This window comes from Roseateles depolymerans, from assembly GCF_003387155.1.
GTDB lineage: Bacteria > Pseudomonadota > Gammaproteobacteria > Burkholderiales > Burkholderiaceae_C > Roseateles > Roseateles depolymerans.
Genome location: NZ_QUMT01000008.1, coordinates 1 through 57,522, shown reverse-complemented (window position 1 = coordinate 57,522; position 57,522 = coordinate 1). Strand labels below are relative to the sequence as shown.

The following is a 57,522-nucleotide window of genomic DNA, read 5'->3' as shown; positions in this document are numbered from 1 at the left end:
TAGTCCGCCTCGATGTCGGCCCACAGGCGCCCTTCAAAGCGGCCAAAACTGCGTTCGCGCAGGCGCGGGTCGGTGTGGACCGGCAGCCCGTGCGCCGCTGCCACCGCCTTCGCGGTACTCAGGGCGCGGTCCAGGTCGCTGGCATACACGGCATCGATCGCCTGGTCCGCCAGGGCGGCCCCCAGGCGCCGGGCCTGGGCCTGCCCCATGTCATTGAGCGGCAGGTTCAGATGGCCTTGCAGGCGCCCTTCCCGGTTCCAGGCGGTTTCGCCATGACGAAGGGCAAAGACCAGCGTCGCGTCCACTCAGACGCCCCAGACCACATCGGTCTGCGAGGCCGATGCCGCCCGCATCAGCTCCAGCAGGGGCCACAGCCGCTGCCGCAGGGCCACTTCGGGCGCGGGAGGTGCCTTGCGGCCCTCGGCCTGCGCCTCGGCCTTGGCCCGTTCATGGGCCGCCTGCTCTTCCTCGATGGCGGCCTCGCCGCGCTGGATGAGCCCCGGCAGGTCCGCCGACTGGAAGATGCCCTGGGCCGACGGCTCGCGCCCCAGCACCTGCAGGGCCTGGTCGCCGTGCGGCTGCAGCATGATCACGTCCGCGCCGGCCTTGGATTTGAATTTGTACAGCACGCTGGTCTCCGTTCCGCCGGGCATGCGGCGGCCTACATGCATTGTGCCCTCAGGCGCCGCGCACCAGACGCACTGTCGGCTTGGAAGGGCCGGCCACCGGCTCGGCGGCGGACACGGGCACCGGCTTTGCCGACGCGTGCGCCGCCGGGGGCGTACCGATGGCGTCGGCCGGCTTGAAGCGATGCTCGAAGCTGCGCGGATCCAGCGCCGGCGCGCACAGGAAGCCCTGGTATTCCTGGCAGCCGCAGCGCGCCAGGAAGGCCAGTTGGTCCTCGGTCTCCACGCCCTCGGCGATGACCTGGAGCTTCAGCGCCCGCCCCATCTGCACGATGGCATTGACGATGCCCTCGTCGCTCGCATCGCCCGGCAGGCCCTTGACGAAGCTTCGGTCCACCTTCAGTCGCTGGATGGGGAAACGTTTGAGGTAGCCCAGGCTGGAATACCCGGTGCCGAAATCATCGATCGCCAGTTGCAGCCCCAGCTCGGACAGCGCCTGCATGCGGTGCAGCGCTTCGTCCGCGTCACGCAGCAGCACCGACTCGGTCAGCTCCAGCTCCAGCAGGTCTGGCGGCAGCTGTGCGGCGCGCAGGGTCTGAGCCACGGTGTCCACGAACTGCGGTTGCTGGAACTGCAGCGCCGAGACGTTGACGGCCACCGGCACCCGCAGGCCCTTCTTCAGCCAGTCGGCCGCCTGCGCCACCGCCTGCTGCAGCACCCATTGGCCGATGGCGATGATGAAGCCGCTTTCTTCCGCCACGGGGATGAACTCCGAAGGCGGCACATCGCCCCGATGCGGGTCCCGCCAGCGGATCAAGGCTTCCGCGCCGATCAGCGCGCCGCTGTCCACCGCGATCTGGGGCTGGAAGTGCAGCCGGAACTCGCCCTCCTGCAGCGCGCGCCGCATGGCATGGTCCAGCCGCATGCGCGAGAGCAGGTCCACATCCTTGCGAGGCTGGTGGAAACGGAAGGCACTGCGGCCGCTTTCCTTGACCCAGTGCATGGCCCGCTCGGCGCTGGCCAGCAGGTCGTCGGCGCTCGCACCGTCGCCGGGGAACAGCGCAATGCCGATGCTGCAGGTGACGGTGAAGCTCAGCGTGTCGAAGCTGAAGGGCCGCGACATCGCTTCCTGCACCCGGCGGGCCGCATGTTCGGCGCCCCGGGCATCGGCCTGGTGGATCAGCAGCGCGAATTCATCGCCGTCCAGCCGGGCCACGGTGTCCACTTCCCGCAGCGATTCCTTCAGCCGCACGGCCACTTCCTTGATGACGCGGTCGCCGTAGGAATGGCCGAGGGTGTCGTTGATCTGCTTGAAGCGGTCCAGGTCGACATTGAGCAGCGCAAACGGCGAGGCCTCGCGCCGGGCCATGGCCTGCGCATAGTCCACCCGCTCCAGCAGCGCGCGGCGGTTGGGCAGGCTGGTGAGCATGTCGTTGTGGGACAGCTCCTCGATGCGCTGGCGGGCCGCCAGTTTCTCGCTCAGGTCGCGGAAGGAATAGACCCGGCCAATTGGCCGTCCGCGGCTCCATTGCGGCAGCGAGACCCGCTCCATCACCCGCCCGTCGATCAGCTTGATGTTGTCGCTGGTGTGCAGCAGCGGGGATTCCTGGATGGCGGTCAGCCGCATCGCATAGCCCTGGCCGTCCACCACGCTGCGACGCATCCAGGCCTGCACCGCGTCGTCATTGCGTTCGTTGAGCAGGTCCTCGGGGATGCCCCACAGCGAGGCCAGCCGCTGGTTGAAGCTGCGGATGCGTCCGGCCAGGTCGGTCACCAGGATGCCGTCGGCGGTCGATTCCAGCGTGGCGCGCAGCTCGGCGAGCAGGGTTTCACGCTCCTCGTCGTGGTGGCGCTGCTGGGTCTGGTCCCGCATGGCCACCAGCCACAGGCCGTGTCCTTCGGGCTGCGGCACATGGCTGATGCGCCGGGACACCCACAGCATGCGGCCGTCGGCATGGCGCATCATGGTGTCGGTGTGCAGCGGCTCCCGGCGGCCGATGGCGGCGTCCATCCAGAACAGCGCATCTTCCGGCGTGGCCGCCAGCGACTCGATCTGGCTGCCGACCAGGTCCCGAGCGTCCAGGCCCAGCAAAGCCTGGGAGGCGGCGTTCACCGCCACCACCGCATGGGTGCGGGCACAGACCAGCCAGACCGCTTCCTGCAGGCCATCGATCAGGCGCAGGAAGGACGGGTTCAGGAGGACTGCCGGGGATACGAGGTCCGACGGGCCCTCCGGCGCCTGTGCGGCGCCGCGAGCAGGACGCACCGGTTTCACGCGGCCAGCTCCCGGGACTGCGACGGATTGGCGGGTTCGAAGAAGTAGGCGATACGGCCACGCGGCGACAGGTAGTCCATCGAGGCGCGAGGCAGTTGCTGCGGCTTGAGGCTGCGGCGGATGCCCAGGTCCGGCATCTCTTCCAGGTTCAACAGCAGGGCCTCGTCACGCGGCACCTTGGCGTCGTGCACCATGACCTTGGGCTTGAGCGGACGGGAGGAGTTCACCGCCACCACCAGCGCATAACGGTCGTCGGTCAACTGCACCGCCGAGCCAGGGGGATACACACCCATCATGCGGATGAAGGCATTGAGCATGGTGGCGTCGAAGCGGCTGCGCCCCTGCGCGAACATCAGCGACAGCGCCTCGTGCGGCGTCATGGCCTTGGCGGCGATCAGCGGATTGCACAGCCCGTCGAAGCGGTTCACCAAGGCGACGATGCGGGCCAGAATGCTCATCCGATCGGCATTGAGATGCTGCGGGAAGCCGCTGCCGTCCGCATGTTCATGATGCTGCGCGATGACCAGCAGCGGGGCGGCACTGACGCCCATCTTCTGCGCCAGCGCCACGCCCTTGGCCACGTGCTGCTGATAGGCCTGCACTTCGGCCACGGTGAAGCTCTCGTCACGATGGCGAAAGCGCGGGGTCAGCTCCAGCTTGCCCAGGTCGTGCAGCAGCGCGCCCTGGCCCAGGTCGGCCAGTTCCTCGTTGCCCAGGCCAAAGGCCCGGCCCAGCAGCATCGAGATGATGGCCACGTTCAGCGCATGGGCCGATGCCCGGTCGCCGGCGCCTTCATTGAGCAGGCGGATGTTGATGTCGCCCTCCACCAGCATCTTGTCCAGCAGCGCGCGGGACAGAGCGGCGGAGCGGTCCTTGGCATTCACCGGCTCGCGGGGCACCAGGTCCATCAATTCACGCAGGGCCGAGGCGGCTTCCGCATATTGACGCTCGCACAGCAGCAGGGCTTCCCGCTGCTGTGCCAACGCCAGACGGTGCTGGTCTTTTTCAGGGTCGTTGTCCGCGGCCGCGGCCGTGGGCGCGGCGGCCGGCGCAGGCACGGCCGGCATCGGGGCCGCTTCCAGCGGCAGGTCGCTGCGGCTGGGGCTCCAGCGCACCTGTTTGAGGCCCAGCCGGCGAAGGATCAGCAGTTGCTCTTCCGAGCTGAGCTTGAAACTGCTCAGCGGGAACGGGTGCGACATCCAGCCCAGGTCCAGGTGGATGAACATCCCCACCTTGAGCTGGCTGACATCGATCAACGGATCGGCCGACTTGTCCTTCATTTTGATTCCACAGGGTTTCCGCCCTCATCCGTGCTTCGGCTGGAGAGGGGCGGAAGTTAAGCCAATTTCGCGTCTGCAGCGCGACACGGCGGACGTTCCAACCGCTTGCGTGCAACTTGTCACAGCTTTTTCCCCTGCCCCCCTATGATCGTTCCCGACCCACCATTCTCATAAAGATTCCGGAGACTGTCATGTTTGCCTACATTTGTGACGCACAGCGGACGCCCTTTGGTCGCTATGCGGGCGCCCTTGCAACGGTTCGTGCGGATGATCTGGCTGCCGTGCCGATCCGGGCGCTCATCGCACGGCATCCGGGCCTGGACTGGAGCGCGGTGGATGACGTGCTGTATGGCTGCGCCAACCAGGCCGGCGAAGACAACCGAAACGTCGCCCGCATGGCCGCGCTGCTGGCGGGCCTTCCCGTGGACGTGCCCGGCATGACGCTCAACCGGCTCTGCGGCTCCGGCATGGATGCCGTGGGCACCGCCGCCCGGGCGCTGCGCAGCGGCGAGGCCCACTTGATGATCGCCGGTGGTGTGGAAAGCATGAGCCGCGCCCCCTTCGTCATGCCCAAGGCCGAGTCCGCTTTTTCGCGCAGCAGCGCGCTCTACGACACCACCATCGGCTGGCGCTTCGTGAATCCGCAGATGAAGGCGCAGTACGGCGTGGACGCGATGCCGGAGACCGCTGAAAACGTCGCCACCGACTTCGGCATCGAACGCGAAGCGCAGGACCGCATGGCCCTGGCCAGTCAGACCAAGGCCCTGGCGGCGCAGCGCAGCGGCTTCCTGGCCGAGGAGATCTGCCCGGTCACCCTGCCGCAGAAAAAGGGCGAGCCCATCGTCGTCAGCCAGGACGAGCATCCCCGGGAGACCAGCCTGGAGGCGCTGGCACGTCTGAAAGGCGTGGTGCGTCCCGACGGCAGCGTGACGGCGGGCAATGCCTCCGGCGTCAACGACGGGAGCGTGGCCCTGCTGATGGCCAGCGAAGAAGGGGTGCGACGCCATGGCCTGACGCCGCAGGCGCGGGTGCTGGGCATGGCCACGGCGGGCGTGCCACCGCGCATCATGGGCATCGGCCCGGCGCCGGCCAGCCGCAAGGTGCTGGCCCAGGTGGGCCTGACGCTGGCGCAGATGGACGTCATCGAGCTCAACGAGGCGTTTGCGGCGCAGGGGCTTGCCGTTCTGCGCGACCTGGGGCTGCAGGACGACGACCCCCGCGTCAATCCGAACGGCGGGGCCATTGCCCTGGGCCATCCGCTGGGGGCCAGCGGCGCGCGGCTGGTGGCCACCGCTGCCCACCAACTGCAGCGCACCGGGGGCCGGTATGCCCTGTGCACGATGTGCATCGGCGTCGGCCAGGGGATTGCGGTGGTCATCGAGCGGGTCTGAGCGGTCCAGAGCGACGCTGAGCGCGTCGCCTCACCCTTTCGGGGGGCGTTTGGGCGTCCCACGCGCAGCCGTACGCGTAAGCCAATCATGAGCAAAAGTCAGCGGACGCTGAAAAATTGTCATGACAACGGTCCCATTCGGGGAAGCGGTAATCGCACATCGCATGGGATACTGACGGCGTCTGGTGGCGCATACCGCTCATATATGAGCGGCATGACCACTTTTCATAGGTCCCCCTCGTCATTTCTTGTTGCCAATCGCCCGTCACCTGCCCGCTCCTGCGCCCTGATTTGCGATTGCCGCCCTTGATCACCCATTTCGTGTGGGTGCCGGGCGCATATCGTCTTGAAATCACCAGCATGGTGCATGTTCGTGCGGATAGCGTTGGAAACAATGGCCCTGGCAAAGATACTTCACAGGGTTGTCCCTATAGTGACGGGCATCTCCTGCCCACGCCCAGCAGATTTGGGCGTTAAACGCACAAACGGTTTACCATGTCCGCTGAACGCTCCCTAGACGACGAACTGACCGCTGCGGTCATTCCCGACGCCCCCACGGAAGAAGTCCGTACCGGCCCGCTGAAGCGGGATCTGGTGGCCGGCCTCGAAAAGGGCCTGGCCGTCATCGAGGCTTTCGACCAGGAACGTCCGCGCCTGACCATCAGTGAAGTGGCCGGCCGCACGGGCCTGACCCGCGCCGCCGCCCGCCGTTACCTGCTGACGCTGACCCACCTGGGCTTCGTCTCCCAGGACCGCAAGATGTTTGCCCTGACCCCCAAGGTGCTGCGCCTGGGCCAGAGCTACATGCACTCCGCCCGTCTGCCGCGCATCATCGAGCCCGAGCTGCACAAGCTGGCCTATGCGATGAAGGAAGCCAGCTCGGCCGGCGTGCTGGACGGCAATGACGTGATCTGCATCTCGGCCACCAGCGCCGGCCGCGTCGTGTCGCCCACGCTGCAACCTGGCACCCGCGTGCCGGCTTACTGCACCGCCAACGGCCGCGTGCTGCTGGCCGCCCAGTCGCAAGCCGATGTGGATGCCTTCATCGCCCGCCAGGAACTCAACGCCCTGACGCCGCACACCATCACCCATCCGGAGCGCCTGCGCATCGAGATCGCCCGCGCCCGCGCCCAGGGTTATGCGCTGATCGACCAGGAACTGGAACAGGGCCTGCGTTCGGTGAGCGTGCCGCTGAAGAACTACAAGGGCGACACCGTCGCCGCGATGGCCATCAGCGTGCATGCCTCGCGCATGAGCATGGAACAGATGGTCGAGCACTGCCTGCCGCCGCTGCTGCAGGCTCAGGCTCACCTGCGCATGCTGCTCTGAACGGCGCACCGCGCCTTCGATCAACGCCGCCGCGGTTCGCCGCCGCGGCGTTTTTCTTTGGGGCGCGTGCTGCGTTCCGACGCCAGCGGTCAGCGTCGCGGTCAGCGGTCAGCCTCAGCCTCAGCCTCGACCGTCAGGCAGCCCAGAGCCGATGCTTCAGCAGCGGGCTCACCCGATAGCGCTCGCTGCGGTAACTGGTGAACAGCCCCTCCAGCAGTTGCACAACGGTGGGCGCACCCAGTTGCTCCAGCCATTCGAACGGGCCGGCCGGATAGTTCACGCCCAGCTTCATCGCCGTGTCGGCGGCCGGCGCGTCGCAGACTCCCTGCCAGACCGCATCGGCCGCTTCGTTGACCAGCATGGCAATCGTGCGGGCCACCACCAGTCCGGGGATGTCCCGCAGGGTCAGCAGCTCCCAGCCCAGATGGCGAAGCAGCTCAGCGGCCATCGCCTGCTGGGCCTCGGTCACCTTCGGTCCGAACGCGACGGCCAGACCGTCCGCCCGGTCCGGCGCCACCGGCCAGTCCATCACGGCCAGGGCCGGCTGCTGCCGATGGTGGGCCAGTTCTGCAGCGCAGCGGCCGTCGGTCAGGTGCAGCTCCAGGCCTTCCAGCGCCAGCCCCTGCCAGCCCGCCTCGGGTGCCGTCGCCACCGTCAGCCCCCGATGGGCCAGCCAGCCGGCCAGATGCTCGACCAGCGGGCCCTGGCCACAGAGCGTCACGGCGGGCGCCGGGGTCGTGGGGACGGGGACTGGAGGCGCGGCCTGCGGCACCCCCTCATAAAACCCCTTGCCGACCTTGCGCCCCAACCGGCCGCCATCCACCAGCGCCCGCTGGACCAGGGACGGCTGGAAGCGCTTGTCGCCGAAGTTCGCCTCGAACACCGACTGGGTCACCAGCGCATTGGTGTCGTGGCCGATCAGGTCCATCAGCTCGCACGGGCCCATGCGAAAGCCGGCCCCGCGCAGCGCGCGGTCCACCACCGCGGGGGTGGCCCCCTGCTCCTGCAGGACCTGAAGGCTCTCGGCGTAATACGGCCGTGCAATCCGGTTCACGATGAAACCGGGCGTGGACTTCGCATGCACCGGCGTCTTGTTCCAGCGCCGGGCCAGGGCGTCGATGGCCTGGGCAGCGTCCGGGTCGGTTTCGGCGCCCCACACCACCTCCACCAGCTTCATCAGCGGCACCGGATTGAAGAAGTGCATGCCCACCAGCCGCTGCGGCGTGGTCATGCCGTTGGCCAGGGCGGTGATGCTGATGGACGAGGTGTTCGACGCAATCAGCGCGTCCGCCGGCAGCAGCGTGTCGAGCGCCTTGAGCAGCGCCTGCTTCGGTGCCAGTTGCTCGATGATCACTTCCACCACCAGCGCTGCGTCGGCCAGGTCGTCCACGGAGGCGGCCGGACGCAGACGCGCCATCACCGCCGTACGTTCCTCGTCCGCCATCCGGCCCTTGCTGACCAGCGCGGCCAGGGCCTGCCCGATCTTGTCGATCGCCGCTTGCGCTGCGCCCTCCCGCAGGTCCATCAGTTGCACCGGATGCCCGGCCTGGGCCGCCACCTGGGCGATGCCGGCGCCCATCACGCCGGCGCCGATCACCGCGACCGGAGCGTCCGCAGGGGCGGCGGTCGTGATTCGCCAGGGCTTGTGTGCTGCTGTCATTGCATGTCTCCTCAGCGGCCTCCCATCGGGGGGGCCTTTCAACTCGGTCATCGTGGAACGCGCCGGCAGCGCCGGGCCGGGCCCGAGGCGTCCGGGTCGCCGGTCGGTCCGGCCCTGACGGGTCCTTCCAGCAGGGCGTCAAGCCCCACGGCGTCAGGTCCTCGGGACGGTCTCCGTCCTGAGTGCTCAGCCCCGACTGCTCAGTCCTTCGTCGGCGGCGGCACCCACGGCGCCGGCTGCTTGGCCAGGAAGGCCGCAAAGCCGTCCCGGGCTTCCGCGCCGGTGCGCACCCGGGCAATGGTCTGGGCCGTCAGCTCCCGCACCTGCGGCGTGATCGGGCCGACCGACAGCTGCGTCATCAGCCGCTTGATCTCCGTCTGGGCTTGCGGGCCGCCGGCCAGCAGGTCGTGGATGCACGCCTGCACGGCGGCCTCCAGCGCATCCGGCGACACCACCTGCTGCACCAGGCCCAGCTGCAGCGCCTCCTGCGCGCCGATGCGGCTGGCGGTCAGCGCGAGGCGACGGGCATGCCGCGGTCCCACCGCATTCACCACATAAGGGCCGATCACCGACGGCAGGATGCCAAAGCGCGCCTCGCTGACCGCAAACTGCGCCCCTTCGGACGCAATCGCCAGGTCGCAGGCCAGCGTCAACCCAACCCCGCCGCCCAGCGCCACGCCGTGCACCTGGGCCACGGTCGGCTTGGGGCAGCGGGCCAGCCCGTCGAGCATGGCGGCAAACTTGCGGGCATCCTCCAGGTTCCAGTCCTGTGAGGCTTCGGCGGCGCGTTTCATCCACTGGATGTCGGCGCCGGCGCTGAAGGCCTTGCCCTGCCCCGCCAGCACGACCACCCGCACCGTGGGGTCCTGCCCCAGCCGGTCGAAGGCGTCGGTCAGCTCGGCAATCATGGCCTCGTTGAAGGCGTTGAACACCTCCGGCCGGTTCATCAGCACCCGGGCCACGCCGCGGGCATCGGTTGTGATCTGCAGTGTCTCCACACATTCTCCTGGCTCTGCCGGGGGGCGGCGCGCAGCGCGCGACCGGCTCCGGCGGTCCTGTTGTGTCCCAAGTATCGCAGTGCGGCCGGCGCCCTCCCCTGCAACTGCGGGACTCATGGCTTTTGGCAGACCCTGTCTTTTGGCATAGGCTGGAAGTTCCGCCGGGCTTGCCCGCACTCCTTTCATGCGCTTGTGATGAAAAAAGCCATCCGTCTGACCCTGCTGGCGACCGCGATGCAGTTCGCCGCCCTTGCCATGGCCGCTCCTCCGCAGTCGGGCCTGGACCTGTCCGGCGCGGACAAGACCGCCCGCCCGCAGGACGACCTCTTCCTGGCCGCCAATGGCCACTGGCTCGCCCACACCGTCATCCCGAACGACAAGTCGTCTTTCGGCGCCTTCACCGTGCTGGCCGACATGACGGACAAGCGGGTGCGCAGCATCGCCGAGGAACTGGCCGCCAAGAAGGCCAAGACCGGCAATGACCAGAAGATTGGCGACTACTACAAGGCCTTCCTGGACACCGCCGCAATCGACAAGGCGGGCCTGGCCCCGCTGCGCCCGATGCTCGACAGCATCAACGCCATCCAATCCCGCGAGCAACTGGCCGCCTGGATGGGCAAGGCCAGCGGCGTCGTCAACACGCCGGTGGGCCTGGACATCGAGGCCGACTATGCCGAGCCGGGCACCAACCGTCTGCAGGCAGGCCAGGCCGGCCTGGGTCTGCCGGACCGGGATTACTACCTGAAGAAGGACGACGAACGTCTGGCCAAGGCACTGGGCGCCTACAGCAACTATCTCGAGACCCTTGCCCGCCACGCCGGCCTGAAGGATCCGGCCGACGCCGCCCGGCGTGTGCTGGCGCTGGAGCGCAGTCTGGCGGAGGTGCAGTGGGACAAGGTGGACCTGCGCGAACCGACCAAGGTCTACAACCCCATGACGCCGGACGAACTGGCCGCCAAGGCGCCCGGCTTCGACTGGAAGGCCTACCTCGCCGCCGCCTCGCTGCCGCAACTGGACAAGCTGGTGGTGCTGCAGCCGAGTTACTTCACCGCGGCGGCCAAGCTGCTGGGTGACGCCTCGCTGGACGACTGGAAGCTCTACCTGACCCTGCACACCCTGGACAACCATGCCGAGGTGCTGCCCAAGCCCTTCCGCGAGGCGCATTTCGCGTTCCACGGCCGGGCGCTGAGCGGCCTGAAGACCGAGCAGGCGCGCTGGCAGAAGGGCGTGGACCAGGTCAACGCCGCGCTGGGCGAGGCCGTGGGCCAGGAGTACGTGAAGCGCTACTTCCCCGCCGCCGACAAGGCCCGCATGCTGGACCTGGTCAACAACCTGCTGGCCGCCTACAAGACCTCGATCGACGGCCTGAGCTGGATGACGCCCGCCACCAAGGCGCAGGCGCAGGACAAGCTGTCCAAGTACATGATCAAGATCGCGTACCCGGACACCTGGCGCGACTACAGCAAGCTGGAGGTGCGGGCCGGTGACGCGCTGGGCAACGACACCCGCGCCGCGCAGTTCGAATGGCAACGCAAGGCCGCCATGGCCAGCAAGCCGGTGGACCGCCGCGACTGGCTGATGACGCCGCAGACCGTCAATGCCTACTACAACCCCACGATGAACGAGATCGTGTTCCCGGCCGCCATCCTGCAGCCGCCCTTCTACAACCCGAAGGCGGATGATGCGGTGAACTACGGCGCCATCGGCGCGGTCATCGGCCACGAGATCAGCCACGGCTTCGACGACCAGGGCAGCCAGTTCGACGGCAACGGCGCGCTGCGCAACTGGTGGACCGACGAAGACCGCAAGGCCTTCGACGCGATCGGTGCGCGCCTGGTGGCGCAGTACGACGGCTACGAGCCCATCCCCGGCAAGCATGTGAACGGCAAGCTGACCCTGGGCGAGAACATTGCCGACCTCTCCGGCCTGCAGATCGCCTACAAGGCCTACCTGCGCTCGCTGGGGGGCAAACCGTCGCCAGTGATCGATGGCTACACCGGTGAGCAGCGCTTCTTCATGGGCTGGGCGCAGGCCTGGCGCCAGAAGACCCGCGAAGAGCGCGAGCTGACGCTGCTGACGGTGGACCCGCACTCGCCGCCGGCCTTCCGGGCCAATGGCGCTGCGGTGAACCACGACGGCTTCCATGACGCCTTCAAGACCCGCCAGGGCGACAAGATGTACAAGGCGCCGGAAGACCGTATCCGCATCTGGTGAGGACCTTGGCCCGGGCGGGGCGCATGAGCGCGGCCCGGGCGTCCCGCCAAAAGAAGGGGCCTCGCGATCCGCATGGATGGCGAGGCCCCTTTGTTTGGGTGAAGCTCAGCGCATCAGCGCATCAGCGCATCAGCGCTGCCGCCCCTCACGGCTGCCGGTATTGCCGGATCACGTCGCGATACCAGTGCGCGCTGTCCTTGGCCAGCCGCTGCTGCGTCGCATAGTCGACGTGGAACAGGCCGAAGCGCTTGAGGTAGCCGGAGTTCCATTCGAAGTTGTCCAGCAGGCTCCAGTAGAAGTAGCCGCGGACATCCGCCCCCAGCGCCACCGCCTGCGCCAGCGCCGAGAGATGGCTGCGCAGATAGGCGATGCGCTCCTTGTCCGGCACCGTTCCGTTCACCACGCTGTCGGCATTGGCCATGCCGTTCTCGGTGATGTAGAGCGGCGGCGGCGTGTACTCGCGGGTAATGCGCAGCAGATGCTGGGTCAGCGCCTGCGGATAGATCTCCCAGCCCATGTCGGTGAAGCCGAGTTCCCCGGGTGGGGCCACGGCCGGCTGCTGGGTACTGATGAAGCTGCGGGTGTAGAAGTTCACCCCCAGGAAGTCCAGCGGCTGCTGGATCAGTGCCAGGTCACCCGGCTGGATCTTGGGTGCATCGGCGCCCAGGTATTCGATGACATCGGCCGGATACTGGCCGCGGAAGACCGGGTCCATGTACCAGCGGGTGCTCAGGCCATCATCGATGCGGGCCGCGCGGCGGTCCGCCTCCAGCAGCGGCTCGGCCGGGAAGGACGGGGTGAAATTCAGCACGATGCCCAGCTCCGCCTTGGACCCGACCGCCCGCATCGCCTGGATGGCCGCGCCGTGCGCCATCAGCAGATGGTGCGACACCTGCGCTGCTTCCGCCCGGCTGGTGTGGCCGGGTGCGAACTGCGCGGTCTCGTAGCCCAGCGTCGCGGAGCACCAGGGTTCATTGAGGGTGGCAATGCTGCCCAGCCGGTCGCCGAAGCGACGCGCCACCTCGGCGGCGTAGTCAGCAAACAGCGGCACGACATCGCGGGAGAGCCAGCCGCCGATGCCGTCGTCCAGCGCCTGCGGCAGGTCCCAGTGATAGAGCGTGGCATGCGGACGGATGCCCGCTTCCAGCAGCTTGTCGATCAGCCGGTCATAAAAGGCAAAGCCGGCTTCATTCCATGCGCCGCGGCCCAGCGGCTGCACGCGGGGCCAGGCGAAGGAGAAGCGGTAGGCGTCCAGGCCCAGCCACTTCATAAGGTCCACATCCTCCCCGTAGCGGTGATAGTGGTCGCAGGCGACGTCGATGTTGGAAGCGTCCTTGATGCGGCCGGGCTGGGCGCAAAAACGGTCCCAGATCGACTCGCCCTTGCCGTCCTCGCGGGCGGCGCCCTCGATCTGCGCGGCGCTGGTGGCCGAGCCCCACTGGAAGCCGGCGGGCAGGGTCGCAATCAGGTCGCGGATGAGGGCGGTATCGGTCGCGGGCGTGGCGTCGGAAGGCTGCATGGTCTTTCTGTTCATGGCGGAGTCAAAGGCAGGGAGCGGCACGGCCCGCCATCGCCCTCAAGCAAGGCGGTGCTGTGCAGGAGAAACAAGGACGGACCGGACACGCTCCCTTCACCAGCCCGTCAGAAGTTGTAGCCCGCGTTCAGGCCGAAGGTGCGCGGTGCGGCGTATTGCGCCACCCAGATCGGGTTGGCGTAGCTGCCGGCACTGCCTGCACTGGTCTTGATCTTTTCGTCGCTCACGTTGCGGACGTAGAGGTCGGCATACCAGTTGCGCTTCGAGCTGTAGCGGACCGCGATGTCGGCCGTCGAATACGCCTTCTGGCGGTCTCCGTCGCCGAGGTTGAACACCGACAACCAGTTCGCGCTCTGGTAGTGGAAGCTGATGCGCGGTGCCACGGCATCCCCGTTGGACAACGGAATGTTGTGCTCATACATGAGCTGCAGCGCCACCTTGGGGGCATGGGGCAGTTCATTGCCGGTCACGTTCACGCAGTTGCCGCCCAGCGTTGCATCGAAGCAGGCCGGCAGGGCGTAGTCGTTGGAGGACGCCACCAGCTGTCCCAGCTTCGTCTTGGTGTAGCTGGCGCTGAACTGCAGCTTGTCGTCCGGCGTGATCAGCACGGCGGTTTCCAGCTCCAGGCCGGAGACCTTCGCACCTTCGGCATTGCTGTAGGCGAACTGGCGGTTGCCGTTGACGATGACCGGGGCGCTGAACTGGAAGTCCTTGAACTTCATGTGATAGGCGCTGGCATTGAAGGTCATGCGCCCGTCCCACAGCGTGGCCTTGTAGCCGACTTCGTAGTTGGTCAGCGTCTCGGGGCCGTACGGCAGGCCGCCGTCACCCGTGCCGCCGGACTTGTAGCCGGTGGAGACGCTGCCGTAGACCATGGTGGTCTTGTTCAGGTCATATGCCGCGCGGGCCAGCCAGGTGGTCTTGTTGCCGGTGTAGTGGGCATCGTTGATGTTGCCCGCGGTGTAGCCGTTGGCAGGGATCGTCGGGTCCACCGATGGATTCAGCGGAATCTGTGGCGCTGCCGCATTGCCCGCCCAGAACCAGCCACGGCCGCCCTTGTTCTTGCGGTCGTCATGGGTGTAGCGCAGGCCGCCGGTCACGTGGAAGGCTTCGGTCAGGTTCCAGGTCGCCTGGCCAAAGGCGGCGGTGGAGTCCACCGTTTCCTTGGGCTGGATGAAGGAACCCTGCCAGTTCACGGTGCCCTGCTGGGTACCGTTCATGATGGGGATGTCGAAGCGGATGCCGTTGTCTTCCGCGGCGTAGTACAGGCCCAGCACCCAGTCGATGGTCTGACGCTCATTGCTTTGCAGCGTCACTTCATGGCTGTGGCTGGTGTACTTGCTCCACACCGTGTTGTCGGCCTGTTGCGGGCCGCCGGTGGTGAAGCTGGTGGGCACGTTGACGCCGAAGTCCTGGTCGTAGGTGCCCGATCCCTTGAAGTGGGTGTAGCCCGCCACATAGGCCAGGGCCATGCCGCCCAGGTCGTACTCCAGGCGGCTGCGGATGGAGGTGGAGTCCCGCTTGAGCGAGGGCGCGGTGTCGATCAGGGCCGACCAGAACTTCTCACCTTCGCGAGGCGTCTGCATCAGGCTCATCGACGGTGTGCCGCGGTCGGCGAACTGCTCCAGGGACACGTCCCAGCGCAGCTTGTCGCTGGGCTTGACCAGGAAGCTCAGGCGCGCCGCGGTCTGGTTCTGGGCGTTGTACTTGTCGCCGCCCTGGACGAACAGGCTGGTGTTGATCGGCTGGAAACCGACGGCCGTGCCGCCGCCGGCCACGTAGGCCGCATAGGCCGCCTGCTGCGACGCCAGGGAGATGTTGGGAGGACGCTGGTAGGAGACGTAGCCGTCATGCTGCTCATGGGCAAAGGCCACGCGCGCCGCGACCGTGTCGCCCAGCGGGATGTTGACCGCGCCCTTGATGCCCATGCGGGCATAGTTGCCGACGCCGCCTTCGACATAGCCGGAGGTGTCGCGCAGCACCGGCTTGGCCGTCTTCATGTTGATGGTGCCGACGGTGGAGTTGCGGCCCCACAGCGTGCCTTGCGGGCCGCGCAGCACTTCGATGCCGTCCAGGTCGAACAGCATGGTGGCGGCGCCTTCCGGACGCGGCGCAAACACGCCGTCCACGAACAGGGCAACTTCCGGGTCGGCATATTCGGTCTTGGCGCTGTCGTTGCCAATGCCGCGCAGTGTGATGCTGACGATGCCGTGGTCCCCCTGGCCAGTGCCCTGCATGCTGGGCACCAGATTGAAGACGTCAAGCATGCTCTTCACATGGTTGTCTTCCAGGGTCTGGGCATTGATGGCGGTCACCGAGACCGGGGTCTTTTGCAGCGAGGTGGCACGCTTGGTGGCCGTCACCAGCACTTGCGGCAGGGCCTGCTTGCCGTCGGCGGTGGTGGTGGCGGTGCCGCTCTGCGGCGCGGTGTCCTGCTGCGGCGCTGCCTGGGCGACAGTTTGTGATGCCGGCGTTTCGGAGGCCTGCTGGGCCTGCACAGTCCCCGCCATCAAGGCGAGCACGGCGAGTTGGACGGGGGTGACCAGCCCGATGGCGGGCCTGCGGGACGAAGCTGATGTCATGTTGTCTCCTGGGTGGCTCTGAAAGCTCTTGAACGTTGTTCTTGTCGTTTGCAGGCATCCTAGGCAATCGCTGACAACGTTGTCAACGGGAAGATTGACATCGTTGTCATTTCGGGCACTATCATTTACCCGTAGTGGGTCCCGTGATCGAAGAGCGGCCGCAGAGCCGATGGACACGGGCCTGCCGCTCGACTGATGCCTTTGCACAACACAGCACAAACACGGAGACACCTCGGCATGAAGGCGATTGAAGACATTCTGATTGTTGGGGGTGGGACAGCCGGATGGCTGACAGCCGCCTTCCTCGCCCAGCAACTGGGCACCGCGCACGGCGGCGTCCGGATCACGCTGGTGGAGTCCAGCGACATCGGCATCATCGGCGTGGGGGAAGGGACGTTTCCCTCGATCCGGGGGACGCTGTCGGCGATCGGCATCTCCGAATCGCGGTTCCTGCAGGCTTGTTCCGCCACCTTCAAACAGGGGGTGCAGTTCAATGACTGGGTGCGCCCGCCGGTGAACGACCGCGGACCTGGGGAATCCGGTCGCGATCACTACTTCCACCCCTTCAGCCTGCCCAGCCAGCGTCCCGGTGCGCCAGAGCTGCTGCCCTACTGGCTGATGGGCGAGGCCGGGCCGGACCGGGCATTCGCCGAGGCGGTGACGCTGCAAAAGGCCGTGGTCGATGCACGCCACGGGCCCAAGCGCCCCACCGACGGCGACTACCTGGGTGCGCTGAACTACGCCTATCACTTCGACGCTGGACGCTTTGCCGGCTTGCTGGCCGAACAGGCGCAGTCGCTGGGCGTGAAGCGGGTGATTGCCACAGTGGACCAGGTGGAGCTCGACGAGCAGGGCGCCATTGCGGCTGTCGTGACTCGGGAGGCTGGCGTGCTGCGCGCCGGGCTTTATGTGGATTGCAGCGGCTTTCATGCGCGGCTGATCGGGCAGGCGCTCGGCTCGTCGTTCACCTCGCTGAACGACGTGCTGTTTGTCGATCGCGCGCTGGCAATGCAGGTGCCGTATGCGCGGCCGGATGCGCCCATTGCGTCCTGCACCTTGTCCACCGCGCAGCGCAATGGCTGGATCTGGGACATCGGGCTGCAGGAGCGCCGCGGCATCGGGCATGTCTACAGCAGTCGCCATACGGATGACGAGCAGGCGGAGCGGGAGCTGCGCCGCTATATCGGCCCGGCCTCAGACGCGCTGAGTCCGCGCAAGCTCACGCTCAATGTCGGGTATCGCGAGACCCAATGGGTGAAGAACTGCGTGGCGGTGGGGCTGTCCGGCGGCTTCCTGGAGCCGCTGGAATCGTCCGGCATCGGGTTGATTGAGACCGCGGCCTATCTGATTGCGCAGCTGTTTCCGTTCGATGGGGACACGGCGCCGGTGGCACGACATTTCAACCGCTTCATGGCCGAGCGGTATGCCCGCATCGTGGACTTCATCAAACTGCACTATGCGCTGACGAAGCGTCGGGACACGGCCTTCTGGCGCGACAACGCAGATCCGGCCACGCATCCGGACAGCCTGAAGGACAAGCTGGCCATGTGGCGCCAGCGGCCGCCGCAGCGGCTGGACTTCATCACCGATGTGGAGATGTATTTGCCGGCAAGTTGGCAGTATGTGCTCTACGGCATGGAATACGAGACGCAGCTGGACGCGGCACGCGCGCCGCTGCAGCGGGCAGAGGATGCGCGCAAGGAGTTCGGCATGATCGCGCAGCTGGGGCAGCATGCGGTGCGGGATCTGCCTCGGCATCGGGATCTGATTGAGACGATGCTCAGTCGGGCTGGGTTGAAGATGGCGGCGTGAATCGGCGGTTCAGCGGTTCAGCAGATTGACGCCGGAGAGCATCACTGCACCGCAGCACCGCTGTGTCGCAGCTCAGGACGCCTTGCGCGCGCGGGTCGGCTTGTCCACCGAGGCCGCCGTTGAATCGCGGACGATCAGCTCATGCTTGAGCACCCGGTGCTGCCCCCCAGCACCGCCCTCCTGAGCAGCCCCCTCCCCGCCCCGGGTCCCAACCAGCAGGTCCACGGCCGCACGCGCCATCTCATCCATCGGCTGACGCACCGTCGTCAACGGTGGCCAGACTCGTGCGGCGGCAGGTGTGTCGTCAAAGCCGGCAATCGACAGGTCACCCGGCACTTCCAGGCCCAGGCGCTGCGCCGCCACCAGCACACCCAGCGCCATTTCGTCATTGCTGGCAAACACCGCCGTGGGGCGCTGGCGCCGGCTCAGCAATTGATAGGCCGCCTCCACGCCCGTTGGGAAGGTGAAGTCGCCCTGCACCACCATGTCCTTGTCCAATGCAATGCCGTGGGCCTTGAGCGCGGCGGCATACCCCTGGTAGCGGCGCTTGGACGCCACCTGGTCGCGCGCGCCCTTGATGATGGCGATGCGCTGGTGGCCCAGGCTGATCAATAGGTTGGTGATCTCTTCCGCCGCATGCACATCGTCCATGCGGACACTCGGATGCTCGGGGTTGTCGGCCGCCGGGGAGATCAGCACACAAGGGGTCTGGCTGTCGCGCAGGGCTTGCAGCACTTGAGGGTTGTCGCACAGCGGCGGCGTGAGGATCATGCCGTCCGGCCGCAGCGCAGAGACCATGCGGTCCACCTGCATCGGCAGGTCGGGGGCGTCGTTGTGCAGGGATTCGACCACCAGGTGATAGCCGGCCTCGCGGCAGCGCAGCGTGGCGCCTTGCTGGACGCCGCCGACAAAGGCCGCGCTGGGGTCGTAGTAGAGCAGCCCAATCAGGAAGGACCGCCCACCCGCCAAGCTCCGGGCGGATTGCTTGGGCCGGTAATTGAGACGGGCCATGACCCGCTCCACCTGCTCCCGCGTCTCGGCATGCACGCCTGCCTCACGATTCACGACGCGGGAGACAGTCTTGATCGACACCCCCGCCTCACGGGCGACGTCGATGATGGTGGCGGGTTTGGGCATGCGGGGATTTTGGCGCAATGCCGGGGGTTCGTGCGCGGGGGTGGGGGGCTCGGTACGGGGGGCGGGTTGGAGCGCTGGGGGGAGGCCGCTCGTCCGTGCACTGCGTTGGAGGACTCGGTCACGCAAGCGCGACCCCGGTTTGGACCTCACGGTCCAAACCATTCGAGTCCTCGCGTGATGTCCACTGGACATCACTTCCTGGGCGTCAGAATGGGAAAAGGGGTCAGCTTTCGCTGACCCCTTTTCAGATTTGGTGCCCAGGAGAGGACTCGAACCTCCACGGAGTTACCCGCTAGTACCTGAAACTAGTGCGTCTACCAATTCCGCCACCTGGGCTTTCAGGATTTATTCACCACTCGCCACCCTCAACAACCACCGCTATTTGTCTAGCGGCACTTGTTTCTTGCGTCGATCAGCGAAGAATTAGACTTTAGCACAGGTTCAATGGTTGGCAAGCGTTTTTATCCGCCCCAATGCGTGCTTCCCAATCGACCGTGCGGATCAAAGAGAACTTGTACGCGCTTCGCCCATTCCAGGGTCGCGGGCGAGACCTGGCGCCAGTGGGCCGCATAGGCCTGCTGCAATTGAGGCCCCACCCCATGCTCGGCACTGATGGATCCGCCGTGCGCCGCCACCAGCCGGTACAAGCCTTCCCGCAGGGCCAGCTCTTGCGCAGGCGCCAGCGGTCCCGCCTCCGTCGGCCACACCATGTTGAAGTGCATGCCGCCATCCCCCAGGTGACCGAAATCCGCCAGGCGCATTTGCGGGTGATGCAGCGCGAGCCAGGCGGAGCCCTCCTCGCGAAACACCATGAAGGCCCGGCGCGGCAAGGACAGATCGAGCCCGATGACCTTGCCCTGCGCCCGCAACCCTTCGCTGATGCGATGCCGCAGGCCCCAGATGGCCTCGTCGGCATCCAGCACGGCATCGGCCACCCGGCCGCTTTCGAATTCGGACTCCAGCCAGCCCTGCAACAGGCCGTTCAGGTCCAGCTGCTCTGCGGGCAACTCACTGCTGAGCTCGATCAGCAGCGCGTAGTCGGGCAGCGTCCCACTGAACCAGCGAGACGGATCCTGCCCGTGCAGTCCGGCCTCCAGGGCGGCGCGGCTGATGCCTTCGAAGGCAGAGACCAGCACACCCCATCGCTGCATCACCGTCTGGTAGAGCGGAAACACCGGCCCCAGCCCGCTTGGTGCCACCAGCGCCACGGCCCGCTGACGCGGCAACGGGCTGAGCTTGAGCGTCGCTTCGGTGATCACCCCCAGGCTGCCGGACGACCCGATGAACAGATGGCCCAGCGCCAGGGCCGAGTTGTCCTTCTGCAGACCCTGGCCACAACGCAGCACCTGACCGGCCGGCTCCGCCAGCACCACCTCCAGGCCCAGCGTGTTGGCCCGCACATCCCCGTATCGCAACATCCGCGTGCCGCCCGTGTTGTGCGCGAGCATGCCGCCAATGCTGGGGTCGGCACTCAGGTCCACCGGGAACCAGAGTCCGTGTTCGGCCAGACGCTCATTCAGCTCCGACAACCGGAACCCCGCGGACAGCCGCACCGTGCGGTCCAGCAGATCCAGTTCGAACACCTGCTTGAGCCGTTCGGTGCTCAGCAGCAGGTCTCGCGAGGCGTCGGTGGGGGTACCCGCGCGCACGAGCCCCGTATGCGCCCCCTGCGCAATGACACGGGCGCCATGCTCGGCCGCCAGCGTCATCAGCGCGGAAACTTCCGTCACCGTGGCGGGACGCACCATGCCCGCGGCCTGGCCCGCGCCATAACGCGCCGGCTGCAGATACCGGGCTTCGATGCCGTCGCCGGCCTGCACCTGCGCATCGCCGCACAGGCCGCGGGCCTGTGCCAGCAAGGCGCTCAGCATGCAGGCGCCTCGTCCGCAGCCGCCTGGCCCGCTGTCTGACCTGCTGCCTGGCCCGCCGTCATCTTGAAGATGCCGGTGGCATTGCCAGCGTCAAAGGCCAGGTCCAGGGCGGTCGAGCCCGGCAACGGTTCGCGCTGGATGAACTCGTGAAAGCTGCCCGGGACTTCGAGCATCACCCGCTGCCCACGGTCATGGAATTCACGCATCACCCGCGCCGCGCGGAAAGCGGTCTGGCGCACCCGGCCGGTGGCCGAGGTTTCGATGCTGTCCTTCACCGGCCGGCCCAGATCGCGCTGGGCCTGCGCCACGGCGGCTACATCGGCCACGCGGTCCGTCGCATGGTTGAACGCATTGCCTTCCGTCGAGATCCAGGCCATCTCGGCCGACTCGCTCAGCAGGGCCTGATAGTCGTCCGCCTCGAACAGGCCATGGTGGCGAGCAAAGCAGGCGATCAGATGCGGCAGCAGCACTTCGGCGGACGCCCGCGGCAACTGACGGTCTCGCGCCAGCTGTTCCAGCAGCGCCAGGTCCGACGGAGACAGCGGGTCTTGCGAAGTCGCCAGCACGCGGGTCACCGTCGCCTGGAAGGCGTCGGAGAAGCGCTCCGGATGCAGCTCCGACACGAAGTACTGGGCGATGTCCTCCGGCAGATCCGCATGTCGCCACGCACGGCCGGTCATCTTCAGCTTCGTCAGCGGATAGGTGGCGGCCAGCTCGAAGCCCAGGGGCCGCAGCACCCGGGTGATCGAGGCCTCCCCGGGCGGCAGCGCACCGCTGGGCCAGGCCACGGTGCGCAAGGCGCCGTGGTCAAACACCAGCCGCTGGCCGGCCCGCTGCAGGTCCGCCACATAGGCCGAGGCCATCGGCACACGGCGCGTGACGTCCAGGAACAGCGCCATGTTCAGCGCCTGCGCCAGTTCCGCACGGCTCACCGTCTCGCTCACCGGACGCAGCAGCGCCGGCACCACGTCGAGCTGGGCAAACGCCTGACGGGCCGGGACCTCGCCCAGGGCCACCGTCAGCAGTCGATACACCCCGCTGGTTTCGAAGGCCGTGCCCGTGGCAGGAACGGCCGCGCCGGTGCTGATCTCAGACATCGAACTTCACACCCTGCGCCAGCGGCAGCTCGCGCGAATAGTTGACGGTGTTGGTGGTGCGGCGCATGTAGGCCTTCCACGCATCCGAGCCGGACTCGCGTCCACCGCCGGTTTCCTTCTCGCCGCCAAAGGCGCCGCCGATTTCCGCACCGGACGTGCCGATGTTGACGTTGGCGATGCCGCAGTCCGAGCCGGTGGCGCTGACAAAGGTCTCGGCCTCACGGATGTCGTTGGTGAAGATGGCCGAGGACAGCCCTTGCGGGACGTCGTTCTGCAGGGCAATGGCTTCGTCCAGCGTCTTGTACTTCAGCGTGTAGAGAATGGGCGCGAAGGTTTCCTGACGCACCACCTCGGTCTGCGCCGGCATGCGGACCAGCGCGGGGACCGCATACCAGGCTTCCGGATACCGCGAGGCCAGCGCACGTTCACCGCCGGTCACCTCACCGCCCTGCTCGCGCGCGGCAGCCAGGGCCGACTGCATGGCGTCAAAGGCGGCCTTGTCGATCAGCGGGCCAATGAGATTGCCGGCTTCGATCGGGCTGCCGATCTTGAGCTGGGCCCGGGCGCGCTCCAGTCGCTGGACCAGCTCGTCGTGGATGGACTCATGCGCAATGACGCGCCGGGTGGTCGTGCAACGCTGACCGGCCGTGCCGTAGGCGCCGAACAGGATGCCGCGCACGGCCAGGTCCAGGTCGGCGCTGGGCGTGACGATGATGGCGTTGTTGCCGCCCAGCTCCAGCAGGCAGCGGCCAAAGCGCGCCGCCACGCGAGGACCGACGGCGCGACCCATCCGGGTGGACCCGGTCGCCGAGACCAGCGCGACGCGGGAGTCGTCCACCAGCGCTTCGCCGACGGCCGCGCCGCCGATCACCACCTGGGACAGATGGTCCGGCGCGCCTGCATAGCGGGCCACCGCCTTGTTGAACAGCGCCTGGGTGGCCAGGGCGGTCAGCGGCGTCTTCTCGCTGGGTTTCCAGACGCAGGTGTCGCCGCAGACCAGGGCCAGCGCCGAGTTCCACGCCCACACCGCCACCGGGAAGTTGAACGCCGAAATGATGCCGACCACGCCCAAGGGCAGGTACTGCTCCATCATGCGGTGGCCGGGCCGCTCGCTGGCGATGGTCAGGCCGTGGAGCTGGCGGGACAGACCGACCGCGAAATCGCAGATGTCGATCATCTCCTGCACTTCGCCCTCGCCTTCGCTGGTCACCTTGCCGGCTTCCAGCGACACGAGACGGGCCAGGTTCGCCTTGTGGGCGCGCAGTTCCTCGCCGAACAGGCGCACCAGCTCACCGCGCTTGGGCGCGGGCACCTGGCGCCAGGCCAGGAAAGCGGTGTGGGCACGGGCCACGGCGTCGGTCATGGCCGCGCCGCTGGCTTCCGTCACCGCGCCGATGACGGCGCCGTCAATCGGGCTGCGGACGGTGAGGGAGCCGCCGGTGTAGGCGGTGGCGGGCACGCCCAGGGCGGCCAGCAGGTCGGTGCTTGTGATGCTCATGGCGCGATTCTCCTTCAGCCGATCGACTCCACCTGGCGCGACTGCTGGTACGCCTGGCCGAAACGGTTGGCGAGGAAGTCGGGCAGCGCCACTTGTTCCTGGCGGATGAAGCCCTTCTGCGGCAGGCGGCCTTCGCGGAACAGGTCCACGGCGGCGCAGATACCGGCGGCGGTCGTGATCTGGATGGCGGACAGCGGCTGCTCGCCTTCGCGCTGGGCGAAGATCTTGCGGGCGAACACTTCCTGCATCAGGGTGCCGTTCTTCATGCCGGAGACGGTGACGAACACCAGCACCACGTCCTGCATGGTGGCCGGCATGCTGCGGCGCATGATGTCCTTGAGGGTCTGCTGGTCGTTCTTGAGCTGCAGGTCGTCCAGCAGCAGCATCATCAGGTCGCGGTGGCCCGGATAACGAACGGTTTTGTAGTCCAGGTTGCGCACCTGGCCCGACCAGGTCTCGCACAAGGTGCCCAGTCCGCCGGAGGTGTTGAAGGCTTCGTACTCGACACCGTCCAGCGAGAAGTGCTCCAGGCCTTCGAGCGGCAGCGCGGAGATCGGTGCGCCGTCATGGATGGCTTCACACGGGTGGCAGTACTCGTTGATCAGACCGTCCACGCTCCAGGTCAGGTTGTACTTGAGCGCATTGGTGGGGAAGGCTGGCAGCGCACCGACCCGCATCTTCACGTCATGCAGTTCGTCAAAGCGCTTGGCCAGGTGATGGGCCACGATGCCGATGAAGCCGGGCGCCAGTCCGCATTGCGGCATGAAAGCGGTCTTGGCGCCTTCGGCGATGCGCTTGATCTCCTTGGTGGCGGCGACGTCCTCGGTCAGGTCGAAGTAGTGGCAGCCGGCTTCCAGCGCCATGTGGGCGGCGGGAATGGCCAGGTGGTAGGGCAGCGCATTGACCACCGTCTGCTGGCCGCGCAGGGCGGCCGCCAGGGCGGGCTGATGCTCGGTATTCACCTGCTGGGTGCCGATGCCTTCCTTGGCCAGCAGGGCCAGGGCCTGCGCATTGCGGTCCATGACGGTGACTTGATAGTCGCCGCTGCCGTGCAGCAGTCGAGCGATGGTCTGGCCGATGTGTCCGGCGCCCAGCAGTGCCACTTTCATGAGATGTCTCCTTCGTTCCTGATTGCGATCCCGGTGTTCGATGCGGGCGAGTCACGCCACGCGCTGACTTGCAGTCTCCCCAGGGCCGGTGACGAAAGAAAGCCTCAGTTCGTCGGAAAACACTGCTAGGCTGACGAATCGTCATCTCCTACCCGCCATTTCGTCGAAACCGAGGGTTTGTCATGAGCAAGGCATTGACTGACACGGCGCCCGCCGCCTTGCGGGACCGGCTGGACCGCGACCTGATCACGCTGCTGCAGGCCAATGCACGTGAATCCACCGCCAACCTGGCACGCAAATTGGGCATTGCCCGCACCACCGTGGTGGCTCGGCTGGCGCGGCTGGAAGCGGAGGGCTTGATCGCAGGCTACACGGTGCGCCTGGGCGGAGAGGCGGTGGAGCGCGGCGTGCAGGCCTTCGTGGGCATCACGGTGGAGCCCAGGGCCGGCCGGGAGGTGGTGAAGAAGCTGTCGCGCTTTCCGGAACTGCGCCAGTTGGCCTCGGTCAGCGGCGCGTTCGACTACATGGCCACCTTGCGGGCGGAGAGCACGGCGCGTCTGGACGAACTGCTGGACGACATCGGGGAAATCGACGGGGTGCTGAAGACGCACACCTCCGTGCTGCTCGCACTGCGGGTGGACCGCAACGCGTAGCCCCCCCCTCACATAGAGGATCGATCGCGCTGCGCGAGAGGCTCACCGGGAGCGTCCCGTGCCAACGGACCCGCCATCGCCAGGCATCTGCTTGTGAACGTGAGTAACGCACGGCAAGCAGGGGTCTGGCCCGTCAACGGAACAGCTTGGCACGGCGTTTGCACGTGAAGTCGGCCAGCTCAAGGAGCGCACCATGTTGAAGACTGCCCCCACCGCCAAGCGCGGACATCCCATGATGATCGGACTCAAGGCACTCGGCCTCATCGCCGTGGCCTGGGGGGCCGTCTACCCGGCCCTGCTCTGGGGGCTGGGCACGGTCCTGCCCTGAGCCCGGTCGGCCGACAGCTCCCACGTTGAAGGCATGATCATGAAAGCCCCTTTGCATCTTCCCGGGTCCCTGGCGGACACCGGGTCTCAGCGACGACAAGCCGCCGCGCGGCGTCTGTGGCGACGACGATTGCTGCGCGCGGCCAGCGTCCTGCTGGCGGTGGCGCTGGTCTGGGCCGCGATGGCGCTGCTCAATGAGGCGGAAGGCGATCTGCGGCAGGTCCGTGCGACGGATCCATCGCACGCTGTGACCGCTAACGCCTAAGGCCGGCGCACACGGCCTGCTTCTGCTTGGTCAGCCGGCGCACCCGGCCTGCTCGCGTAGCCGGCTCTTCCGCCCTGCTCGGTGAGCCGACGTCCCCGCCCTGTCCGATCAGCCAGCGCGCTTGGCGGGCCCGCTCAGCCGGCGCGCCAGGCCTTCCCGCTCAGCCCGCGCGACGGCGCTGCCACACCATCAGCGCAAAACACCCCACCGCCACCAGCAGCCCGCCGATGAAATGGGCGCTCCAGGTCGCTTGCACGGCCAGCAGCATGTCCTGCGGCGCCCAGGTCGGGAAGCGGTAGAGGGCGTCGTAGAGTTCCTCCATCGGCAGGCTCTTGCTGCCCGCCGGGAATGTCGCCAGGCCCGGTGCCCCGGCCACCAGCGCCACTTTGGCCCCTTGCACCTGCGCACCCAGCAACTGCAGCAGCCCTTGCGCGTCATAGAGCTTGATCAGCCCGCCCACGCCAAACATCAGCAGCGGGGCCCCCCAGCGCTTGAGCCAGGCACTGGCGGCCATCAACGCCAGCACGAACGGAGAGAGCCACAACAGGGCCAACACCAAGCCGACTGCCAGTCGGGCAACGAACCACAGCGTGGCCAGGCCAACGCCCGCCCACTGCATTTGTCGCAAGCCGTCGGCGCCCAGCTCCTTGTAGGTCATGGCCACGCCCACCAGCGCACCGCCGATGGTGGCCAGCACCAAGGCCGCCAGCGGCAGCAGCAGCGCATGCGCCAGCAAGGGCGCCGCCAGGCTCTGGGTGTCGGACCCGGGCAGAGATTTCCAGAACTCGATCGAGCGGTCCTGCTGATCCCGGCGCGGCAGGGCGATGAGCTGGTAGATCGTCGAGGCCAGCGTTACCGCCAGCACCAGCCACAGGGTGAGTCCGGCGCTGATCATCGCGATCGGCTCCGGCGCCACGATGTCCAGGCCGTCGACCTGACTCACCGGCACCAGCGCCAGCAGCAGCACCACCGGGATGATGATGATGCACATCCAGGCCCGGCGGTACTGGATCCATTCGCGCAGCAGCAGCGTATTGAAGAGTGTCATGGAAGGAGCTCCGGCGCAGTCAGGCTTCGCGGGCCTGGATTTCAGGCTTGCGGGTGAGGGCCATGAAGAGGTCAACGAGGTTGGGGCGCAGACGCTGGCCCAGTTGGCTGATGGTGTCGGGCGGCGGACCGTCGAACAGCGCAGCGGGGCGGCCCTGCACGCGGTAGCGCAGCAGCGGGTGACCGGCAGCCACGGCGTCGGCCGCCTCGGGGTCGTGGGACAGGGCCACAAAGCGCTGATCGATCTCGGCCAGGCTGATGTTGAGCACCACCCGGCCTTCGTCCAGCATGATGACGTCCGACAGCAGCGTCTCCACCTCTTCCACCTGATGGGTGGAGATGATGACGCTGCGCTCGCCGTCGCACCATTCGTCGATCAGCATCTCGTAGAAGCTCTTGCGGGACATGACGTCCAGCCCGAGCGTCGGTTCGTCCAGCACCATCAGCCGGGCGTCGATGGCGGCCACCAGGGCCAGATGCAGCTGCGTGACCATGCCCTTGGACAGATGCTTGACCTTGTCGCGCTCGGTCACGGAGGTGCGGCGCAGGAGCGCGCGGGCGCGGTCGGCGGAGAACCTGGGCTGCAGCCCGGCCATCAGTGTGATGAGGTCGCCAGCGCGGGCCCAGCGCGGCAGCACGGCCACGTCCGGGATGTAGCACAGCGATTGCAGCAGCTCGGCGCGGTGGGCATGGGGGTCCAGCCCGAGCACCTTGAGCTCGCCCTTGACCGCCTTGGTACCGACCATCGCCTTCATGAGCGAGGTCTTGCCGGCCCCGTTGTGCCCCAGCAACCCGACCACCCGGCCTGGCGGGATGGTGAAGCTCACCTCCTGCAAGGCGGCCTTGCGGCCGTAATGGAGACTGAGGTTGTGCGCCTCGATCAGGTGGGTCATGGGTGCTCCCGGTGGCGGAGGGGGACGGAGGGATGGACGCGGTGGATGCGGTGGCTGCGGCGGATGGTCGAAGAGGGGTACGACGGGCTTCATGCGTCCTCCCAGCGCAGGTCTTCGGGGCCGAGGCCCAACCGGTGGAGTTTCTCCCGAAGCCGGGGCCATTCATCACGCAGGAAGTGTTCCCGCTCGGCTTGCAGCAGCCGGTGGCGGGCACCGCTGCGCACGTACATGCCCATGCCGCGGCGGCTTTCCAGCAGGCCTTCGTCCACCAGGGACTGCAGGGCCCGGCTGACGGTCAGCGGGTTGATGACATACCGGCTGGCCAGCGCCCGAACCGAGGGCATGGCATCGCCTTCATGGGGATCGCCGTCCAGGAGCTGCGCGGCCAGTTGGTCGGCGAGCTGCTGGTAGATCGGCGCATGGTCGTTCCAGCTGTGCATCGGTCATGGCGCCGGGGCGCCGGTGTGTTGGTGAGGTAGCACACCATAACGATAGCGGTGGGGGCGGCGCCAAGGGGGGGCGACGAAATGCAGAAAAGGGGGGATGAGGTGCAAGGGATGCGCAGCTAGGGATGGCGCCATTCGCCATTAACCATCAAGGTGCATCATCCCATCGACGAGGCAGCATCATGAAGTCAGCATTGATCGGCCTCTTGTTGGCCGCCCTCCTCCCGACGTCCTTCGCGCAAGGCGTTACCGGCGACGTGAGCTTTGATTCAGCTACCAAGCTCTACACCTACACCTACGAAGTCGACTTCAGCGGATATCCGGAGACCGGGACCCTGATCTTCGGCCTGTTCTATCACCGCTACCTGCCGGAGACACCGGTGGCGCACACCCAGCCGGAGGGCTGGTACATGGGGATGGCCTACGGGGGCTGGTTCTCCGAGAATCTCAACGGCCAGGTCCTGCAATGGCTGCCATTCGACCTGCAAGCGCCGCGGAATCTGACGGAACCCGTCACTTTCTCATTCACCACGCCACGCGGCCCCGGCACCGCCCCGGACACCGATCTCGTCCCGAACTACTACATCTACACGGGCCGAGTCCCCAACAACTATCCGAACGTGTTCGGTCACGTGGTCGGACCCGATCTGTTCTGGACTCCGCCGACACCGCCGAGCCCCGTGCCTGAACCTTCATCGGCGCTATTGCTGCTGGTGGGCGTTGGCGCGCTCGCCGCCCTGGCGTCCCACCGTGGCGCCGTCCGGAGACGAACGGACTGCTCGTGCAAGGCACCCGTCTGACCCTGGCTGCGCCTTACGCGGGACCCGTTGGCTCAGCCCGCCGCCAATCGTGCGCGCACTTCCATCAACGCGAACCCCAGCAGATTCAGCCCGCGCCATTGGTGAGGCTGCAATGCTCGCTCGTCGTTCGCGGCCACTCCAATCCCCCAGATAGGATCCACGGGGCTGGCCTCGACAAGCACACGATCTCCAGTGCCGAGCAGGAACGCCTGGAAACCGGGGTTCTGTGAGAACTTGGCTTCGTTGGCGCGCACGACGATGTCAAAGCGTGACTGGTCCCAAGTCGCGTCGTCGAATCCCTTCACCCGTCGGCCCAGCGTCTTCGCCTCGTCGGGCGACCGGGCTGACAGGATGCTGGCGCGGGTCTCCAAGTCGCCGAACACTCGGGCCTTCTCAGCCATCATGAAATGCTCGGCCGTCGGATAGCGCTGGCCCTCCACCTCAAAGCTCGCTTCGAACCACTGACTGAAGCAGCTCTTGCCGATCGCCCCGTCCGCGCTGGGCCGGTGCCCCCAGAAGAGCAGGTAGCTCGGCGCTGCACCAGCGTCGAGCGCACGCTTCAGATCGTCGATGCTTCGGACGTTGAGGAGGTCAGTCATTTGGCTGTCGCTGGTAAACGCGCTCAAGCGGCGTCATCAATTGCGGGTTGTCATCCTGGGCGTGCTGGCGTTGTTCTGCGACAAAGCCGGTCATGTCGATGACCTCCATCAGTTGGGTCGTCGCAAACTCACGCAGGAGGCTGCCGCGCAGACCGAGCTGAATGGCACGACGCTTCAACTTGGCGCCGCTCGGGGCATGGTCGGGATCCCACTGGCGTCGGACTTCGGACGTCGTCACCGCGCCCTTCCATTCCTGCTGCGTGGCGGCACTCTTCGGGTCGAATGACGAAGACACCGCGGCATCGAGCAAGGTGTCGAAAAAGCTTCGGCGGATCCGCAGCCCCAGGACGATCTCCTGCCCTTCCTTCATTCCCCAGCCGCAGCGATACATCATCCACAGGAAGTTTGGCTTCACCCAGCTCATGCGGTTGAAACTGTAATCCGGGCCTCCGAAATGGCCGTGCTCGATGGCGTAACGACCAATCGAGGGTCGATACGCCTGATAGACGACAACGCTGGTGTCGTCATGGTGGGCCAGGATGTGTTCGCCTTCCGCGGGCCATTCGGCGGCTTGCCGCATATAGGCGGCGGTTGAAAGATTCATGTGTTGTTCTCGTTGTTGTTGTTCTTGTCGGGAAAGCGCCGGACCACCTCGATGGTGCCCACGATGTTGTCGTTGAGCACTTCCAATTCCTCGGCCGGCACCCACCATTCAGTGTGGTGCGCTGCGCCAACCTGATGAACTGCATAGCGGTCCATGAATGCCTTGCGCACTTCACTGGTCCGGCAGTCTGGGCGGCCAACGGCGATTGCCGCTGGCTTCCACCAGCGCCAGTTCCTCAGGACCAGTGGGACGGTAAAGAGTGACGGTGCTTGTCATCGGCCTCCCTCATACTTCAATAGTTGTTCTGTGCAACCTTATAAAAGTTGCACAATACAACTCTGACAGGGTGGCGTCAAGGCTCAGTTCCTCGTCCCCTTCTCCCCGCCCACCACGCCATCCGAGCTGCGCTTCGGATCCAGGGGTCGCAAGATGCCACCGGTGCGGGTGTCAAACAGGGCGCGGCCAATGACGACGCCGGGGCGCTTCTTGTCGTAGACGGCCACTTCCACATTGTTGGGGTCCGTCCCCGGGACGATCAGGAAGCCGCCCGGCTCCACCGCCACATCGGGCGAGCACTTGAAGGGCTGCGGCTGCTCGTTGCCCTTCTTGTCGGGATACCAAAGCCCACACAGGCCCTTGGGCGGCAGGCGTCCGCGGGGGATGCGTACCCGGCTGTTGGTGTGGAAGTAGGTGTTGTCGTCGCCCATGACCTCCCGCTCGCCGTCATGAGACTTGCCGGGAGGCGCGGTGTTCGCTTGAGCGTGGACGTTGAACGACGCGGAGGCGGCGCCCATCAGGGCCATCAGGGCCAGGGATCGAAGAAGAACGGTACGGGGCATGAGGGGCTCCAATCTGGAAGAGTCCCCTCACAGCAATGGACATTCCCAGCCTTACTTGATCTCCACCGACGACCCCAGCGCAAACGCCCCCAGCGTGGCGTCCCACTTCTGACCGGTAGCCGTGTCATCTGCATTGGCCCAGCGCACGGCATAGCGGACGTCGCTGGCGAGTGCGCTGTCGCCATCCGGCAGCGCCAGCCACAGCGAATAGCTCCCCACCGGCAGGTCGGAGGGAATCGCCACGGACACTGCCGCGGTCTGGTCGGCCCCGGGCATCCAGCTGCGCGGATCGGCACCCGTCGCCGTCAGCTTGCGGACCGTGCCGGACGCGTCCTTCAGCAGCAGCTGCACCCCGCGCGGATTGAACAATCTCGCCCAGCCGGTGTTGCGCACGGTCAGGTTCAAGCTCAGCGCCTGACCGCGCGTCACCGCGCTGGCATGGTTCGCCGACACCAGTTGCACCCGGTAACCCATCTTGCGCTTCACTTCCGCCATGCAACCGTTCTGGATCCACTTGGCATGGAAGAGGTCGCGGTAGTAGTCGTCATTCAGATAGGTCAGCCGGTATCGGGCGCCCTCGGCCAGAATGTCTGCACAGCTGGTGCGGGCCACGGCGCCGGCTTCATCGGCGGGGTTGCAGGTCTCGCCGCCAAAGGGCGCCAGGTCGCCCAGCCGTGCCACGTAGTCGCGTTGGGTGGCCTGGGTGCTGCTGTTGTCGTCGTAGGTGCCGACGTCGGTGGCGCTGGCCAGGAAGCAGTCGTTGTGCACGCCGATGCGGTAGCTGCCGCTGAGCACGGCTGACAGGCTGGGCAGCGTGGGGGTCCACGCCATCACGTAGGGGGGATACCGCACGTCAATGAAGCGGGTGCTGGGCACGGCGGCCAGCAGGGCGTCCCGCACTGCGGTCCGGTTGGCCGCCGTCGTCAGTTGATTGGACGAGGTATGCCACTCGCCCCAGGCGCCAATGAACCCCGCCTGCACGTAGGCGATGACATCCGCATTGGCCTGCAGCACCGGCTTTAGCTGGCTGAGGTGACCTTGGATCCGCGCCAGCGTGGCGTCCTGGGCATTCTGGTATTCGGTCTCGGACTGCGGATAGTTGTAGACCGCGCGGATCACCAGCTTGATGCCGGCGCCGCGCGCATTGGCAAAGGCGGTGGTCAGCTGGCTCAGCAGACTGGCCGGCAGGTCCGTGGTGCGCCAGTTGGCCAGGTTCAGCGGTGCGTAGACCAGGCGATAACCATTGTTGTAGGCGTCCTGCGCATCGGCGGCGGTGAGCCCGTCGAGGTTGGTCCAGGCCCAGCGGTAGAAGCCGCGTTCCGGGTTCGGAAACTCGGCGTCGGTGGCAGTGAAGGTGAGGGAACGCAGCGTGGGAGGCGAGGTGCCGTCCCCGGTGCCGGTGCCGGTGCCGGATCCAGTGCCAGTGCCAGTGCCAGTGCCAGTGCCAGTGCCAGTGCCAGTGCCTGTGCCTGTGCCAGTCCCAGTACCAGTGCCTGTACCAGTACCAGCTCCATTTCCTCCCGTGGGCGCACTCGCCACGGGGGAGGACGGGTCCGTGCCGACCGGGTTGGCACCAGCACTGCCCTCACCCCCAGCACTTCCACCGCCACAAGCGGCCAGCGTGCCCAGGGTCAGCACAGCCACTGCGTGGCTCATCCACGGCCAGCGCCGATTCGGGCGTTCATTCGTCTGCATACCACCACTTCCGCAAGTCGAGTCGCTCCCTCCGGAACAGACTGCGACGGCAGTTGCCGGCAAGGGCCTGCGGATTGTCCCCAGTCGGCGACGCCGCGGTGTAACGAATCCTAGCCGCGTGGGGAACGTGCCCGACCGATCGGTCAACGCAGGTCTTGCAAGCGGCTGACCCGCACCCAAGCGCGGGGCGCGAAGGGCTGAATGCGCGCGCCGGCTGACTGAGCGCCAACCGGCTCAGCGATCAGGACTTGCGCGTCAGAACCACCCGCGTCTTGGGAATGCTGTCATGCCATGGGCGTTGCGCGAAACAGGACAGGGCCTCGAAGGGAATGAAACGGCACGCCGACCGGCCCAGGACCTGCCCCCAGCTGGGCTTTCCGCCGGCTTCATTGATCACCCGCGTGCCGCAAATGAACTTGCCGGGTGAGCGCGCCCAGATGCCTTCGAAGAACACGTAGTAGACGAAGAAGATCGAAGAGCCCAGCACGATGTCGGGAGTCTTCTGGAGGAACTCGACGCCGCGATCTCCGAAGACCAATGCGGCGCCAATGCCCACCATGAACGACAGCACCAGGAAGAAGATGTAGTCCACGACAAAGGTCGCAAACCGTCGTCCCTTGCCTGCGGCTTCGCTGGCCAGGGCGCTGGTCTCGTCGGAAGCGCGGTCCGCCACGGTACTGACGGGCGGCAGATAGGGGTTGTGTTCGACAGTCATGAATTCCTCCGCAATCGGCAAATCGCCTTGTTGTGTTGGGAGGAGGTCTATCTCGGCCCGTGACGCCCCCTCCGGGCATTGGCCTTCGATTCGAATCTTCCCCCTCCGATCTGTTCGGCAAGGGTACTAAAGAATCCCGGCGCGCCAGCCAGGGTTAGAACCGACCTGCACTTCGGCGTGTGCGGAATTCAACGGTCCGAACGGGCGTGATTCGTCCTCAACGAGTGTCATCTCGCCGCGAATCACACAAACACTTAGCCGCTCTTGCCCTCATTGAGCTGCTTGCACAACTGATTCCCTCGTTCTGCAAGGAATCCGGACCTGGCGCTGCCCGCTGTAGGCGTTACACACCAGTGGATCGCCCGATCGAGCCGTGACGACTCGATACGGACCGGCATTCGGCGGAACAACATATCGGGGCATGGTTCAGGGATAGTGAACCCGCGCGGCCTGCGGGTCATACAGGGCCAGGCCATGTTTTCGCGCGAGGGATTGCAGCAAGTCGCTGACGTGATCAGCCCGTGACCAGACGCAGCACATGATGATGTGCCCGTCCGAGCGGTCGAATGCACAACTCCACGGGCAAAGATCCAGATTGTCGATTTGATCCTCTGGGACGTCGTCGATTTCCGGATGCAGGGCGACCAGCTCGGCATAAAACGCATCCACCGCCGGATGTGGCTGCACCCCGGAGGTATCGCCTTCGCACAAGGCGTTATGAAGCGCCCCAGCTTCTTGGTGGGAGAGGCGCTTGTCAGGGAACCACACGGAGTGATCGCAGCTCATCGATGACCTGTTTGGCGTTGACGGAATACACGGCTCGATTCTCTGCCAGAACGGCCCACTGCAAAGTCAAATGAAACACCGGACAGCGGCATCACGCCCTGTCGCACCGTCACTGCGACACACCCCACACCGCCATCGGAATCAAGTCCGCCAGAATATGCGCATAGACCGACGGCCACAGGCGCCCCGTCCTGACATAGACCAGGGTGACCGTCAGCCCGAAGGCCACCACGCCGATGGCGCCCAGCGGGCCCTGATAGGTGTGATAGAGCAATCGCAGCAGCAAGGGCAGTCCGATGGCCAGCCCCAATCCCCATTGCCGCAACCCGCGGGTCAACACGCCCAGCAGGAACACTTCCTCGAACAGCCCATTGACGATGGAGAACCCGACCAGCGTCGCGACCGTCAAGCCGGTGAACGAAAACTCGACCACATCCCGCGCCGCCGCGGGCGGCACCACCGACTCATACACCGACGCACACACCGTCTCCAGCGCCCAGGCCGCCAGATAGGTCAGCGCGCCCAGCAGCGTGTCCCACCAGGTCGGGCGCGGCAGCAGCGACACGACATCAAAGCCACGCACCCGCAGAAAGACCAGTGCGGCGGCGGCCAGCGCCAGCTCCAGCCCCATCATCTGCAGCACGCCGTCGTTGGAATACTGCGCCGTCGGGAAGCCGGCCAACACGGCCTGGATCGACCACAGGCTGAAGAGTCCAAAGCACAAGACCGCCACCACCACGGCCTCGGCGGCGGACAAGGTGGATTTCACAGGGGCCACCGTGCTCATCTCAGCGCGCCCCACCCGACGGAGGAGCGCCCGGTGCCGAAGCGGCAGCAACCGATGCAGAGCGCCGTGCTGACACGGTCAGGCACACCCACGCCATCACCGCACCACTGAGGGCGCCCGTCAAATGCGCCAGCGGCGCAATGGCAATGCTCCAGCCGTCCCAATGCCGCAAGGGCGGCTCCGCCAGCGGCCGTTCACCAATGATCTTGGCGACCAGGCCCAGTGTGATCAGCAGCCCGATGGCCCGCACTCGACCATGCGCCCGCGGCTCCCGCAGCAGCGACACCGCCGCCACCGCCACGCCTGCATGCAGCACGCCAGACAAGCCACCAAAACGAGCCAACTGAGGCTCCATCAGCAGCGCCCATTGCGTCAGCGGCCAGGCTAGCAGCCAGGCCAGAGTTTCCGGTCGTCCCAATCGGGCGGTGATGCCCAGCAGGCCCACCACCGCGCAGCCCGCCAAGTTGGCCACCAGATGCTGCGGACTCCAGTGCACCCAGGCGGCGGTAAAGGCACGCCACGGCTGGTCCCAGGCCCGTTCGGGGCGCCATTCCAGTGCGGCCTGCACCGACGTCGGCTGCAGCCAGACGATCAGCGACCCGGCCGTCAGCCCCAGCGCCAACAGCATCCACAGACGGGCCACCGCGCGTGGCTCGGAGGCGGTGTCCGTCACTCGCCGAACACCGCCCGCCACAGCGCCAGCACCGCTGCGCGCTGATCTTCAAGCGCCTTGGCCGATTCCGCATCCAGCGCGGTGGACTGCTCATTCAGGCGCGCCCGGTGCTGCACCCGGCGCAGTTCCCGATAGGCGTCCGCGGCCGCGCGGCCCACGCCCGGCGGCAGCAGATCCGCCGCTTCGGCCCGCTGCAGCAGCGCGATGTTGCCGGCATTGGCCAGCAGTTCCTCATGCGCGCCTGCATGGGCCAGGATCAGGTATTGAAGCGCGAACTCGGCATCCACCATGCCGCCCGGGCTGTGCTTCACATCAAAGAAGCCCTCCCGCACCGGTCGCGCCGCGCGAAGCTTGTCCCGCATCGCCACGACTTCCTGGCGCAGCGCCTGCGGGTCCCGCGTGGAGGTGATGACCGCACGCCGCGTTTCCTCAAAGCGCTCCGCCAGCGACGCATCCCCGGCGCAGAACCGCGCCCGGGTGATGGCCTGATGTTCCCAGGTCCAGGCGGTGTTGCTGCCGCGGCCAGTCTGGTAGCGGTTGAACGATTCCAGCGACGTGACCAGCAGCCCGGAGTTGCCGTTGGGCCGCAGTGCCGTGTCGATGTCGAACAGCTCGCCGGCGGCGGTGCGCAGCGTCAGCCAGGTGATCAGCTTGCGGACGAAGGTGCCGTAGATCTCCGGCGCGTTTTCGTCGTCATCGTCGAAGAGGAAGACCAGGTCCAGGTCACTGCCATAGCCCAGCTCCTTGCCGCCCAGCTTGCCGTACGCCACCACCGCCAGTCGCGGCGACGGACGGTGCTTCTGCTTGTGCCGGTCCCATGCCCAGTCGATGACGCATTGCAGCGTGGCATCGGCCAGCAGCGACAGCTCGTCCGCCACCTGCTCCACGCTGATCTGGCCTTCCACGTCCCGCACCAGCGTGCGGAAGACTTCGGCATGGTGGGCGCGGCGCAGGCTGTCCAGCAGCGCGTCCTCACTGGCCTCGCCGTGTTCGGCCCAGGCATCATGGCGGGCCTGCAGGTCCTGGATGAAAGCGGGGCCGTCGAATCGCTCATGCAGCAGCCGGGTGTCGGCCAGCTCGTCGATCACGCCGGGGTGCTGCATCAGATAGCGCATGGGCCAGCGCGCCAGCCCCAGCAGACGCAGCAGCCGTCCCTGCACCGCCGGCCGCTCCACCAGCAGCGCCAGATAACTCTCCCGGCGCAGCAAAGGCTCGACCCAGTCCACAAACCGCTGGGCTGCCTCCAGGGTGCATTCCCCCTGCTTGACCGCCAGCGAGGCTCGGCCGACCAGCTTGGCCAGCCGCAGCCGTGACTCTTCCCGCAGGTTCTGCACCCGCGGCTGCTGGGCCCAGCGGCGCACGTTGGCGGCCAGGTCCGGTTGCAGCTTTTCCAGGAATTCCTCGCTGTCGATCGGCAGCGGCGGGCCGCCGCACATGCCATTGCGACAGCCGCCGGAAGACGGTGCCACGCCGTCGTGCAGCAGCGCGTCGAATTCGGTGGCCACCAGCTCGCGCACTTCCAGCAGCCGGTCCAGCAGCTGGCAGGTGTCGTTGCGGCAGATCAGGCCCATGCTGCGGGCGATCCAGCTCAGGTCTTCGTCGCCGCTGGGCAGGCAATGGGTTTGCTGGTCGTCCAGGTACTGGATGCGGTGCTCCACCCGGCGCAGGAAGTCGTAGCCCTTGGCCAGTGCCAGGGCGGTGTCCGGCTTCATGAGGCCCCGGGCGGCAAGACGGTTCAGCGCCTTGAGCGTGGAGCGGGTGCGGATCTCCGGGAACTGACCGCCGCGCACCACCTGCAGCAATTGCACGATGAATTCAATCTCGCGGATGCCGCCGCGGGACAACTTCACATCATTGGCCCGCTCCGGACGACCGGCCGCGCGGCGCTGCGCTTCATCACGGATCTTGCGGTGCAGTTGCCGCAGCCCTTCGAACACGCCGTAGTCCAGATAACGCCGGTACACAAACGGCGTCACCAGATGCCGCAGTTGCAGCGCGCGCCCATTGGCGACACTGGCCCGGGGCGCAATCACCCGGCTCTTGAGCCAGGCAAAACGCTCCCACTCGCGGCCCTGCACCAGGAAATACTCTTCCAGCATGGCCATGCTCACCGCCGGCGGGCCGGAATTGCCGTTGGGCCGCAAGGCCAGGTCCACGCGGAACACCTGTCCGTCTTCCGTCACATCACCGATCAGCGTGGACAGGCGGCGCGACAGATGCGCGAAATATTCATGGGCGGAGATGCGCTGCGGGCCATCGGTCTGGCCGTCGTCCTCATAGACATAGATCAGGTCGATGTCGGACGAGACATTGAGCTCGCGTCCGCCCAGCTTGCCCATGCCCACGACCCAGAAATCGATCTCCTCCCCGCTATCATTGCGAGGCTTGCCATGCACGGCATCCAGCTCGGCGCGGCAATGGGCCAGGCCGATGTCCAGGCTGACTTCCGCCAGGTGGGTCATGGCCTGCGTGACGTCGGTCATGGGCGCGGACTGCTCGACATCCAGCACCGCCAGCCGCTCCAGCACCAACTGGCGCATCACCCGCAGGGCCGCTGCGAGCGGGCGCCCTTCTTGCCCGAGACGGGCCACCAGCGCGCGCATGACCGTGTCATCCGGCAGGCCGGCTGGCAACAGGGACAATTCCGACCCATACCGGCGCCGGATCCTCTGTACAAAACGGCTATGTTCGGCGGTCACCGCTGCTGCAACTGAATCCATCGGTAAAGAAAACTCTCGTTGGCTCATGGCCCTGAAGGGCTGTGCTAGATTCGGCGTCCGCCGTTCCCTCATACATGTCTTCTCCCGCCGATCCCAGCACTGCCTCCGGGTCCCCGGTCGCGACGCGACGCTGGTGGACCCGTTGCGCGCTCTGGATCGTCGGGCTGTCTGCGGGCTTGCTGGCCTTGCTTTTGACGGCCTGGCTGGCGTTGCAGTGGGCGATTCTGCCCCACATCAATGACTGGCGTGCCGACCTGGAAAAGCAAGCCACCCAGGCATTGGGGATACAGGTCCGCATCGGCAGCATCCAGGCCCAATCGACCGGCTGGAGCCCCAGCCTGGACCTGCGGGATGTTCGCCTGATCGACCCCGCCGGCCGTCAAACCCTGCACCTGCCCCGCGTCAGCGCGGTGCTGTCGGCGCGGTCGCTGCTGGCCATGGAGCTGCGTTTCTCCCAGCTGCAGCTGGACAGCCCGGAGCTGCTGCTGCGCCGCGATACCCAGGGCCGGGTCTTCGTGGCGGGCCTGAGCGTGGACGAAGGCTCCCAGGACACCTCCGCTTCCGACGAAGCCGCCGACTGGTTTTTCCAGCAACATGAATTCGCCATCCTGCATGGCCGCATCCGCTGGGTGGATGAACTGCGCCAGGCACCGCCGCTGGAACTGTTCGACCTGAACCTGGTGCTGCGCAACGGCCTGCGCCGGCATGAGCTGCGGGTGGACGCCACACCGCCGGCCGGCTGGGGCCAGCGCTTCAGCCTGCGCGGGCAGTTCACCCAGTCCCTGCTGGAGCGTCCCGGCGCGCTGCAGCACTGGAGCGGCCAGCTGTATGCCGACCTGCCGCGGACCGATGTCCGTGAACTTCGTCGCTATCTGGACCTTCCCTTCGAGCTCAATGAGGGCGACGGCGCCCTGCGCGCCTGGCTGGACCTGCGCAAGGGCACGCCCAGCAACCTGACGCTGGACATGGGCCTGCGGGCGGTGAAGCTGCGCGTGGCGCCCAGCCTGCCGGAGCTGGACCTGGCCCGCATCGAAGGCCGTCTGGTGATGAAGCAGACGCCGACCCAATTCCTGCTGCAGGCCCGGCAACTGGGCTTCAGCGCCGGCGATGGCCTGGAGTGGCCCCGGTCGGACTGGTCGATCGACCTGCAGCGGGATGAACGCAGCGGCCTCGTCACCGGCGGGGACTTCCAGGCCCAGCAACTGGACCTGACACTCGGCGCGCAGATCGTCTCCCGTCTGCCGGTCGGCGACGCGCCCCGCGCCCTGGTGGCGGACATGAAGCCCGCCGGCATGCTCAATGCGCTGGAGGTGCACTGGGATGGTCCGCTCGAGCGGCCTCGCAGCTATCGGGCCAAGGGTCAGCTCCAGGGCTTGCAGCTCGCCGCGGACACCACCGCCTCACCCGCGGATCCGGCGTCCGCCCCGCCCACCGGTCGCCCCGGGGTCCGCAATGCCGATCTGCAGTTCGAAGCCACCGACCAGGGCGGCACTGCCTCGCTCGTAATCCGGGACGGCGAGGTCACGCTGCCCGGCGTCCTGGTGGAACCGACGCTCACGCTGCGTCAGGCACAGGCCTCGCTGGCCTGGCGCCGGCAGCAGCCCGCAGCCACGACCGCCCCGGTGGGCGGACTGACGGTGCTGGCGGCCAGGAAGGCCCCGTCCGCAGCGCAGGCCGCTTCGGTGCCGACGGCCGCCGCGCCCCAGTGGACGGTGCAGTTCAGCAAGGTGCGCCTCGTCACGGAGGACCTGCAGGCCGACATCGATGGCAGCTGGCAGAGCGGCGGCCAGACCCGCGGCGGCCAGGCGCCGGGCCGACTGGACCTGACCGGCCACATCGAGGAAGTGCGGGCCGAGCGGGTGCTGAAATACCTGCCCGCCAGCATGGGCCCGGACACCATGCGCTATGTGCGCGACGCCATCCGCGACGGCACCGCCCACAAGGTGTCTGTGCGCCTGCAGGGCGACCTGATCGAATTCCCCTTCGACGCCCCACGCAGCAAGGGCATCTTCAAGGTCAGCACGCAGCTGCGCGATGTGACGCTGGCCTACGTGCCCAGCCATCCAGCGGAGAACGGCCACGCCGCCTTCACCTCGCCCTGGCCGGCCATGGAGCAGCTCAATGCCGAGCTGGTGTTCGACCGCGCCAGCATGGCCATCCGCAACGGCCGGGCCAAGCTCAGCGGCATCGAACTGACCAATGTGCAGGGGCTGATCCAGGATCTCTATCACCACAGCCCGGTGCTGGACATCACCGGCGACGGCCGCGGCGCGCTGGCCGACGCCTTGCGCTACGTGAAGCACTCGCCGGTCAACGAGATGACCAGCCATGCGCTGGACACGTCGGTGGGGACCGGCCCGATGTCGCTGCGGCTGGCGCTGAAGCTGCCGCTGGTCCACATCGACGACACCACCGTCAAGGGTCAGGTGCTGCTGACCGGCAACGACCTGCGCCTGCGCCCCGACGCCCCGATGTTCACCCAGGCCCGGGCCCGGATCGACTTCGACGAAAAGGGCCTGCAGATCCGCGGCGGACAGGCCCGGGTGCTGGGCGGCGACACCAGCTTTGAAGGCGGCTCGCAGCCGGACGGATCGATGCGCTTCGTGGCCAACGGCACGGTCACCGCCGAGGCGCTTCGCAATGCCCCCGAGATCACGCTGGGCTCGCGACTGGCGTCGGTGATGACGGGGCAGACGCCGGTGCGTTTCGAGCTGGGCATCGTCAAGGGCCAGACCGAGATCGGCCTGAGCAGCACTCTGCAGGGGCTGGGCGTGGACCTGCCGGCCCCGCTGCACAAAGGCGCGGACGAGACCTGGCCGCTGCGGGTGAGCCTGCGCGCCATGAATGCGCCCGCCGGCAGCCTGCGCGACGAATTGCGGGTGGAAGCCGGCCCGCTGTCGGCCCATTACCAGCGGGACGTGACCGGCGAGACTGCCAAGGTGCTGCGCGGCGCCCTGGCGCTGGGCGAGCGGCTGCCGGAGCTGCCCGCCCAGGGCGTGGTGGCCCGGGCCGCCCTGCACCAGCTGAGCGTGGACACCTGGCAGGCCGTGATCCCGACGCTGGTCGGCCCGACCACCAGCGGCATTGCCAGTACCCCTGAACCTGCTGCTGCGGCGGCGGCTGGAAGTGCGGGTGCGGCGGCCGACGCCGACAGCCCCTACCTGCCCACCCAACTGGCGCTGAAGGCGCAGACCCTGCAACTCAGCGGCCGCACCCTCAACCGCGTGGTGGCCGGACTGACCCACGACGTGCCGGCCAACACCTGGAGTGCGTCCATCGACGCGGAGCAGCTCAGTGGCTTCCTGCAACTGCGCATGGCCCGGCCCAACCAGCCCGGACGGGTCTTTGCCCGACTGGCCCGGCTGTCGGTGCCCAAGAGTGATGCCGACTCGGTCGAGGAGTTGCTGGACAGCCAGCCGCGCTCCTTCCCCACCCTGGACATCGTGGTGGACAACTTCGAGCTCAAGGGCAAGCGGCTGGGTCGCCTGGAAATCGAAGCCCAGCAGCAGACCGATGCGCGTGACTGGAAGCTCAGCAAGCTGCTGCTCAAGAACGAAGACGCCACCCTGACCGCCACCGGCCAATGGGCGCCGGAGCCGGGCCGCCCGATGCGTCGCACCGACCTGGACTGGAAGCTGGACGTGGAAGACGCCGGCAAGCTGGCCGAGCGCATGGGCCAGGGCCAGGTGCTGCGGCGCGGCAAGGGCCAGCTGACCGGGCAATTGGCCTGGTCGGGCTCGCCCATGTCGCCGGACTATGCCTCCATGACCGGCAAGATGAACATCGCGCTGGATGCTGGCCAGTTCCTCAAGGCGGAGCCCGGCGTGGGCCGGCTGCTGGGGGTGCTGAGCCTGCAGTCGATCCCGCGCCGGCTGACGCTGGATTTCCGGGACGTGTTCTCGGAGGGCTTTGCCTTCGACAATGTCAGCGGCGACATCCAGATCGCCCGCGGCGTGGCCCGCAGCGACAACCTGCGCATGAAGGGCCTGCAGGCGGCCGTGCTGATGGAGGGGTCGGCCAATCTCGCCGCCGAGACCCAGGACCTGCATGTGCTCGTGGTGCCCGAGATCAACGCCGGCGGCGCCGCGCTGGCCTACGCCGCCATCAACCCGGCCATCGGCCTGGGCACCTTCCTGGCGCAGTGGCTGCTGCGCAAGCCCATCGTGGCCGCCAGCACCGAGGAATTCCGCGTGACCGGCAGTTGGACCGATCCCAAGATCGAGCAATTGCCGCGACGGGCTGCGCCAGCGGCCGAGGCGGGCAGCGCCAGCAGCCCAGCGCCCGCCAGCGCGGCGTCAGCCTCGGAAGTCCACAATGCGGGTGGAGATCGCAGCAATCGCAACAATCGCGACAGCAGCAACAGCAACAGCGACAGCAACAACAGCACCCGCAACGGCCCCACCCGCAGCCAAGGAGACAGCGCACCATGAAAATCGCCGCCGTCCAGATGGTGTCCGGCCCCCAGCTCCAGGTGAATCTGGACCGGGCCCGGCATTGGATTGAACAGGCCGCCGCCCAGGGCGCACGGCTGGTGTCCCTGCCTGAATATTTCTGCCTGATGGGCCAGCACGATGGTGACAAGCTGGCGTATGCCGAGCAGGCCGGGGACCTGAACGCGCCCATCCAGGGCATGCTCAGCCGCGCAGCGCGCGAGACCGGCGTCTGGGTGCTGGGCGGCACGCTGCCCATGGCCCTGGAAGGCCGTGCAGCGCCGGCCGAGCGGGTGCGCAACACCACCTGCGTGTTTGCCCCGGACGGCAGCCTGGCCGCCCGCTACGACAAGCTGCACCTGTTCCGCTACGACAACGGCCGCGAGCATTACGACGAAGGTCGCGTGCTGGAAGCGGGCGATGCGCCGGCCACCATCACCGCCCGCATGGGCCAGGGAGATCCGGACCTGCGCATTGGCCTGTCGGTCTGTTATGACCTGCGCTTCCCGGAGCTGTACCGGGCGATGAGCTTCGAGGAAGGCCAGCCCCCGCTGGACCTGATCAGCGTGCCGGCCGCCTTCACCTACACCACCGGCCAGGCCCACTGGGAGCTGCTGCTGCGGGCCCGTGCGGTGGAGAACCAGGCCTTCGTGATCGCGGCGGCCCAGGGCGGCCGCCATGAGAATGGCCGGCGCACCTGGGGCCACAGCATGGTCATCGACCCCTGGGGCGAGGTACTGGCCTGCCTGCCCGAAGGCGAAGGCCTGGCGCTGGCGGAGATCGACCCGGCGCGGCTCAAGCAGGTCCGCACGCAACTGCCGGCGCTGAATCACCGGCGGCTTTAAACGTCCAAATCCGGGACTCCGCGGGCTTTCCCGGGCAGTTCCGGCGATCACGGCCCCCGGCTTCTTGGCAAGATGATGGGCATGATCGACCCTCGTCCCGCCCTGCCCCGCTGGACCGGCCCTGCGCTGGTCAGTCTGCTGGCCAGCCTGCTGGCCTGTCTGCTTGCCGCCATGCTGACGGGCTGCGGTGCGCCGGCGCGCCCGCTGGAGCTGTCCATCACCGACATGGACTCCCTGCAACTGCGCTCCTGGCTCAGCCCGCAGCTGCGGCGCAATGTGGACCTGCTGCCCGTGCTGGGCGGCCAGGAGACCAATCCGCTGTGGGGCACCCGCATGAGCGACATGAGCCTGAACCAGGCCTATCAGGAGTCGCTGCGACGGGTGGGCCTGATGCCGGATGTGCCGGACACGGGTCGCTACCAGCTCAAGGTCGAATTGCTGGCCATGGCCCAGCCCAACCTGCCGGTGGCACCGGAAGTGGCGGTGTCGGTGCGCTACACGCTGACCGAACGCGGCGGCAAGGCGCCGGTCTATCAGCGCATCCTCCGCACGACCCAGAAGGCGGGGCTGGACGACAGCCTGAGCCCGACCCAGCAACTGCGCATCGCCACCGAGGGCGCCTTGCGGAGCAACATCGGCGAGCTGCTGCGCGACCTCGCCTCCCTGCCGCTGCCTGCATAAGCCGCCGCCCAATCCCCCACCCGGCATATGCATATGAAGAATCAGTGGTTGCCAAATTGGGGGTAATCCCTAAGGATCACGGGTTTTCCGCCCTTACCGCCAGTTGGCCGTTCCGTGATCCAGCTCGAAGCCCTGCACAAGTCCTACACGGTCGATGGCCGTCAGATCGCTGCCCTCCAAGGGGTCGATCTTCAAGTCCGCCCCGGTGAGGTGTTCGGGGTCATTGGCGCTTCCGGCGCCGGCAAGAGTACGCTGCTGCGGGTGATCAACCTGCTGGAGCGGCCGGACCAAGGGCGGGTGATCGTCGCCGGCCAGGACCTGCTGTCGCTCGATGCCGCCGGACTTCGCGCCGCGCGCCAGCGCATCGCGATGATCTTCCAGCACTTCAACCTGCTCAGCTCCCGCACCGTGGCGCAGAACGTCGCCTGGCCGATGCGCATTGCCGGCTGGCCGACGGCGCGCATCGACGCCCGGGTCCAGGCCCTGCTGGCGCGGGTGGGCCTGACCGAGCACACCCACAAATATCCCGCTCAGCTCTCCGGCGGTCAAAAGCAGCGGGTGGGCATTGCCCGCGCCCTGGCGCTGGAGCCCCAGGTGCTGCTGTGCGACGAGGCCACCAGTGCCCTGGACCCCGAGACCACCCGGTCCATCCTGGACCTGCTGGCCGAGATCAATGAGGAGCTGCAGCTCAGCATCGTGCTCATCACCCACGAGATGGACGTGGTGCGCCGCATCTGCGACCGGGTGGCGGTGCTGGAGGGCGGCCGCATCGTGGAAGAGGGGCCGGTGGCCGAGGTCTTCCTGCATCCGAAGTCGCCCACGGCACGCCGCTTCGTGATGGCCGCCGAACATGTGGATGAAGGCGAGCAGCGCGACGACCATGCCCATGTGCAGGGCCATCTCTGGCGTCTGACCTTCCTGGGCGAGCGCACCTATGAACCGCTGCTGGGCGAAGTGGCCCGGCATGCCCAGCTGGACTTCGGCATCCTCTCCGGACGCATCGACCGCATCAAGCGCGTGCCGTATGGGCAGCTGACGATTGCCGTCACCGGTGGGGACCTGCCCGCTGCGCGTCAACTGCTGGCCGACCGCGGCGTGCAGGTCGAGGAGCTGCGCGCATGAGCACACCGCTGCTGCAAGTGCTGACCAGCCTGGACTGGTCGGAGATCGCGCTGGCCGGTGGCGACACGCTGCTGATGCTGGGCGGCTCGCTGCTCTTCACCACGCTGCTGGGGCTGCCGCTGGGCATCCTGCTGTTCCTGCTGGACCGCGGCCAGTTGCTGGCCTCGCCGCGGCTCTATGGCTTGCTGTCGCTGGTGATCAATGTGCTGCGCTCGCTGCCGTTTGTCATCCTGCTGATCGTGCTGATCCCCTTCACCCTGCTGGTCACCGGCACGTCGCTGGGCGTGGCGGGTGCCATCCCGCCGCTGGTGGTGGGGGCCACGCCGTTCCTGGCCCGCCTGGTCGAGACGGCGCTGCGCGGCGTGGACCGCGGCATCATCGAAGCGGGCCAGTCCATGGGCGCCACCACCGGCCAGATCGTCTGGCAGGGACTGCTGCCGGAGGCACTGCCGGGCATCGTTTCGGCACTCACAGTCACCGCCATCACCCTGGTGTCCTACACCGCCATGTCGGGCGTGATTGGCGGCGGCGGCCTGGGCGACCTGGCCATCCGTTTCGGCTACCAGCGCTTCCAGACCGAAGTGATGGTGGTCACCGTCGTGCTGTTGTTGCTGCTCGTGCAGGCCCTGCAGATGCTGGGGGACTGGCTGGTCAAGCGGGTGTCGCACCGCTGACCTTGGCGAGCCACTGCGCACGGCACCCCTTTTGTTTCTTAGTCGAGGAGTTTGAACATGAAGAAGATGCTGGTTGCCGCCCTGGCAACCCTGTCCACCCTGGCTGCCGGCACTGCGCTGGCCGAAAAACTCACTGTGGCCGCCACCGCCGTGCCGCATGCGGAAATCCTCAACCTGATCAAGCCGGAGCTGGCCAAGCAGGGCGTGGAGCTGGAGGTGAAGGTGTTCACCGACTATGTGCAGCCCAATGTGCAGGTCAGCGAAAAACGCCTGGACGCCAACTTCTTCCAGCACAAGCCCTATCTGAATGAATTCAACAAGGGCAAGGGCACGACGCTGGTGCCGGTGGTGGCGGTGCATGTGGAGCCGTTCGGCGCCTATTCCACCAAGCACAAGACCCTGGCCGACCTGCCCAAGGGCGGCACCGTGGCCCTGCCCAACGACCCGACCAACGGCGGCCGTGCGCTGATCCTGCTGGACAAGGCCGGTGTGATCAAGCTCAAGGACAAGACCAACATCCTGTCCACCGTGAAGGACATCGCGGACAACCCCAAGGGCCTGAAGTTCCGCGAGATCGAGGCGGCCACCCTGCCCCGCATCCTGCCGCAGGTGGACCTGGCCCTGATCAACACCAACTACGCGCTGGAAGCCAAGCTCAATCCAACCAAGGATGCGCTGACGCTGGAAGGCGGCGACTCGCCCTACGCCAACTGGCTGGTGACCCGCACCGACAACCAGGATGCGCCCGCCGTGAAGAAGCTGGCCGCTGCCCTGCAGACCGAGCAGGTGCGCCGCTTCATCCAGACCCAGTACAAGGGTGCGGTGGTGCCGGCGTTCTAAGCCCCGGTTGTCTTCCCCGCCAAGCCTGCCGTGCGTCACTGCCGGCAGGCTTTTCTTTTGTGCCCCAGCGCACCGTTGCGCTGTCATTCGTCAGGAAAGATGCCGCACGCCGCCCCGGTCTAGGGGGAGCTCTCCACCGCCGACCCTGAAGCCGAGGATTTGTTCCATGCTGTAACCGCTGCCAGGCGCCACCATCGAGGACCTCGCCATTTGCCCGCCGGGTTCCGTCCTCGCGGCCCTGCCCTGGAACGCGCCCCGTGTCCGACCTCGCCACTTTGCTGCCGCGCTTTTTCATCTTCAGAGATGGCGCGCCCACCCTCCTGCTGACCGGCCAGTATTCGGTCTGGCTGGTGCTGCTGTCCGTGGTGGTGGCTTCCCTCACGTCGGCCCTGGCCATGCAGGTGGCCGGTGTGGCCCGGGGCACGCGGGGGCTGCATCGGCAACTGGTGGTGCTGACCGGTGCCCTGGCGCTGGCCGGTGGCATCTGGTCGATGCACTTCATCGGCATGCTGGCCTTCCAGCTTTGCACCTGGGTGAGCTTTCATGCCGGCATCACGGCGGCGTCGGCCGTGCCCGCCTTTTTGGCCTCCTGGGTGGCGCTGGACCTGATCTCCCGGGGGCAGCTCAGTACGCGTTCGTGGGTGCTGGGCGGCATCCTGGTGGGCGCCGGCATCGGCACCATGCACTACGCCGGCATGGCAGCCATGGAGATGTCCGCTCAGCTGCGCTATGACCCGCTCTGGTTCGGCGCGTCCATCGTCGTGGCCGTGCTGCTGGCCATGCTGGCGCTGTGGATCCGCTTCGGGCTGGCGCATCGCTGGCGTCCGGTGTGGGTCATCTCGCTGGGGGGCCTGGTGATGGGCTGCGCCGTCGCGGGCATGCACTACACCGCCATGGCCGCGGCCCGGTTCATCGGCGTGGGGGACGGCCCCTGCAACACCGGGCTGGAAGACAACGGCCTGCTGGCCCTGGCCATCACCGTGGCCACCCTCACCATCAGCGGCACCACGGCCGGCGCCAATGGCCTGATGGCGCTGCGCCGCTTGAACCACCAACTGCTCGCGGAGCGCCAGCGTCAGGACATCACCGACCAGGCCCTGCGCGAAAGCGAAACCAAATATCGCACCCTCATCGCCAACAGCCCCGGCGTGAGCTTCCGCTGCGAACTGCAGGCGCCCTGGCGCATGATCCTCATCAGTGACGCCGTCGAGACCCTGACCGGCTGGCCCGCCCCGGACTTCATCGGCGGCCAGCTGCATGTGGGGGATCTGATTCACCGCCATGACCGCCGACGCGTCGAGCAGACCGTCGAGGAAGCGCTGGCGCTGGGCCAGCCCTACACCGTCGAATACCGGCTGCACACGCGGGATGGCGGCGAGCGCTGGGTGTCCGAACGCGGCCGCTTCATCGCCGGCGAGCGCGGCCGGATGCAGTGGATCGACGGGGTGATGCTGGACATCACCGAGCGCATGCGCCTGCATCTGCAGCTGGAGGAAGCCAAGCACCGCGCCGAGTCGGCCGCCGATGCCAAGAGCGCCTTCCTGGCCAACATGAGCCACGAGATCCGCACGCCGATGAACGCCATCCTGGGCTTCACCGAGCTGCTGCTGGACACCACCCTCACCGAATCCCAGCGCCGCCATCTGAGCACGGTGCGCAGTTCCGCCCGCTCCCTGCTGGGCCTGCTCAATGACATCCTGGACACGGCCAAGCTGGACAAGGGCGCCATGACGCTGGAGGACGCGGACTTCTCCCTGCGCCGCGTCTGTGAACAGGCCATCGCCTCGCTGGGCCTGCTGGCGCAGCGCAAGGGCCTGCGACTGCATCTGGACTATCCCCGCAGCCAGCCCGAGCTCTTCCGCGGCGATGCGCTGCGGGTGCAGCAGGTGCTGCTGAACCTGGTGGGCAACGCCATCAAGTTCACCGAACGCGGCGACGTGACGCTGCGCATGCGGCATGAACAGGGCCGCATCCATTTGAGCATCATCGACACCGGCATCGGCATCGCCGCGGACCGTCTGGACCGCATCTTCGAGGCCTTTGCGCAGGCGGATGCGTCCACCACCCGTCGCTTCGGCGGCACGGGGCTGGGCACGACGATCTCGCGTCAACTGGTGGAATGCATGGGCGGCCGCATCACGGTGGACAGCGTGGAGGGCGAGGGCAGCGTGTTCCACGTCTATCTGCCGCTGCCGGCGGGACAGGCGCTGGTGAACGAACCGGGCGAGGCCTCCACAGCGTCCCCGCTGCCGCCGCTTCGCCTGCTGGTGGCCGACGACGTGCCGCAGAACAGCGAGCTGCTGCAACTGATCCTGACCCGGCAGGGCCATGAGGTCCGCACCGTTGCGGACGGCATGGCGGCGGTCAAGGCGCTGACCGATGAGCGCTTTGATCTGGTGTTGATGGATGTGCACATGCCGGTGCTCGACGGGCTCGGCGCGACGCGACGGGTGCGGAATTTCGAGCAGGCCAACGGGCGGCCGAGGACGCCGATCGTGGCGCTCACGGCCAGCGTGCTGGAGGAAGATCGACAGGCCGCCCTGGCTGCCGGCATGGACGGCTTTGCGGTCAAGCCGGTCGAGCCGGCCCGGCTGATCGCGGAAATGGCCCGGGTGATGGGCATCACGCCAGGCCAGCCGCTGCGTGACGAACCGGCGCCTTCGATGGCGTCGACGCTGGCGGCCCGTCACGGCGCTCCCACCCAGCCGATGGGGCTGGAGGTGACCGACCTGGACTGGCCGCACGGCCTGCACCTATGGGGCAACGCCACCGCATGGCATCGCGGGCTGCGGCGGTTTGCGCAGGACCAGCGTGACGGCGTGTCGCGTCTGCACCAGCTGATGCGTCAGCGGGACTGGACGGCGCTGAGGGAGCTGGTGCACCGCTGGCGCGGCGCGGCCGGGTCCCTGGCACTGCCGGTGCTGTTGGACGCCGCCACCGCCTTCGAGGAGGCGCTGGCCGACGACGACCAGGAGGAATTCGCCGCCGGGGCTGATGCGGTCTGCACGGCGCTGGATCAAGCGCTTCGGGCCATCGACCGTCTGGAAGATGACTCGCAGCCGCAGGCGCATGCACCGTCCATGTCGACCGCCGATCCGAAGGTGGCGCTGGCCGCGGACAGCCTGGCGCTCGCTCTGCGCGGCAGCCAGCTGGACGACGAGGCCCTGCAGGTCCTGTGCGACGCCTGGGGTCTGCAGCGCTGCGAGGCGCTGATCCGTGCCATCGGTGATTTTGATTTCGACCAGGCCCTGCGCGCCTTGCAGGGCTTGCGTCAGCAGCTGGTCCCCGCCGGGTCGTCTTCGGGCGGCGGTTCTCTCCGATCTCAAGCTTCCGCCACGCCATGACCGCTTTCACCGCGTCCGTGCCTGGGACATCACAGGCCACTCGGCAGACTCAGCCGGAGATTAAGCCGCAGATGCAGCCGCAACCACAGGAGGTGCAGGCTGCGGCAGCCGCGTTTGAGCAAGCCACAGCGTCGCAGCCGTCAACGTCCACGGTGGCCCCTGCCGCGCCGTCGCGCGCGGCAGCGGACCACCGCCCCAAGCTTTTGCTGGTGGACGATGAACCGGCCAATCTGCAGGTGCTGCGCCATGCGCTGCAGGATGACTACCGCCTGCTGTTTGCGCGAGACGGTCACAAGGCGCTGGCCTTGGCTCGCGAGGAACAGCCGCAGTTGATCCTGCTGGATGTGATGATGCCGGAGCTCTCCGGCATGGACGTCTGCCGGACCCTGAAGGTTCAGAGCGCCACGGCCCACATCCCGGTGATCTTCGTGACGGCGCTGGCTGATCCCGGGCACGAGGCCGAGGGTTTTGAGGTGGGCGCGGTGGACTACATCACCAAGCCGCTGAGTCCGCCGGTGGTGCGGGCGCGGGTGCGCAATCATCTGTCGTTGGTGCGGGCGCAGGAGCTGCGCGAGACGCGGCTGCAGGTGGTGCAGCGGCTGGGCCGTGCGGCTGAGTTCAAAGACAACGAGACCGGGTGGCATGTGGTGCGCATGAGCCACTTCAGCCATCTGCTGGCGCTGGCGGCTGGGTATTCGGAAGCGGAGGCGGAGGAGCTGCTGCATGCCGCGCCGATGCATGACGTCGGCAAGCTGGGCATTCCGGATGCAATCCTGCAAAAGCCGGGCAAGCTGGATGAGCAGGAATGGGCGGTGATGCAGCGGCATCCGCAGATCGGGGCGGAGATTCTTGGGGAGCATGCCACCGGGTTGCTGGGCCTGGCTCGACGCATTGCGCTGGGTCACCACGAGAAGTGGGATGGCAGCGGGTATCCCGAAGGACTGGCGGGGGAGTCGATTCCGGAAGAGGCGCGCATCGTGGCGATTGCCGATGTGTTTGATGCGCTGACCAGTGTGAGGCCCTACAAGCGGGCCTGGCCGGTGGAGGATGCGGTGGCCCATCTGCGGGAGCAGGCGGGAAGGCACTTTGATCCGCGGTTGGTGGAGCTGTTTATTGGGATCCTGCCGCAGGTGTTGGAGGTGCGGGCGAGGTTTCAGGAGACTGATTGACGGGTGGGGCGGGTCAGACGTGACGGGCGCGGTCCTCCGGGAGGGGGACGTGTTCCGGGGTGATTAGTCATCAGTCAATTCCGGGAGGTGATAGACCTGCATCAGGCTCACTCCGTGCTCGCCCGGCTGTATTCCGTGTCTTCCGGCTGGAAGATCAACAAATTGCCCTGCGGATACTTCGACGCGCTCTGAATCCACGCGGTACGTGCAGCGGCCTGAAAATACATAGATACGGACTGGGCACATGTACTGCCGGAAGAATTCTGCTTCGTTGCCGTATCGATTGGGATAGAACCTGTAGCCGGAGCTGGTCGTGAACCTTGACCGGATTTCTGACTCAGACATTTCTGCGCTTGAGATTTCAGACCAGTTCTGCGCTCTCATTTTCTTGCAGTCATTTCAAATAACGGCCTTGCAGCTCTTAGCCAGCGGTCTCCAAAGTTAGTTCGAACGCGAGGAATCAAGCATTACTTCGCCGCGAGATTTCTCTACAAACGCTGCGAATGTCGATGTTGCCTTTCATTATTTCGCGATTGAATTCTTCATCATGGAATTGATACGCCCTTATTGAATCTTCTGCACCGACTGCTCCTCCAAGCGTCGATAGAATTTTGCTCCCAACACGAACCGTCAACGAAAAGCTTCCATCGGCATTTTCACTAAAATCAATCACGTCAGCCATAAACAATTTCAAACTCCTTATTCGCACTTCATTGATTTTCGATCGAACTCTTGGCTGGACCAAAATTCCGGAAGCCTACCCCGTAGTCAATTTTATTTACTTAGCTGCGGTGGCAATCCGAAGACCTTCACCAAGTGAACAGGAAAGTCTGAAACTTCGAAACCGTACATGCCAGGAAGAATTTCCAGAAATTGCCCGGAGGAAAGAGAAAGCTCCCTTTCTGAACTTGAATAACGACAATTGCCTTTGATTACGTAAACTGTCACTTTCCACCCAACGCATATCGGAAATTTCTCATGGGCACCATAAAAATTCACTGACATTCGATATCCCGAAGCTGCGGGGAATCGTTCTCGCAAAACTCTTTCGGAAAGCTCTTTGTCAGACACGTCCGCCCAAGAGTTAACTATCATTTCATCAAGTTTATTGAGTCAAGTTATCGAGTGCCCGCGTCACGCACGCGCCTTCATGACAGCAAAACAAGTTCCATTGACTGCAATTTGTTTTGTGCAGCAATGAAATTTAACCATTGAGCAAGTACATTCCGGAATTCCAAAGTATTAACTTTCTCCGAAACACTATCTTCGAGTAGCGAATATATCTTTGTTTCAGTTTTGCCAAGTTCAGCACCCCAACACTCCCGAGCCCAAAAAAGACTTTGGCGTGCTTCTGCTGAAAGGGCCCTGTCAACACGAGCTATCCCTTCCTCCAACCAACTCGAAGCAGTTTTCCAATCGAGACCGCCGTCATCCATTAGCAGGCAGCATAGCGGTGAAATGCCGCTTGAATCGAGCACATCGGAAGTGCAGAAAGCCAATGAACCTGCGGGTGTATGACACCAATAAAATTTCAGTTTCATTTTTTCCTGTCGATTTGGAAAAGGGCCGAACCAAGGTTGGAACATTGCGTTTGCTCGCTGACTTGGCTGCCGCTGGTACCCCGCACAGGCTCGGCTGAGAGGGTTTTCGCTGGACCTTGGCTTTAGCGATAATTACTCCAATCTGTGGGCTCGTCTGACGGATTTTCCGTCTCGTCAGTGGCTAAGCGCATCAATTTCTCACCCGTCAGCCAAAGAGGAACCATGAGCGTTTCGGAAGGTTCATCAATTGGAGTCAAGGCGATATTCTCAGCGCGGGACAACTGTCTGCAAACGCGAAAGCTCTACCTTCCAATTCAAAATCCATAATGCGATGCATATCCGGATACTCACCACAACCAAAAGAAACCACCTTAGGATTGGAAGCAGTTATTTCGCCAAGTTCGGTCGCATCGCCCTACTCAAGAAAACCGACTAACGCATCTCTCAGTTGATCTTGAATAGCCATTTCATGACCTCAGTCGCCGGAAATAGGCAGCTGTAGACAACGGCAGATTGCAAAAAAGCTTGGTCTAATCCCTCGCACAATTTACGAAAATATCGCCACGGCAGCAAATTTTTGTAAGGCGAGCAGATGCGCGCACTAGCCATCTAAATTGTCGCCAGCTGCGGCAAATAAGCCACCCGCATGAGGTGAACGGGAGAAGAACTGGTGTCAAAAACATAATCTCCCGGAACTAGGTCGATGAACTGACCACGAGCCACTTCCCAAATTTGACCCGCCTGTTTACAGGTGCAAACTCCGTCAATAACATACATTCTTACATTCCAGCCAATTAATGTATCCATACTCAACCCCTTTTCGTACGTATTGGGGTAGAAACGGTATCCCCTCTGATAGTCAAACTTCTTCCGAATAGACTCCTCAGACATTTCTTCGTTCGAAATTTCGCTCCACGAACGGACTATCATTGCATTCATCCTCTGGTTACTGTTTTGTTATGCCAACCTTTTCAAAGGCTTTCTTTGCAAGGTAACGATACATCGGTTAACCACTGCCCCAAGCCCCCTTTCGTTAGCGGTCCTACGCTAGGTCCTCATGCCTCAAAGCGACAAAACCGCTAGCTCGTTGGCGGATTTTCTCCTGCAATTCTTTGGAGCGCGGCGTGTTATTCAGATAGAGGAGAGTGTTGTAAACAGGAAATGAAATTTCCGCGGGGTCGCCATCAATGGGGTCAAGATTTCGCTTTAGAACAAAGTTTTCACCACTGCTCATCCCCCACTGAAAATACTCCCCCCCGTGGTATTCGCTCTCTCTAACTTTGAATTTTACTTCGAGGGCCGATTCGAGAACTTTCTTTGCCTGATGGAATTCTTCTGAAGGTGAGCCATAAAGGTCGTAAGTGGCCATACTTAGCCAACTCCGTACGGAATAATGGTCTTGCAATACTTACCGTACCGGTCTGCAATCAGAAAATCCTAGTTCGACTAGTACGGCTGCCAGTTGCTGCGAACACCGCACATACCCGGTGCAATCAGGTTCTTCCGAGCAAAAGGTTGGCCGAAGTATTGGCGTGACGGCCTCTTGCGCCAGTTTTTTGGACAGCGAGGTCGTGTACGTTATTTTGAGAATACACTCCCGCTCTTCCTGTTCAATTGATGGCCCAAATAGAATGATATTTAGGTCGCCATCACTACCGACATAAGCCGGGACTTCGTCGAATCTGCCGGAATTTTCTTTGCACGATTGAATCTGAAGTACTTTTGTCAGCTGTTTTGCAAGATCGACTAGTGAACGAGTAGCGTCAAATTCCACTGCAGCGAGAAAATGAATGGTCATGGTCGCCTAAGCATGAAATAGATATGCAAAACGTAGCGAAATATCCCGTCAACACCAACATCTGAGAAGATTCCCACTGGACCAATCAATCCAAACGCCACGTTTCTTATTTTGCCTTTAGCGATATTTACTCCAGTCCGTGGGCTCGTCTGCCGGATTTTCCGTCTCGTCGGTGGCCCAGCGCATCAATCTCTCCCCCGTCAGCCAAAGAGGAACCCCGGGCGTTTCGGAAGGCTCATCAATTGGAGTCAAAGTGATATTCTCAGCGCGAGACAACTGTCTGCAAACGCGAAAGCTCTTGCCGTTCAGTTGTAAATCCATTACGCGATGCACATCCGGATAATCCCCACAATTGAAAGACACCAAGTCAGGATTGGAAGCAATTATTTCGCCAATTTCGGTAGCATCGCCCGACTCAAGAAAACTGATCAACGCATCTTTGAGTTGCTCTTGAATACCCATACCGTCATCTCAATCGCCAAAAATAATTGAACCTTTGGGTGGCTCGCCGTGAGGCCGAAACTTAATTGACAGCCCTTTCTTGCCAGACTTAAGCCCCTTGAACAATATGGGAAAATCGTTTACAAGTTCTTGCCTCAGAATCGGCACCGCTCTTAGCTTCCCGCCCAACTGATCCAGAAGTAAGTCGCTTTGGACGAAAAGGTCCAAATCAAATTCGTTCATATTGATCGGCTTTCCAAATGTTTCCTTGTTTGGGTTACCTACCCGCCCAGTCGCGGAGCTACCTGTAAGGCCTATTTTGGCTGTCGGGTCCAACACTCTAAATTCGGCCAACTCGGCTGAATTTATCTTCGTTTCCAGAGCCCCGTGCACGTCTGCGATGAAGTCCTCAACACTTCGTTCCGCATTGCCGACTTTGCAACATGGGGCGTTATGTGCCCACACCCGCAAGGTTCCGACATGGTAAGTGTGATGCTCCCTGACCTCAAGATTGAAAACATCAGCATTCCATCCTGCGGCGCCTTGCCTAAGAACAATTAATTCCGATCCCAGCCAATCAACCAGCCGCATTCCCGGCATGAGCGATGCCGCTCGCACCCATTGCGACTCAAAAACTTCGGAGAAATACTCACCGCGTTCGTCCGCAGCATTGATTACCCAAAACGGATGCTCCGCTGTCGTATGTAAGGTCTCGGTCTCGCCCTGAGCGTTCTCGATCACCACTTCATAGATCGGCTGATCCTTCGTCGCAACCGTCGCCACGACGGGTCGCACCCCTGCCTCTCCTGTGTGCTCATGACGTGACAGCACCAGTTCCCCACCGACAAACGTCTCAATCGCCTTGGGGCCGTCAACGGTGTGGATCAACGTACCGGCCACGAAGCACTGCGGAGGATTGGCGCAGCCCACGCCCTCCTCGGCGGTTGCTTTGTTTGTCGTCGCCTGCGGCCCAGCATCGCTGTCCGCACCAGGCCCCTTTGTTGACGATGAAGTCGAGGACTTGTCTGGCGCATCCGTCCTGACCGGTTCCAGCGACTGTTCCGCTTTGACCGAAGCCGCTGGCGCACCACCCGGTTCCTGATGAACTCCCGCTGGGTTGGTGGTCGAACCCATCTCAGACGGCACCCCCGCCGTGCCGCTGGGTTCCATCACTTTGCTGATGGACGGCAACTCCGTGGTATCCACCTTCATCGGCCGCAGCGCCTCCACATCCGTCTGGATGGGCTTCACCGAATTCGAGGCCGAATCCTGTGGCAATGACTTGACCACCGGTTCCTGCGGCAGCTTCTTGACGACGGGCTCCTGTACGGGAGCTTTCGCGCTGAGCTCACCCGACGGAGGCGCCTCGGCATGTACCGCTGCGTTGGCGGTGCCAGGCCTTGTTTCAGCGGATCCGGCCGTCTCCTTGATCGGCTTCCTGGGTGCTTTGGAATCAGGCAGTGACACTGCTCCGAGCACATCGACCATCGTCGAAAGCCGTCGACGTTTCAGTTCCGCCGCTTCTTCGGCCGTGAGGAGTCGGGCTTTTGCCAGCTCATCGGGGCTTGCATAGAGGGCGCCAAGTTGCTCGTTGGCGCGGTAGGCCAGGATTTCCAACCCTGTGCGAATCTTTTCTTCGACCTGCTTGAGGTTGTTGCTCGTTTCGCTGACAAACTTCTTTTGCCCCTTGCTATCGGGATTCGATAGCAACTCCGCGAGATCGGCACCAAGCTGCTTGAGCTCGGCACGGCAGTCCGCCGTCGTCCCATTCACGCAGGCTTCGAGCGCGGCCATGTTGGCTGCCTTGCTGATCTCGATCCAACGCTGTCTGACTGCGTCCTCACAGGCGGACGTCTTGCACGCCGCCAGCTCAGCCCTCCTCTGCATCAACTGGGCGTGATTCAGATAGTTGTTCGTGACCTCGTTGTAGGCAGTGACTCCTCCTGCCGCACCGCCCCCGGCTGCGGCCCCCACCGCCGTGCTGGCCAGCGCCGTCAATCCTTTTGCAAGGTCTCCTTCCACGCCAGCGTTCTTCAGCGCATCGGCCACCGCAGGCGCGGTGAGCGTGCCAGCGGCTGCGCCAACCGCCCCGCTCGCGTTCCCGGTCAATCCTCCAACGACCGTGTGGGCAGCCAGGCGCAGCACCCCGTAGTCACCCCAGTCGCGTTCAATGGCGGCAGCCTGTTTCTCAAGCTCGGCTTTCTTGACCGGATCAGTCTCCCCTTCCGCCTTCGTTTGCAGCGCCTGCGCCAGATTCATCTGCTTCTGCGCGAAGTCGCCGATCTGCTGGGAAGCTTCCTTCCCAAACGTCTGCGTAATCGCCACCTGCGCCGCTAGGTCCTGCTGCACCTTCTCCTTGTCGAAGATCTGCTTGAT

General features: G+C 65.6%; 49 protein-coding genes and 1 tRNA gene (1 of these 50 only partly in view). 16 read left to right on the top strand and 34 right to left on the bottom strand.

Annotation, left to right across the window (positions count from 1 at the left end):
* The 4 genes in view from DES44_RS23875 to DES44_RS23860 are tightly spaced (at most 49 nt apart) and all read right to left on the bottom strand, a layout consistent with a single transcriptional unit that may run on beyond the window.
* Positions 1-305, bottom strand: partial view of a histidine phosphatase family protein gene (locus tag DES44_RS23875; RefSeq protein ID WP_058936779.1) — the 5' end (the start) only. Its footprint begins 370 nt before the window's first position; 305 of the gene's 675 nt are visible here — the first part of the coding sequence; the start codon lies at positions 303-305; its stop codon lies off the left edge, out of view.
* Complete coding sequence (locus DES44_RS23870; RefSeq protein WP_058937651.1) at positions 306-629, bottom strand: DUF1840 domain-containing protein; 324 nt, start codon at positions 627-629, stop codon at positions 306-308.
* Between the two features lie 49 nt (positions 630-678).
* Complete coding sequence (locus DES44_RS23865) at positions 679-2,901, bottom strand: putative bifunctional diguanylate cyclase/phosphodiesterase (RefSeq protein ID WP_232309860.1); 2,223 nt, start codon at positions 2,899-2,901, stop codon at positions 679-681.
* Positions 2,898-4,181 (bottom strand): HD-GYP domain-containing protein, encoded by a 1,284-nt coding sequence (locus DES44_RS23860; protein ID WP_058936780.1) that lies wholly within the window; start codon positions 4,179-4,181, stop codon positions 2,898-2,900. The genes DES44_RS23865 and DES44_RS23860 overlap by 4 nt, the downstream gene beginning before the upstream one ends.
* A 191-nt stretch (positions 4,182-4,372) precedes the next feature.
* Here DES44_RS23860 and pcaF point away from each other — a divergent pair, with 191 nt between their 5' ends.
* Positions 4,373-5,572, top strand: a complete 1,200-nt coding sequence (gene pcaF, locus DES44_RS23855; RefSeq protein ID WP_058936781.1) for a 3-oxoadipyl-CoA thiolase — start codon at positions 4,373-4,375, stop codon at positions 5,570-5,572.
* An 85-nt stretch (positions 5,573-5,657) separates the two neighbouring features.
* Here pcaF and DES44_RS24890 read toward each other — a convergent pair whose 3' ends face one another.
* On the bottom strand, positions 5,658-5,933 hold the full coding sequence (locus DES44_RS24890; RefSeq protein WP_147307208.1) for a hypothetical protein: 276 nt from the start codon (positions 5,931-5,933) through the stop codon (positions 5,658-5,660).
* Positions 5,934-6,066: 133 nt separating this feature from the next.
* Between DES44_RS24890 and DES44_RS23850 the strand changes: the two genes are divergently transcribed.
* On the top strand, positions 6,067-6,900 hold the full coding sequence (locus DES44_RS23850; RefSeq protein WP_058936782.1) for an IclR family transcriptional regulator domain-containing protein: 834 nt from the start codon (positions 6,067-6,069) through the stop codon (positions 6,898-6,900).
* 133 nt (positions 6,901-7,033) lie between these two features.
* Here the strand turns inward: DES44_RS23850 and DES44_RS23845 are convergent, their stop codons facing one another.
* Positions 7,034-8,560 carry a 3-hydroxyacyl-CoA dehydrogenase gene (locus DES44_RS23845; protein ID WP_058936783.1) on the bottom strand — a complete coding sequence of 509 codons (1,527 nt, stop codon included), beginning with the start codon at positions 8,558-8,560 and terminating at the stop codon, positions 7,034-7,036.
* Positions 8,561-8,760: 200 nt separating this feature from the next.
* Complete coding sequence (locus tag DES44_RS23840; protein WP_232309861.1) at positions 8,761-9,558, bottom strand: enoyl-CoA hydratase-related protein; 798 nt, start codon at positions 9,556-9,558, stop codon at positions 8,761-8,763.
* Between the two features lie 195 nt (positions 9,559-9,753).
* On the opposite strand from DES44_RS23840, the gene DES44_RS23835 reads away from it, so the two are divergent.
* Positions 9,754-11,772, top strand: coding sequence for a M13 family metallopeptidase (locus tag DES44_RS23835; RefSeq protein WP_058936784.1), 2,019 nt, complete (start codon positions 9,754-9,756; stop codon positions 11,770-11,772).
* Positions 11,773-11,917: 145 nt separating this feature from the next.
* Here the strand turns inward: DES44_RS23835 and DES44_RS23830 are convergent, their stop codons facing one another.
* Together DES44_RS23830 and DES44_RS23825 are read right to left on the bottom strand one after the other, a co-directional pair.
* Positions 11,918-13,306: a GH1 family beta-glucosidase gene (locus tag DES44_RS23830; RefSeq protein ID WP_232309862.1), complete on the bottom strand. Its 1,389-nt coding sequence runs from the start codon at positions 13,304-13,306 to the stop codon at positions 11,918-11,920.
* Positions 13,307-13,413: 107 nt separating this feature from the next.
* Positions 13,414-15,888 carry a TonB-dependent receptor gene (locus DES44_RS23825; protein WP_058936785.1) on the bottom strand — a complete coding sequence of 825 codons (2,475 nt, stop codon included), beginning with the start codon at positions 15,886-15,888 and terminating at the stop codon, positions 13,414-13,416.
* A gap of 237 nt (positions 15,889-16,125) precedes the next feature.
* Between DES44_RS23825 and DES44_RS23820 the strand changes: the two genes are divergently transcribed.
* Positions 16,126-17,700, top strand: a complete 1,575-nt coding sequence (locus DES44_RS23820) for a tryptophan halogenase family protein (protein ID WP_058936786.1) — start codon at positions 16,126-16,128, stop codon at positions 17,698-17,700.
* Between the two features lie 72 nt (positions 17,701-17,772).
* On the opposite strand, the gene DES44_RS23815 is transcribed toward DES44_RS23820, so the two are convergent.
* The 6 genes from DES44_RS23815 to DES44_RS23790 all read right to left on the bottom strand — a co-directional run bounded on the left by DES44_RS23815 (position 17,773) and on the right by DES44_RS23790 (position 24,412).
* A complete protein-coding gene (locus tag DES44_RS23815; protein ID WP_058936787.1) occupies positions 17,773-18,837 on the bottom strand; it encodes a LacI family DNA-binding transcriptional regulator in 1,065 nt (354 codons plus the stop codon).
* Between the two features lie 251 nt (positions 18,838-19,088).
* Positions 19,089-19,173: transfer RNA gene (locus DES44_RS23810), tRNA-Leu, on the bottom strand.
* A 125-nt stretch (positions 19,174-19,298) separates the two neighbouring features.
* Entirely contained in the window at positions 19,299-20,708 is a 1,410-nt protein-coding gene (locus tag DES44_RS23805) for an FAD-binding oxidoreductase (RefSeq protein ID WP_058936788.1), read from the bottom strand.
* Positions 20,702-21,805, bottom strand: a complete 1,104-nt coding sequence (locus DES44_RS23800) for a 2-oxoadipate dioxygenase/decarboxylase family protein (protein WP_083525912.1) — start codon at positions 21,803-21,805, stop codon at positions 20,702-20,704. The genes DES44_RS23805 and DES44_RS23800 overlap by 7 nt, the downstream gene beginning before the upstream one ends.
* Entirely contained in the window at positions 21,798-23,303 is a 1,506-nt protein-coding gene (gene amaB / locus DES44_RS23795; RefSeq protein WP_058936789.1) for an L-piperidine-6-carboxylate dehydrogenase, read from the bottom strand. Before amaB ends, DES44_RS23800 begins: the two co-directional genes overlap by 8 nt.
* Positions 23,304-23,317: 14 nt before the next feature.
* Positions 23,318-24,412 (bottom strand): saccharopine dehydrogenase family protein, encoded by a 1,095-nt coding sequence (locus DES44_RS23790; RefSeq protein WP_058936790.1) that lies wholly within the window; start codon positions 24,410-24,412, stop codon positions 23,318-23,320.
* Between the two features lie 182 nt (positions 24,413-24,594).
* Here DES44_RS23790 and DES44_RS23785 point away from each other — a divergent pair, with 182 nt between their 5' ends.
* The 3 genes from DES44_RS23785 to DES44_RS24885 all read left to right on the top strand — a co-directional run bounded on the left by DES44_RS23785 (position 24,595) and on the right by DES44_RS24885 (position 25,657).
* Positions 24,595-25,065, top strand: a complete 471-nt coding sequence (locus DES44_RS23785) for an Lrp/AsnC family transcriptional regulator (protein ID WP_083525913.1) — start codon at positions 24,595-24,597, stop codon at positions 25,063-25,065.
* A gap of 193 nt (positions 25,066-25,258) precedes the next feature.
* The gene (locus DES44_RS25860; protein ID WP_257720724.1) at positions 25,259-25,393 is read left to right on the top strand and encodes a hypothetical protein; all 135 of its coding nucleotides are present in this window, start codon (positions 25,259-25,261) and stop codon (positions 25,391-25,393) included.
* A gap of 39 nt (positions 25,394-25,432) precedes the next feature.
* On the top strand, positions 25,433-25,657 hold the full coding sequence (locus tag DES44_RS24885; RefSeq protein WP_147307207.1) for a hypothetical protein: 225 nt from the start codon (positions 25,433-25,435) through the stop codon (positions 25,655-25,657).
* Between the two features lie 160 nt (positions 25,658-25,817).
* Here DES44_RS24885 and DES44_RS23780 read toward each other — a convergent pair whose 3' ends face one another.
* The 3 genes from DES44_RS23780 to DES44_RS23770 all read right to left on the bottom strand — a co-directional run bounded on the left by DES44_RS23780 (position 25,818) and on the right by DES44_RS23770 (position 28,037).
* Positions 25,818-26,705, bottom strand: coding sequence for a hypothetical protein (locus DES44_RS23780; protein ID WP_058936792.1), 888 nt, complete (start codon positions 26,703-26,705; stop codon positions 25,818-25,820).
* A 19-nt stretch (positions 26,706-26,724) separates the two neighbouring features.
* Positions 26,725-27,597 carry an ABC transporter ATP-binding protein gene (locus tag DES44_RS23775; protein ID WP_058936793.1) on the bottom strand — a complete coding sequence of 291 codons (873 nt, stop codon included), beginning with the start codon at positions 27,595-27,597 and terminating at the stop codon, positions 26,725-26,727.
* A gap of 89 nt (positions 27,598-27,686) precedes the next feature.
* Positions 27,687-28,037 carry a GntR family transcriptional regulator gene (locus DES44_RS23770; RefSeq protein ID WP_058936794.1) on the bottom strand — a complete coding sequence of 117 codons (351 nt, stop codon included), beginning with the start codon at positions 28,035-28,037 and terminating at the stop codon, positions 27,687-27,689.
* 188 nt (positions 28,038-28,225) lie between these two features.
* On the opposite strand from DES44_RS23770, the gene DES44_RS23765 reads away from it, so the two are divergent.
* Positions 28,226-28,843 carry a PEP-CTERM sorting domain-containing protein gene (locus DES44_RS23765; RefSeq protein ID WP_170156741.1) on the top strand — a complete coding sequence of 206 codons (618 nt, stop codon included), beginning with the start codon at positions 28,226-28,228 and terminating at the stop codon, positions 28,841-28,843.
* Between the two features lie 32 nt (positions 28,844-28,875).
* Here the strand turns inward: DES44_RS23765 and ybiA are convergent, their stop codons facing one another.
* The 10 genes from ybiA to glnE form a co-directional block, all read right to left on the bottom strand.
* Entirely contained in the window at positions 28,876-29,442 is a 567-nt protein-coding gene (gene ybiA / locus DES44_RS23760) for a riboflavin biosynthesis intermediates N-glycosidase (RefSeq protein ID WP_058936796.1), read from the bottom strand.
* Positions 29,435-30,046 carry a DUF4291 domain-containing protein gene (locus DES44_RS23755; protein ID WP_058936797.1) on the bottom strand — a complete coding sequence of 204 codons (612 nt, stop codon included), beginning with the start codon at positions 30,044-30,046 and terminating at the stop codon, positions 29,435-29,437. Before DES44_RS23755 ends, ybiA begins: the two co-directional genes overlap by 8 nt.
* Positions 30,043-30,201 carry a hypothetical protein gene (locus DES44_RS25800; RefSeq protein WP_232309863.1) on the bottom strand — a complete coding sequence of 53 codons (159 nt, stop codon included), beginning with the start codon at positions 30,199-30,201 and terminating at the stop codon, positions 30,043-30,045. The genes DES44_RS23755 and DES44_RS25800 overlap by 4 nt, the downstream gene beginning before the upstream one ends.
* A 204-nt stretch (positions 30,202-30,405) precedes the next feature.
* The gene (locus DES44_RS23745; protein WP_147307206.1) at positions 30,406-30,885 is read right to left on the bottom strand and encodes a hypothetical protein; all 480 of its coding nucleotides are present in this window, start codon (positions 30,883-30,885) and stop codon (positions 30,406-30,408) included.
* A 51-nt stretch (positions 30,886-30,936) separates the two neighbouring features.
* Entirely contained in the window at positions 30,937-32,580 is a 1,644-nt protein-coding gene (locus DES44_RS23740; protein ID WP_211326953.1) for a DUF4832 domain-containing protein, read from the bottom strand.
* A gap of 241 nt (positions 32,581-32,821) precedes the next feature.
* Entirely contained in the window at positions 32,822-33,295 is a 474-nt protein-coding gene (locus DES44_RS23735; protein ID WP_147307205.1) for an RDD family protein, read from the bottom strand.
* 426 nt (positions 33,296-33,721) lie between these two features.
* Entirely contained in the window at positions 33,722-34,063 is a 342-nt protein-coding gene (locus DES44_RS23730; RefSeq protein WP_211326952.1) for a hypothetical protein, read from the bottom strand.
* A 127-nt stretch (positions 34,064-34,190) separates the two neighbouring features.
* The gene (locus tag DES44_RS23725; RefSeq protein WP_058936802.1) at positions 34,191-34,868 is read right to left on the bottom strand and encodes a CPBP family intramembrane glutamic endopeptidase; all 678 of its coding nucleotides are present in this window, start codon (positions 34,866-34,868) and stop codon (positions 34,191-34,193) included.
* Between the two features lies 1 nt (position 34,869).
* The gene (rrtA, locus tag DES44_RS23720; protein ID WP_147307204.1) at positions 34,870-35,541 is read right to left on the bottom strand and encodes a rhombosortase; all 672 of its coding nucleotides are present in this window, start codon (positions 35,539-35,541) and stop codon (positions 34,870-34,872) included.
* A complete protein-coding gene (glnE, locus tag DES44_RS23715) occupies positions 35,538-38,288 on the bottom strand; it encodes a bifunctional [glutamate--ammonia ligase]-adenylyl-L-tyrosine phosphorylase/[glutamate--ammonia-ligase] adenylyltransferase (protein ID WP_058936804.1) in 2,751 nt (916 codons plus the stop codon). The genes rrtA and glnE overlap by 4 nt, the downstream gene beginning before the upstream one ends.
* Positions 38,289-38,335: 47 nt before the next feature.
* Between glnE and DES44_RS23710 the strand changes: the two genes are divergently transcribed.
* The 8 genes from DES44_RS23710 (at position 38,336) to DES44_RS23675 (ending at position 51,366) form a co-directional block, all read left to right on the top strand.
* A complete protein-coding gene (locus DES44_RS23710; protein ID WP_116001922.1) occupies positions 38,336-42,691 on the top strand; it encodes a YhdP family protein in 4,356 nt (1,451 codons plus the stop codon).
* A complete protein-coding gene (locus DES44_RS23705) occupies positions 42,688-43,536 on the top strand; it encodes a carbon-nitrogen hydrolase family protein (RefSeq protein ID WP_058936806.1) in 849 nt (282 codons plus the stop codon). Before DES44_RS23710 ends, DES44_RS23705 begins: the two co-directional genes overlap by 4 nt.
* An 81-nt stretch (positions 43,537-43,617) precedes the next feature.
* Positions 43,618-44,217, top strand: a complete 600-nt coding sequence (locus DES44_RS23700) for a glycoside hydrolase family 18 protein (RefSeq protein ID WP_058936807.1) — start codon at positions 43,618-43,620, stop codon at positions 44,215-44,217.
* Positions 44,218-44,331: 114 nt separating this feature from the next.
* Positions 44,332-45,339 (top strand): methionine ABC transporter ATP-binding protein, encoded by a 1,008-nt coding sequence (locus tag DES44_RS23695; RefSeq protein ID WP_058936808.1) that lies wholly within the window; start codon positions 44,332-44,334, stop codon positions 45,337-45,339.
* Entirely contained in the window at positions 45,336-46,013 is a 678-nt protein-coding gene (locus DES44_RS23690) for a methionine ABC transporter permease (protein ID WP_058936809.1), read from the top strand. Before DES44_RS23695 ends, DES44_RS23690 begins: the two co-directional genes overlap by 4 nt.
* Before the next feature lie 57 nt (positions 46,014-46,070).
* The gene (locus DES44_RS23685; protein WP_058936810.1) at positions 46,071-46,853 is read left to right on the top strand and encodes a MetQ/NlpA family ABC transporter substrate-binding protein; all 783 of its coding nucleotides are present in this window, start codon (positions 46,071-46,073) and stop codon (positions 46,851-46,853) included.
* Between the two features lie 257 nt (positions 46,854-47,110).
* Positions 47,111-50,197, top strand: coding sequence for an MHYT domain-containing protein (locus DES44_RS23680; protein ID WP_058936811.1), 3,087 nt, complete (start codon positions 47,111-47,113; stop codon positions 50,195-50,197).
* Between the two features lie 71 nt (positions 50,198-50,268).
* On the top strand, positions 50,269-51,366 hold the full coding sequence (locus DES44_RS23675) for an HD-GYP domain-containing protein (protein ID WP_083525916.1): 1,098 nt from the start codon (positions 50,269-50,271) through the stop codon (positions 51,364-51,366).
* 460 nt (positions 51,367-51,826) lie between these two features.
* On the opposite strand, the gene DES44_RS24880 is transcribed toward DES44_RS23675, so the two are convergent.
* The 6 genes from DES44_RS24880 to DES44_RS23670 form a co-directional block, all read right to left on the bottom strand.
* Positions 51,827-52,048 (bottom strand): hypothetical protein, encoded by a 222-nt coding sequence (locus tag DES44_RS24880; RefSeq protein WP_147307203.1) that lies wholly within the window; start codon positions 52,046-52,048, stop codon positions 51,827-51,829.
* A gap of 466 nt (positions 52,049-52,514) precedes the next feature.
* Complete coding sequence (locus DES44_RS24875; protein WP_147307202.1) at positions 52,515-52,907, bottom strand: hypothetical protein; 393 nt, start codon at positions 52,905-52,907, stop codon at positions 52,515-52,517.
* 1,042 nt (positions 52,908-53,949) lie between these two features.
* Positions 53,950-54,276 carry a hypothetical protein gene (locus DES44_RS24870; protein WP_147307201.1) on the bottom strand — a complete coding sequence of 109 codons (327 nt, stop codon included), beginning with the start codon at positions 54,274-54,276 and terminating at the stop codon, positions 53,950-53,952.
* A 39-nt stretch (positions 54,277-54,315) separates the two neighbouring features.
* A complete protein-coding gene (locus DES44_RS24865; RefSeq protein WP_147307200.1) occupies positions 54,316-54,705 on the bottom strand; it encodes a hypothetical protein in 390 nt (129 codons plus the stop codon).
* 117 nt (positions 54,706-54,822) lie between these two features.
* On the bottom strand, positions 54,823-55,167 hold the full coding sequence (locus DES44_RS24860; RefSeq protein WP_147307199.1) for a hypothetical protein: 345 nt from the start codon (positions 55,165-55,167) through the stop codon (positions 54,823-54,825).
* A gap of 9 nt (positions 55,168-55,176) precedes the next feature.
* Positions 55,177-57,522: polymorphic toxin-type HINT domain-containing protein (locus DES44_RS23670; protein ID WP_259374783.1), on the bottom strand; the 2,346-nt coding region annotated here is incomplete at its 5' end.

What these genes read in the sequence shown, in the direction of transcription:
- DES44_RS23830 (WP_232309862.1), bottom strand. Translation starts at nt 13,306, where the DNA reads ATGAACAGAAAGACCATGCAGCCTTCCGACGCCACGCCCGCGACCGAT.
- DES44_RS23780 (WP_058936792.1), bottom strand. Translation starts at nt 26,705, where the DNA reads ATGACACTCTTCAATACGCTGCTGCTGCGCGAATGGATCCAGTACCGC.
- DES44_RS24890 (WP_147307208.1), bottom strand. Translation starts at nt 5,933, where the DNA reads ATGCTGGTGATTTCAAGACGATATGCGCCCGGCACCCACACGAAATGG.
- ybiA (WP_058936796.1), bottom strand. Translation starts at nt 29,442, where the DNA reads ATGACTGACCTCCTCAACGTCCGAAGCATCGACGATCTGAAGCGTGCG.
- amaB (WP_058936789.1), bottom strand. Translation starts at nt 23,303, where the DNA reads ATGAGCATCACAAGCACCGACCTGCTGGCCGCCCTGGGCGTGCCCGCC.
- DES44_RS23710 (WP_116001922.1), top strand. Translation starts at nt 38,336, where the DNA reads ATGTCTTCTCCCGCCGATCCCAGCACTGCCTCCGGGTCCCCGGTCGCG.
- DES44_RS25860 (WP_257720724.1), top strand. Translation starts at nt 25,259, where the DNA reads ATGTTGAAGACTGCCCCCACCGCCAAGCGCGGACATCCCATGATGATC.
- DES44_RS23685 (WP_058936810.1), top strand. Translation starts at nt 46,071, where the DNA reads ATGAAGAAGATGCTGGTTGCCGCCCTGGCAACCCTGTCCACCCTGGCT.
- DES44_RS23860 (WP_058936780.1), bottom strand. Translation starts at nt 4,181, where the DNA reads ATGAAGGACAAGTCGGCCGATCCGTTGATCGATGTCAGCCAGCTCAAG.
- glnE (WP_058936804.1), bottom strand. Translation starts at nt 38,288, where the DNA reads ATGAGCCAACGAGAGTTTTCTTTACCGATGGATTCAGTTGCAGCAGCG.
- DES44_RS24865 (WP_147307200.1), bottom strand. Translation starts at nt 54,705, where the DNA reads ATGACCATTCATTTTCTCGCTGCAGTGGAATTTGACGCTACTCGTTCA.
- DES44_RS23850 (WP_058936782.1), top strand. Translation starts at nt 6,067, where the DNA reads ATGTCCGCTGAACGCTCCCTAGACGACGAACTGACCGCTGCGGTCATT.
- DES44_RS24880 (WP_147307203.1), bottom strand. Translation starts at nt 52,048, where the DNA reads ATGGCTGACGTGATTGATTTTAGTGAAAATGCCGATGGAAGCTTTTCG.
- DES44_RS23770 (WP_058936794.1), bottom strand. Translation starts at nt 28,037, where the DNA reads ATGCACAGCTGGAACGACCATGCGCCGATCTACCAGCAGCTCGCCGAC.
- DES44_RS23735 (WP_147307205.1), bottom strand. Translation starts at nt 33,295, where the DNA reads ATGACTGTCGAACACAACCCCTATCTGCCGCCCGTCAGTACCGTGGCG.
- DES44_RS23740 (WP_211326953.1), bottom strand. Translation starts at nt 32,580, where the DNA reads ATGCAGACGAATGAACGCCCGAATCGGCGCTGGCCGTGGATGAGCCAC.
- DES44_RS23805 (WP_058936788.1), bottom strand. Translation starts at nt 20,708, where the DNA reads ATGCTGAGCGCCTTGCTGGCACAGGCCCGCGGCCTGTGCGGCGATGCG.
- DES44_RS23725 (WP_058936802.1), bottom strand. Translation starts at nt 34,868, where the DNA reads ATGAGCACGGTGGCCCCTGTGAAATCCACCTTGTCCGCCGCCGAGGCC.
- DES44_RS23765 (WP_170156741.1), top strand. Translation starts at nt 28,226, where the DNA reads ATGAAGTCAGCATTGATCGGCCTCTTGTTGGCCGCCCTCCTCCCGACG.
- DES44_RS23700 (WP_058936807.1), top strand. Translation starts at nt 43,618, where the DNA reads ATGATCGACCCTCGTCCCGCCCTGCCCCGCTGGACCGGCCCTGCGCTG.
- DES44_RS23675 (WP_083525916.1), top strand. Translation starts at nt 50,269, where the DNA reads ATGCAGCCGCAACCACAGGAGGTGCAGGCTGCGGCAGCCGCGTTTGAG.
- DES44_RS25800 (WP_232309863.1), bottom strand. Translation starts at nt 30,201, where the DNA reads ATGGACCGCTATGCAGTTCATCAGGTTGGCGCAGCGCACCACACTGAA.
- DES44_RS23785 (WP_083525913.1), top strand. Translation starts at nt 24,595, where the DNA reads ATGAGCAAGGCATTGACTGACACGGCGCCCGCCGCCTTGCGGGACCGG.
- DES44_RS23775 (WP_058936793.1), bottom strand. Translation starts at nt 27,597, where the DNA reads ATGACCCACCTGATCGAGGCGCACAACCTCAGTCTCCATTACGGCCGC.
- DES44_RS23690 (WP_058936809.1), top strand. Translation starts at nt 45,336, where the DNA reads ATGAGCACACCGCTGCTGCAAGTGCTGACCAGCCTGGACTGGTCGGAG.
- DES44_RS23745 (WP_147307206.1), bottom strand. Translation starts at nt 30,885, where the DNA reads ATGCCCCGTACCGTTCTTCTTCGATCCCTGGCCCTGATGGCCCTGATG.
- DES44_RS23825 (WP_058936785.1), bottom strand. Translation starts at nt 15,888, where the DNA reads ATGACATCAGCTTCGTCCCGCAGGCCCGCCATCGGGCTGGTCACCCCC.
- DES44_RS23755 (WP_058936797.1), bottom strand. Translation starts at nt 30,046, where the DNA reads ATGAATCTTTCAACCGCCGCCTATATGCGGCAAGCCGCCGAATGGCCC.
- DES44_RS24870 (WP_147307201.1), bottom strand. Translation starts at nt 54,276, where the DNA reads ATGGCCACTTACGACCTTTATGGCTCACCTTCAGAAGAATTCCATCAG.
- DES44_RS23815 (WP_058936787.1), bottom strand. Translation starts at nt 18,837, where the DNA reads ATGCCCAAACCCGCCACCATCATCGACGTCGCCCGTGAGGCGGGGGTG.
- DES44_RS23820 (WP_058936786.1), top strand. Translation starts at nt 16,126, where the DNA reads ATGAAGGCGATTGAAGACATTCTGATTGTTGGGGGTGGGACAGCCGGA.
- DES44_RS23800 (WP_083525912.1), bottom strand. Translation starts at nt 21,805, where the DNA reads ATGTCTGAGATCAGCACCGGCGCGGCCGTTCCTGCCACGGGCACGGCC.
- DES44_RS24885 (WP_147307207.1), top strand. Translation starts at nt 25,433, where the DNA reads ATGAAAGCCCCTTTGCATCTTCCCGGGTCCCTGGCGGACACCGGGTCT.
- DES44_RS24860 (WP_147307199.1), bottom strand. Translation starts at nt 55,167, where the DNA reads ATGGGTATTCAAGAGCAACTCAAAGATGCGTTGATCAGTTTTCTTGAG.
- DES44_RS24875 (WP_147307202.1), bottom strand. Translation starts at nt 52,907, where the DNA reads ATGAAACTGAAATTTTATTGGTGTCATACACCCGCAGGTTCATTGGCT.
- DES44_RS23790 (WP_058936790.1), bottom strand. Translation starts at nt 24,412, where the DNA reads ATGAAAGTGGCACTGCTGGGCGCCGGACACATCGGCCAGACCATCGCT.
- pcaF (WP_058936781.1), top strand. Translation starts at nt 4,373, where the DNA reads ATGTTTGCCTACATTTGTGACGCACAGCGGACGCCCTTTGGTCGCTAT.
- DES44_RS23705 (WP_058936806.1), top strand. Translation starts at nt 42,688, where the DNA reads ATGAAAATCGCCGCCGTCCAGATGGTGTCCGGCCCCCAGCTCCAGGTG.
- DES44_RS23835 (WP_058936784.1), top strand. Translation starts at nt 9,754, where the DNA reads ATGAAAAAAGCCATCCGTCTGACCCTGCTGGCGACCGCGATGCAGTTC.
- DES44_RS23845 (WP_058936783.1), bottom strand. Translation starts at nt 8,560, where the DNA reads ATGACAGCAGCACACAAGCCCTGGCGAATCACGACCGCCGCCCCTGCG.